We start from the raw sequence: 57,671 nt of genomic DNA on the forward strand, positions 1-57,671 counted from the left end.
GGTTTGCTGCTGGTGGCTGCGGCGCTGACGCTTTGGTCCATGGCCCATTACCTGCTCGCCGCCTGGCCGCACCTGCGTGAAGGTTCGGAGCAAAAATAAAACTTTTTTGAATCAAGGGGTTGACGCCGTTTTAGATATCGCTAGAATGGCACCCATCACGACGCGGGAATAGCTCAGTTGGTAGAGCACGACCTTGCCAAGGTCGGGGTCGCGAGTTCGAGTCTCGTTTCCCGCTCCAAATTAAGATCTGCAGAGTTCGTTTAGAGTCTGCAAGTCGTGAAAAAAAGGGCCTCAGGGCCCTTTTTTTGTGCTCGATTTTCTCTGGCCAGGCTTTAGTCGTTCGCTATCATGCCCATTCCACTTCATCAGGCTAGTCGCCTTGCCAGATGGGCGAACCCGTCAATACGCCGAGTCAGTTCATCAAGCGTCCAAGGCTTGGCGAGAAACGACCCATTGTGGGGCAGCGTTTCAAGCGGCACCACGGCATCACCTGAAGTGAGCAGCACGGGTATGTCAGGCCAAGTGCGCCAGATCTCCCGAGCCAGCCCCAGACCATCCAGGTCCCCAGGCATATGGATGTCGGTGAAGACCAGCGAGACGCCCGGCCCTGCGCGCAACAGCGCCAACGCCTCGTCTGCATTTGCGCAACGCAGAACCTGATCGGCGTACAGTGACGAGAGGCTCTCAGCGGTCAGCGCGCCGAGCAACTCATCATCTTCGACTACCAGAATATGGCGGGTCATAGGGATTACTCAGGTCTCATAACGATTAGGGCCTCACGCGTTTTTCTTGGTTGCTACCGGGCGATGAGTGGCACTGCATACGCTTGCGCTCAATTGCAGCTATGGTTTCAGGGCCCAAAGCGCAACGACGTCGGTCAAGCAGAGGAATCGTCGCGTTTCCTCTCGGCATCTGAATGGAGAGCGTATGCAACAGTTACCGCCTGATGAAACCATTCGAGCAGCCCTGAGAAAGTCTCATGCCCGGCTTCACCGGCAGCATGAACTGGTTGTCGAGTTTGGCGTGCTGTCACTGAAGGTCGATGATCTGGATACGCTGCTCACGCAAGCGTGCACCGCCGTGGCCGAGGGTATGCAGACTCGTTTTTCCAAGGTGCTCCAGCCCCTTCCCGATAGTGATGCCTATCTACTCTCGCACGGTGTGGGTTGGGACAAGGCGGATATTGGGCATGCCACCGTTGGCGCCGACGTTGCAAGCCCAGCTGGATTTGCATTGGCCACCAACCGGCCTGTCCTGTCCAATCACCTGGGTTTGGAGGAGCGCTTCCGCACCCCCGACCTGCTGAAAAAATACGGGATAGAGCGTGCCATCAACGTACCGATCCGCGGCCCGCTGACGCCCTTTGGCGTGCTAGAAGCCGACAGTAGCAATGGCAACGATTTCGTCGAAAGCGATCTGGTCTTCCTCGAGGGCATTTCCAATGTCATTTCCATGGCGGTCGAGCGCATTGCAGCGGGTGTCGAGGCGCCTCACCCCGATCCCTACTCGGAAAGCTTCCTCAATGCCAGTCCCGACTGCGTGAAGATCCTGTCGCCCGGCGGCGAAATTGAATTCATGAATGAAAAGGGCCTTGAGCTCATGCACCTGGCTGCCTTGCCTGAGGTCAAAGGGCAACGTTGGACCGAATTCTGGCCCGATGAGTCAAGACCAGTGGTCATGGAGGCGTTGGGCAAAGTAGCTGCTGGTGAAACGACCCGGTTCGAGGCTTATTTCCCCACCGCACCCGATGAACCCAAGTGGTGGGATGTGACAGTCGCTCCGATTCTGGGTGCAGACGGCCAGCTCGAACGTGTCATCGCCGTGTCCAGGGACATTACCGAGCGGCATCAATACGAAGCTCAGCTGCTATCGCTGATCGAAGCGCAGAATTCCCGACAGAGCCGAAGCGATCTTTATCTGGAAGAGATCCATCATCGAGTCAAAAACAGCCTCCATCTTGTGAACACTTTGCTGCTACTGCAGGCCAACCTTTCGGTGGATACGGCAGTCAAGCTCCAGCTGGAGACTGCTGCAGGCCGCGTCGTGACCATAGCCAGCGTTCATGAGCGCCTTTATCACACCGGCGAAGACAAGAATGTGATGGCCGCCGATTATCTGAATGCTTTGCTGGGCGACCTGGGCAAGGCACTCGCAGACCGGAAAATCGTCCTTGAGACCGACGATTTCGTGCTTCCCCCTGAGCGGATGGCGCCACTGGGATTGGTAGTTTCCGAGCTCATCACCAATGCCTTGAAGTACGGCAAGGGCACCGTTGAAGTGCTGGTAAATCATGCAGGGGATCATGTGTTGCTGACAGTAAAGGATGAAGGGGATGGGTTTCCCGACACCTATCCGAAACCCACAGGGACCGGCCTTGGTATGCGGTTGGTGAAAAGTTACTCGGGCTATGGAAGTGCCGCGGTGTCTATCGATCGTCTGGAAGGAAAAAGCTGCATCCACGTGCGCTTCAAGCTTTGAGCTTCGTTGCTCGAACCCTGGTCGCGTCCGGTCAATATTGCGTCGGCTTCAGGCGTGTTGCAGGGGGCGTTGATAGGCTAGGTTCAGGCTACGCCGAACCGCAGCTTTTATAACAAGGAGAGCCATTCATGGCCCGTGTGATTTCACTTTACCGTTATCCCGTAAAAGGCTTTCGAGGTGAAACACTCGATCAGGTGGCTTTGCGCAGGGGAGAGGGTGTGCCGGGTGACCGAGTCATCGGCATTACCCGAGGTATCGCCACTGCAGGCACAGCGCCCTTTCATCAATTGACCACCAATGCGGACCTTGTCCACTACCGGCCTGAGAGGCGCGCTGACACCTTGGGGTTGACGGAGGCGAAGTCGGGCGACGCCATCAACCTGTTCAATGACCTGCCACGCTTGAGGCAGGCCTTTGGCGAGCAGGCCAGGGTCATTCATCGAGAGGACCGGCTAGGGCATTGGGACTTCGACGACTCGATGCTGTCGATCATCAATGTGGCCACGGTGGCCGCCCTTTCTGATCGGCTTGGCGTGCCGGTCGACCCGATGCGCTTTCGCGGCAACATCTACATCGAAGCCGAACCATTCATCGAGTTCAGCTGGCTGGGGCAGGGGGTGCAGCTGGGTGGTGCGTGCCTGTCGATCATTCGGCCGATCAAGCGTTGCAGCGCCACGTCGGTCAACCCGCAGACGGGTGAGCGCGATATCAACACCCCCGCTCAGTTGAATCGACTTTTCGGCCACATCTATTGTGGCGTCTACGCCCATGTTGAAGCGGGTGGGCAAGTCCGGCCATTCGATTCGGTTCGCGTCAGTGGGCATGATTATCCGCGGCGTCTGGCCATTGCGGTGAGTGTGCCCAAGGCACCACCGGTAGCAAACTGGCCGAGGCCGGCGCTTGTCGTCAAGGTAACAGAGGAGGCGATGGGCATACGCTCGTTGTGGCTGCGCGACCCCATGGCCCATCTGGGCGCGCTGGACGCCATCAAGCCGGGGCAACACATCGCGGTGCACGGGTTGACCAAGGCCGGTGACTGGCGCCGCTATACGATCTCCGGGCATAAGGGCGATCGGCTGCGCATTACCGTGAAGCGCGATACGGGCGTCGGCTCCCGGGCGTTGCATGAGCAGGTCGCTGGAGAACTCATCCAGATCACAGGCCCTTTTGGCCCGGAAACGGTAGATACCTGTAGCCCTGCCATTTTCATACTCAGTGCAGGCATTGGGATTACTCCGACGATCTCCAAACTGCAGGCGCTGGTTGACGCAGGCTATGACAAGCCGGTGCGCGTCATTCACACCATAAGGGGAAGGCGTGAACTGGCGTTGTGGGATGAGGTGAAACAGCTTGCGGCCCTCCTGCCGTATTGTGTGCCCGCGCTGCATATCACCGGCCAGGGAGAGCCCGCTGGCGATGCTTTGCTCGGCCGCCCCGATCTTGCCGCGCTGATGCTCGAAGCCGCTCGACTGTCGGCAGACATCCATCTGTGCGGCCCCGAGACATTCCAGTCCAGCGTGCTGGCGATGGCGACCGAAGCAGGCATCGCCGCGCGCCTGCACATGGACAGTTTCGTCACGCCTGACAGCGCCGTCGAAATGCGTCCGATCCCGGACAGCGGCCCATTTGCCGTGACCTTCAAGCGATCAGGCATCACGGCCCAATGGCAGCCGCAGGAGGGGCCGTTGCTCCAGTTCGCGGAAGCCAAAGGCCTGGTGATGGCCGCCCACTGTCGCGCTGGCCTGTGCCAGACCTGTGAATGCCGTGTGCTCGAAGGGGAGGTGTTGTCTTTGTCCGAAGCCGGCCGCGCACGGCGGGAGCATGCCTTGTTGTGCTGCATGGTGCCGGCTAGTGATGTTGTGCTGGATTGTTGAGGGGGCCTGCTGGGTATTACTCGATAAGCTATCTGTCTGGGCGTTGCTGCAATCTCGGTAGCTGAGCAACTGGCCGTGCGCGTTGCAGTTCAGGTACTTGTTTTTCGAGAGCATCGGTGGCCTGGGTAATCAGCTACGCCCAGCCACTGCTGGACGAAGTCAGCATTCCATCGAGCCAACGTGGCCGCCTGCGCAAACGCTGTAAATGGCTGCTTGCTGACAAGGGCTACGACACCGAAGCGCTACGCCGTTACTGCGATCAATATCGGATGCAGCCCGTCATCCCGCTGCGATCAATGAAGCGCAAACCCAAGCCTGGCTTACCCAGGCTGTTTGACCGACCCAAGTACCGACAGCGCAACATCATCGAGCGGATGTTTGGCTGGCTGAAAGAGAACCGCCGGTTAGTGACGCGCTTCGACAAGCTCGCGAAAAGCTATGCCGCCATGGTCTCGCTGGCTTGTTCCATGGGGAGTTTGCGACATCTCTTTTCGTACAGAGCCTAGGCTGGGTCCAAGCCTGATCCTTCTTTTAGTTCGTTTGAAAACCACGCATCGAATATGTTCCCCGGTAGCAGGTCCGGGGCGTCGGAGAAAACATGATCGTACCTTAATTCTGCACGAAATTTTCCACTTCTTACATCGTAATGCAGTCGCATTTCTGTGGGGGTTTCAACTCCAAATTCGAGACATCTTTCTTCAATGGCGTCGATGTTGTCCAGTCCGATATCCAGCATGGCGCTTCGTCGTTCGGTTGAGTCGTCATATTTGGCGTCGCCAGGTTTGACGGCGGAGTTAATCTCCTCTTTCCTCACTATTTGCCCGTTAATTTTATAGAATGCATTGAAGGAAGACGTCCCTTTTTCGGATGCAGCATAGGCGAAAACTTCGTCGGCTCTATTGTCGATGTATTCAAGTGCTATGCTTATCATGTCTGCTTGGTGTTCGGAAAGATAGTCTTCAAAAGTTTTGCTCATTGCTAATATCTCCTAGTTTTTTTGATGCGCGCTACTTCTTCGATGCCGTCGATCACGTATTCTACTCTAAAGCTACTAGGCCTGACTGATGATCCCTACTGGAACGGTGCCCCCTCCTGCCGCCAGGCGGGCGATGAAGGCAAGGTCGGTCTCGCCCGCTTGCACACAGAACTCGCGGACCTGGTGGTCCATGCTGGAGCGAAGTACGTACTGATCGATGCCCTGGCGTTTGAGCATCAACTCAAGAATCTGCGGAACAGTTTTTTGTTGGAAAATGCGCCAGTTTGACCGCAGGTCGGCTCGGGCCAGGATGGGCTCCACCAGCGCATGGTAGTACGTACGGTAAAAGCCACTTTCGCCCTGACTGAAGGCGCTGACCAGGCCATGCACGTAACGCACTGGCCGCTCGCCTTCCCAAATGGTGAACAGCACTGGCTTGTCGAGCAAGTGGCCGAAATTGATATCGGACTCGAAGCTGATCAGCTCAAGCTCCAAGGTGAAGGGGGCGCTGATCTTCTCCTTGAGGGTGAATGACACCACCTCGAACTGGTCATTACCCACGAGTGGTTGAAAGCTGTAACGCAAATCAGATTAGCTAGGCATAAAAGATCCTTGTCCGCCGTCTGAGTATTCGACAAGCCCAGGCAGAGCACTTCTGCCTGGGGCATTTCAATCAGATCAGGCGATCGGTTTGCGCCAGTCGTCAGAACCCTCAGTACCCGCGGTCACGTGGGTCCAGGAGATCTTGCGGTACGACATCGCCACTTCGACCAGTTGCGTGTAGTTCGCGTTCTTCGCATTCTGGGCGTGCGGCAGCACGGTGTTGATATCGACGATGGTGGCGTCTTCCAGCTTGGTGGTGAAGAAGTGCTCCTGCTTCCCCTCTACCGAGGTGCGGTACCAGTTGACTTCAACGGTCGGCAGCATTTCACCGCTGGCCAGCGCTTGGTACAAAAATGCGATCTTTGAATTTTGCGACATCTTTACATGCAGATGACGAAAAATTCGCATACTTAGGATCCTTTGGTTGAATTCTCTCTGGCCAGCTCTTCGCTTAAGTCTGGAATTTCGGGCGTCACATCCTCATCAACTATCTGTCGAATTAAGCCAGTTTTTTTTCGAAGGTGATAGGCGCGTATTGCCCTTATTGGTGAAAACTCGAGCCCTTCAAACTTAGAATGTTGCACGATGACTGGGGTGTTGAAATTTATATTTTTTGGGTCATCTAGAGAAAGCTCCCACTTCCCCCCGAATGTCGTTCTGACATATTCACCTAAATATCTTCCGAAGACTACAAGTAAGCCAGCTATATCGTCCTTGCTCATGCTCGTGGACATCTTGTCAAATAGAGATTCAAGCAGTTCCGGGGTGTCGGGTGAGATGCTGAGAGCTACGCCAAGTTTGGAAGCCTCTTCCTCTAGCCATTCAAGCTGGCCATCCATGGCCATTAGGAAGTCATCAAATTTCTCTTCTGCTTTGATTTTGTCAAATGTCATTGCAAGGTATTCTCAGTTGGGTATTTGTGGGCCGATTTTGTATTTAATGCCGGATTTTTCTAGTGCGTCTAGGTAGGGTTTGCTGGCGCCCTTTTCAAGGATGTGTTCAACTTCCCAGCCTCGCCTAACAAGGAGTGCATCCTTTTCAATTGCAAGCTTATTCTCCTTGGTTAAACTTACCTTTCCAGTTTTAAGTTGACCGGCATACATTTCGTTTTCTTTGAGAATGTCAATTTGACGTTTTGTGATTGGGGTTTTAAGTGTGCCTTCGGTGGCTTCTAGTGCAGTACGATACTCTTTTTCTCGGGCTAAACCGTGTTGATAATTACGCATATTAGTATCATACTGCTTACTCCAAGCATCGAAATTTTTTTTGCCTCCACGCTTTTGGTATCGCTCCCAAGCCCCAGTCTTATGCTCTGGGCTGCCAGGCTTTAACTTTTTCTGCAGGACCTTGGCCCCGTCTTCCGAAGCTTCCTTGGTCACTTTGTGTGCGGTATCTTTCGCTGCTCGCTCTGTTCCTTCTTTAGCTGCCTTAGCTGAAGCTTCCGCAGCCGCTTTCGTGCCATATCGCCCGAGTTTGCCTGCGGTGCCTGCGTAGCCTACAAATGGAATAGCCGAAACCAATGACAAGGCTGCGCCCGCATAGTCACCCCGTGCAAGGCTGATGCCCGCGTTGGCAACATCGGCAAGCTCACCTACCACCGGAATCAGGCCAACAATATCCAGCCCTAACTGAATACCGTCCAGTACCTGCTCGCCTGTGACGCCCTCTGCCGGTGACTCGCTTTCCACGTCGGCATTTGAGTCGTTGGCAGATTTACCCATCGCGGGCGTTTCACCGATCACTCGTCCCAGCGTGTTGCCATTGGGCGAGGTGATGGCGCTACTGTTTCTTGCGGATGGATAGAGTTCAGTGTAGGTGGGTATGTCTTGCAGGTCTGCCAGTTCCTTCTGAAATGCCTCCTGGCGCAACGCTTCGTATTGTTCCTCGTTGAGTTCTAGGGCTTTGCCCCACTCGTTGACCCCATCGGCAAAGTCAACCAGCACCTTGCCGGAGCTATCAGTCTGCACGAACATCCGGTCCGGGCCACCTGATCGCTTGCTTAGAGGCACTTCCTTTACATGGACTCGCAGCGCATCCAGTTGAATGGGCTGTTCACTCATGGCCTCAACTCCCATTCATCCAGAAGAGGTCGCCATGACGAACCAGGTGTCGCCCCTCAGCACGCACGGAACTGCTGTGCTCCTGCGGGTGACACTTACCTTCGACAGTGCCGCTCTTGATGCCTTTTGCCTTGCCCGCTGCGTCGCCGATGGTTTTGGGTGTAAAGCTACGTTTGTAGACCACAACCGGATGGCCATTGGCGCGTACGCTCTTGGCAACCCCGGTGCTGGTATCGAGCTCTGCGGTAACGGGGTAGGGCACGGGTGGAATGCTGCTGCCCATGGGCGTTTTGCACACATCGGGCGCGATGCTGACGACCGTCCATTGGCCTTGTTGGCGGGCCATTACGTTGTCGGCCATGTCAGACGTGCTCCCGGTTGCTGCGCGTTGCGCGCTTGATGATGGGAGCGTCAGGCTTGGTCTCGAACCGTGCTTCGAGGACACGGATATCGAGCGACCCTGGCAGGCTGATGCGGTGGGTCATCGACAGCGTCATGGCATCGGTATCGATACGTAGCGTGTCGGTGAGCATGGGCAGCGGAAGCATCACACCGTTGGTCATACGCAGTAGAACGAAAGGTCTGTGACCAGGTAGCTGGATGTCACAGCGCCCGTCAGCACTCAACGATGGATCGGTCAGATTGAACAGCGTGATGCGCGTGTCAGGCGCCGGGTAAGTGATCTGTTGATCGGTGGGGGCACCGTTCCAGTAGGTGAAGTCGAAGTCTTGCGGCAGACCTGGCCAGCGATTGTCTTCCCAGGTTTGATCATAGGTGCCGGCCAGCGCCAGACGTGGAGACCACGCCCGGCCGACGACGCCAAGGCCTGCGGGCGTATAGCCATACCCATTGGCCACATCGGCCATGGCTGACGCATCCAGCGGGCCTGCGGGGTGCCGTGCGCGAACCAGGCGCTCAATGGGTTCATTCAAATGTTCTATCTGCGGGCCCGGCATGCGCTCGAGGAAGTCGCCCGTCAGCTCGTAATGCAGCTTTCCATGGTGGTGTTCTAGCCATCCACAGCCTAATGGGTTACTAAAGCAGACTTCGTTGAGTAGGAATTCGGAAGCATCGGGTGCGCCCCCATGTTGCGGGTTGGCGATTTGGCTCGTACCCCCAAAAGCCCGCTCCCAGCGCAGCGGTACACGGGTGGCGAATTCTGGTTCGGATAAACGCCAACCTAGTAGGCCATGGCGAAAATCACGCGGGCCAGTGAAGCGAAGTGTTTTGTCCAATAACAACTGCGGCGTGCGCTGCTCTCTATTACGCCGCCGCACGTCCAGGATATTGGCCTGATGCTCTTGCAGTTCGGCGGCGGTGAGGCAGACGCCCGGTGCACGCTTTGGCGGCTTTGGATCAGGAAGTTCGATTCTGGGGCGGGTGGATGTGATGCGTAAACCGGCCTCCCAAGTGTGTGCCGGACGTCCAGCAGGTGCATGTGAATGGCCGACAACGATGACATCGCAGCGCGGTTTGAAGGGCGCGAGGTCGCTCTCCTCAAGTACTGAGCCGATACCGAATTCGTCATAGTAGGTATCGGCTTTACACAGAGACAGCGGATCTTTATCGATGACGATAGGGCGATAACGGCCTAGCTGATCTTCAACCGGTTCAAGGCGATAGCCGACTTTCATTGCGATGACCGGATGTTCCTGGCCGTCAGGCGCGAGCGCACCGAAACACATGACGTCAAAAGGCGTCAGGTTGCGAAATTCCATGTTGGCTTATCCCTCAGTTGAGATCGACATCCTTGCCGTTGATTTGCACAGGCCCTGTGGCACTGAAGTCAAAGTTGCTGCCATTGATCAGCACGGTCCCGTCGGACTTCATGATCAATGAGGCCTTGCCTACTGTGATGCTGAGTTCGTCGCCTGCCGTGATGTTGAAACGGTTGCCAACGATCACGGACTTGTGAATGCCAACCTGTTCGCTTTGGCTGAGGCCAACCGTCGTGTTCATGGCTGCGCCCACACTGACCTGGTAGCCCGCACCAATGGTCAATGCCTTGGCTAGTCCGATGGTTTCTGCCTTGGCCAGCGCAATGGTTTCTGTCTTGTTGGCACCGATGGTCACGCTACGGTTCGCACCGATACTGATGGTTTCGTTCTTGCCAACGTCTTCAGTGCGATGATCGCCTATGGAGACAGTTTCGTTGTGGTCCACGCGTTCGCTGCGGTCATTGCCAACGAAGGTGGTTTCGTTGTTTTTGACGACGTTGTTCTGGTCCTTCTCCGCATGGATGAAGACTTCCTGCCGGCCCAGCTCGTCTTCGAAGCGCAATTCATTGAAACCTTTGCCCTTGTGGGTCTGGCTTTTAATGGTCATGCGGGTCTTGTGATCGGGTAGGTCGTAGGGCGGTAGCTGATCGCCGCAATAGGTGCGCCCGGTGATCATCGGCTGGTCCGGATCGCCATTGACGTACTGGATGACCACGTCCTGGCCGATGCGTGGGATGGCCATCGCGCCCCAACTGCCTCCCGCCCAACCTTGGGATACTCGCACCCAGCACGAGCTGAACTCGTTGTTCTGGCTTTCGCGGTCCCAGGGGAAGCTGACCTTGACCCGGCCCCATTCGTCGCAATAGATCTCTTCGCCAGGCGGGCCGACGACGGTGGCCATGTGCGGCCCATCGACGCGAGGCTTGTCCAAGGGAGCAGGGCGCCACTCGGTCCTACCGGGGATGAGTAGGGCGGTTTGTTCGTAGCGCGTGCTCTGGTCGATGCCGGCGGCTTCCTCTTGCAGGCTAGTGAATTGACTGCCTTTGTGGGTTACACCGTTCACACGCCAATGAACGTTCAGGTCATCACGCGGGTGACCGGCAAGGTTGAAACTGAGCCCCGGCTGCAACCGTACATCGTCACCTTCGACTTCGGCCGTGCGCACGTCATGGCGCAAGGCGGTGATGCGGTTTTCAGTGAAGGGCTTACCTGCGGCATCGCGCTTATAGCGGCCTGGGTAGTCGAAGCGTTCGTAGTCTCTGGACTGGTGTTCAAGAAAAGGCCCGGAGGCCCGGTGCTCTTGACGGTATGCTGGGTTGGTGAAGGTGTAGTCCCGCTGCACCTGCTTTGCGGTACGCACCTGCTCGCTATAGCGCAAGCGTCGCAGGCAGGGCTTTCCCTGGTCGCCCCCGCTGTTGGCCTGATACAGCACAGTATTGCGATCGATCAGATCATCATCATCGACGAAGCCCTCGTCTTCATCATCGGCCTTGATGGCGCCATGACTGATCAGCCCGAGTGACTGCAGTCGATCAGTGATGATCAACTTGTGCAGCTTTTCACTGTGCTCGAAGCGATAGACGAAGCCTTCTTCTGCCGCCAGACGGGCGATGAAGGCAAGGTCGGTCTCGCCCGCTTGCACGCAGAACTCGCGGACCTGATGGTCCATGCTGGAGCGAAGTACATACTGATCGATGCCCTGACGTTCGAGCATCAACTCAAGAATCTGCGGGACGGTCTTTTGCTGGAAGATGCGCCAGTTCGAGCGCAGGTCGGCTCGGGCCAGGATGGGTTCGACCAGCGCGTGATAGTAAGTCCGGTAAAAGCCACTATCGCCTTGGCTGAAGGCGCTGACCAGGCCATGCACGTAACGCACCGGCCGCTCGCCCTCCCAAACGGTGAACAGCACAGGCTTGTCGAGCAAGTGGCCGAAATTGATATCGGACTCGAAGCTGATCAGCTCAAGCTCCAAGGTGAAGGGGGCGCTTATCTTCTCCTTGAGCGTGAATGACACCACCTCGAACTGGTCATTGCCCACGAGCGGTTGAAAGCTGTAACGCAAATCAGATTGGCTAGGCATGAAAGATCCTTTTCCGCCTTCTGAGTACTCGAAAAACCCAGGCAGAGCACGCCTGCCTGGGGCATTTCAACCAGATCAGGCGATCGGCGTGCGCCAGTCGTCAGAGCCTTCGGTCCCCGCCGTTACGTGGGACCAGGTGATCTTGCGGTACGACATCGCCACTTCTACCAGTTGCGTGTAGTTCGCGTTCTTCGCGTTCTGGGCGTGGGGCAGGACGGTGTTGATATCGACGATGGTGGCGTCTTCGAGCGTGGTGGTGAAGAAGTGCTCTTGCTTGCCCTCTACCGAGGTGCGATACCAGTTGACTTCAACCTTTTCCAACATTTCGCCGCTGGCCAGCGCTTGGTACATCAGCGGCGTGGCCTTGTTCAGCGAGCTGGTGAAAATGAAGGGTTTGTGTACCCGTTGCCCCGCCGGTTGACCGCTTTGCGGGTCGGTAGGGACGGTGACCTGGTGCTTGACTTCCTGCACCAGGATTTCGTCTTCATGGCCTTCGACAAACACGTTGCCGACCGAGTCGGAGGTAAAGGCGCCGGCGGTGATGTTGCCTTGGCTTTTTCCTTGGATCTTGATGTAAGCGGGTGTTGGCATGGCAGTTACTCCTGCGTCCATGTGGGAAAAACACGCGCACCAAAGGTGGCGTGGCCATCGGAAGCGATGGGCTTGTCAACGAGGCGATAACCTCGATAAATCGTTGAATTCAGTGGTACCCGGTGTGGGTTGTCTATTGCTGCAAGATGACGTTGAGCGACTCCAGCACCTCGGTGGTAAGCAGGTGCAGGCGGTAGCTGTAGATCCCGTAGGCCACCGCCATGGCGATGGCTGATATGACCAACGGGCTCCACCAAGGCCAGATCCGGGTCATGCGGAAATTTCGCGGGGCGACGTTGGTGTAGGGGTCGCAGACTTCTTCGGGCGTGGGGCCGCGAAGTTCACGGATGATCCCGTGGAGTTGGTGGATCAGGGCGTTCAGTGACTCTTCGCCCTTGGGGGCAATGGCGTACTTGCCCTTCAAGCCCAGGCACAGCGCGAAGTACATGAACTCCAGCACGTCCTGGTAGCGCTTGGGCTCCTGCATCAAGCGGGAAAGCACGGTGAAGAATTTTTCTCCACCCCAGGTTTCATCGTGGAAGATGCTGAGCAGGGGCTCATGGCTCCAGCAACTGTTCTTGCCCCAGGGCCGTTCCATGACCGCTTCATCGATGTACAGGCACAGGCCGTAGGAATAGGCCAACAGCTGAGCGGGCTCATAGCCGTGTTGGCGTATTTCTTCGCGGATGTTGTCGATCTGAATACGTACTTGCTGATGCACATCTTTGATGTTGGGCAGTTCATCGAGCGTGCGCAGGCGCATGACCAGGCCGAACAAGGGCGCTGCGCAATCCAACATGAGATTGGCGTAGCCGCCTCTAAGCTGAAATTCCGGATCTGCGGGGTAGCCTTCAACAACAGGCGTTGATTGCTCCTTTTCGAGTTCAGCGTTGTCTGAAGATGAATCCACCTCGGTGTTTGCTGCGCCCACCGCGTCGAAATATCCTTGTTTGCCGTCTTGGATTTCTTGCTTGCTCATCATTCCCCCCTGATCGCCCAGAACTGCAGCTCAAGCCCTGGGAATTCACCCGCCACGTGGAAGCCGAAACCGTTGGCCGTCTTCATGCACGCCCAGGCAGGGTCGCGCCGGTCCAGCTCGAAATAGCTGAAGCCCGCATGGAAAGGCAGGTCGCGTGGTGCCACGGGCAAGGGCAACAGCGGGATGCCAGGCAGTTGCAAGGGCACCAGGTCATTCAGGGATTCAAGTGAGGTGACCTTGGCTTTCTGTATGAACATCTGGCGCAACGTCTGCGGCGGCAGGTTGGCGCGCACGGCGACGATGAAGTCGGCCTCGTCGATCAGGCGCCGGTCTTCAAGCGTGGTCTTCATCACGCCATAGTCCAGCGTCTCCAGCGGCAACGACACGGCACGTGGTTGCAGGACCGTGCTCAGGGCCCGACGCAGGGTGTCTTCCAGGGGCTTGAACGAGTTACGCAGCGCGGTGTGGTGATAGGCCGGGTATTCCTGCGGCAGTCGGTTCTCGTCGGTGAAGGTGACGAATTCGCCGCAGGCCTGGCTCATGGACAGGTACAACTGCTCAGGATGCGTTTGCCCTTGCCTGGCCAGGTGGTTGAAGCAGGGCCACCAGCGGTTCATGGCCTGCAGCAGGTTGAAGTCGCGAATGTCGGCGATACCGGACTGGCCCGATGCGCCAATGCGCGCGGCAAGATTGCGTGCACGCTCGCGCAGGGTGTTGGTGATTTCTTCGAGGAAGCGCTGAAGCGCCGGCACGGCTCGCACCGAGACGCTGGTGGGGTAGAAGGTTTCATCCAGTTGCAGGCTGCCGTCAGGGCGTCGTTCCAGAATGCGAGCCAAGGCCAGGCGAGTGTAGGCGCTGCTGTCATCCGCTTTACGTTTGAGCTGCAAGTTAGGCACGGCCAAATCGACCTGCACCAGGTCACCGTCGGCGCTGTGGGTATCCTTGATTTCCTCCGCCTGGGCGTTGTAGCGGAAGTTGGCGGCATTGTCGGGCCAGCTGACTTCTCGGCCACCCTCGGTACGCAGCGGCAGGCACAGGAATACCTCGCTGTCTTTCGAACCGTCGTCCTCGATTTCCAGTGGCGGCGGCGGTGGCAGATCGGCGGGAATATCGAACACCGTGCCATCGGGCATGATGCCGCGCGCTTTGGTGATGGCGATCTTGCCCAGGCTCAGGTATTCATCGTTCAACTGCAATTCACTGAAGCCGTAGAACGCCGCGTTGAGGCTGCCAAGGCGTTGATGCAACGCCGCTTCACTGGCCCGCACCGCTTGTTGAAAATGCTGCGGCTTGACGAACAGGCCTTCGGGCCACAGGACGGGGTTACGTGAACTCATGAGCGCTCCGTGTCAGCGTGAGTAAATGGGGAAGGGTGCAGAGGCGCTGTCATTCCTCCTCCTTGAGCAGGATCTGCGCGTCGTTGACCAGCACTGAAAGAATGATCTGGTGGCCGCGTGGTGGAATTCGCAGCACCTGCTGCCAGGTCGCGTTCTGCTGGTTTCGGTAGTCACCAATCACCGCGACGAAGCGGGTTTCGGGCTCGATGGGTTCAAGTGGAATGAACTTGAACTGGCCTGGGTTCAGCAGGTAATCGTCATCGCGAACATAAGTGCTGCGCAGAGCTTTGGCGGGGTCAGCGTCAAGCAGTTGGTACACGCTGTTGCGCAGCAACGTGTCATCGCGCAGTTGCAGGATCTTGATCGCAATCGGTGTGGCCACAAGCCTGCTCGCAGAGGTCGTGCTGCCCGGCAGGGTGAGCGCTACCGTTGGGTCGTCGTAGCTGCCGGGCGAGCTTTCTTCCATCGGTGAGCGAGCCGATTCGCTGTCGTCTTCTTCACCTGTTTCCACGGGGGACATGGCGGGAAATTGCGCTTGCAGGTATTCGAACAGCGTTCCGACTTTGTCGGTCAGCGCGTGCGGGTCGCCAGCGCTCAAGGTGACCGCGTAAGGGCTGGGTTCCAAGGTGCTCTCAGGGATGGCCGCGACATCGACACTGTTCGGGTTTGCGTTGAGCGTTGGGCTGACATTGATGCTGAAGGCGACTTGGGTCGGATGATCCTTGGGTGGCCCGATCGGTAACGAGTGATCTCTGATCACTTGGCTGGCTCTGTTCCAAGAGGTGCAGCCGGAAAGCCCAAGCAGCATGATCAGCAGTGGAGCAATCAGGAAAGGTAGGCGGTTCATAGCCGTTCTCCCGCCGTCAGATGTTGCAGCGGATCCACAGTTGATGGCGCTGCATCAGCCAGGGCGTCGAAGGCCGTCATAGGGTCTTTGCCCATGCCCGGCTCGAAGATCGAGCAGATTTCGGTAGCAGGCTCGGATCCAGACGAACTGTGCTGCCAAGCCTGTGCCGGCACATCGGCGATCAGGCGGTCGAGCACCCTGTTGTCTGGGTTGAACAGGTCTTCCAGTGAACGCAGGTCAGCGTGCTCGTGGGTGTATTGGGCCAGCAGTCGATAGGCCCCGATGCTCAGTCGGTCACCTTCCAACAGACGCCGAGGGGGTAGCGACCCCAGGCAATCAACCCCATCGTTTACAAAGGTGCGGTGACAGTGATCGATTACGCAGTAGCTGCCCTCGATCCAGCGGATTTCGCAATGGACCGGCGCAACGCTGTGATGCCGGTCATCGATCACCCAACTGGCGCCTTCGCTGCCGATGGTGCCGCCGGCGCGATCGAACCGATGACGCAGGGTGACGGTGTGCTGCACCTGGTCCAGATTGATGATGCTCAAGGTCAATGTGCTCATGACCGCCCCCGGAATCGGACAACGGGACTGATCTTGCCATCGCGGTCATCGACAAAGCTGGTCCAGCCCAGGTAGGCGCCTTGGCTGCGGTGCAGGCAGAACGGCGATAGCGCGTTTTGTTTCAGGTGCAGCTCCAGGTCGTAGGCCAGGCCATCGCGCAGCAGAAAGTCGATCAGCGCCCGCAAGCGGCCAAAGTTGGTGCCACTGGGCAGCAAGTCACGCAGTTGCGCTTGGTCGAGCTCGCTGATGACGATGGTGAATTTGCTGCTACGGGTGCGGGTGCGGCTGCCGACCATGAACGTGCTGCCCAGCTCGCCATTGCTGCGCCCAAGGCTTACCAGCTGTTTGCTTTTAGTGGGTACCGAGCGCGTTTCGAATTCGCGGATGCGTACGTGCGTCAGGTCGAAGCAGTGGCCGATGATGCCGGCGACGGTACCCGGTGCACGGCTGCGGCTGGCGATAACCCCGGCAAAGCTGAGCAGTCGGCTCCAGGGCAGTGTCGTGTCGCCGCGCAACTGTTTGTCGTTCAGCCCGAGCAGGGCAAACATGTACTGGGAGAAGCCATCGCTTGCGCCCGGTTGAAAGCGGATGTAGTAGCGGTACTTGCGCCAGATCCGATGCAGCAGGCTGAGTAATGGTTGAAGAAATCGAAGAAGGCTGGCCGCACGCCAACACCCTGGGCGTGCTCATAAGCCACCTGCTCCAGGTAGTAGGTGGGCAACGGCGAATCGGTGCCGTGCAGGCCCATGAATGTGGTGCACACGCGATAGCGCTCGTCCTCCCCGGGCATGCGCTCGGCTTTGTACACGTCCGAAACGGGAAAGGTCAGCCGCGGATCGCATGCCAGGCGCACGCGCAGCCGAGTGGCCTGGGCCGGCCAGCGCGGTTCCAGGTCATCGCCATGCAGGCCATGCAGCCGCTCCAGCAACTGGAAGAAGTTGTACTGGTGGGCGTTGGCCATCAGCTTGTCGGCTAGATCAGCGGTTGCTTGCCGGTCTGGATGGGCCATGTGTAGTGCTCGTTGTTGGTGGTGTTGATCACTTCCAGTTGATGGAAGGAATTGATGCTCGCGTACAGGGCGAAGAAGTGGGCGAGTACGCAGCCGAACAGGTACAGGTCGCCTTCGCAGAGGAAGGCTGCCTGGTCCAGCTTCAGCTGGGTGTGCAGGCCACGAATGGGCTGCCCCTTGATCAACCAGTCCATGGGCTGGGTCTGTATCTCGCGGATACCGTCGAGGCGTTTGCGGGTAGTGCGCGCTTGCTGGATGTCGTGCAAGGCGGCGAAGTCGTAGGCGCCAATCACCGCCTTGAGCGGCTCCACCGAGAGCAGCGACAGGTAGTTGAGCGACATGTTGGAGATCAGCGCCCACTGCAACTGGCCGTCCAGCACGGGGCGATAGGGGCGTGTAGGCGCACAGATGTTGGTATAGGTCGCCAGGGGAGGGGTGACTTCAGTGAGGACGTTGATGTCATCCACGCTCAATGCCAGTGGCAGGTCCCGATTGGTGCAGGTCAGGTCGATGGACGCAGTTTCCAGCTCGCCTATGTAGCTGTTGGCATCGGCGCGCACGAAGGCGATGCGGTGGGTGACGCCATCGCCGCGCAAGGATTCTTCGAGCTGATAACGGTAGTAGAGCGCCGTGCGGCCCTGGACATGTTCGATTTCGTGGGCGAATGACTCAAAAGGGCGAAATGTCCGCAGGTGCTCCCCGATACTTCCGTCAGTGGTCGTTCGGGTGCTGATGACCTCATCGACACTGAAGATTTCGTAGGCGAAATGCTCTTCGCTTCTGGGCTTGAGCTCGACCTGCGCAGCCTCGCTGGCCAGGTCGATGGGTTCGGCACTGTGCTTGAACAGGTTGACGGCAGGGGTGCAGAACAGGCTGAAATCTTCCGTGCCAACGCGCAGCGGTTCTGGCAATTGGCGCGTGAAATGAAATTCGATGCCCACCTGCTGGCAGTCTTGTGCCGGCCAGAGCTTTTCCAGGCCCGTAACGCTGAAGAAGTGAAAGCGCTTCGGGAACACGAAGTATTCCTGCAAAATCCGGTAGCCATCAAAAACGTTCTGCGGGTAGGGGAGCAAGGCTTGGTCAGGGCTGAAACCTGGGAAGGCGACGCTGCTGGCCGGCAGCCGGCGCACTTTGCCCTCTATGGTCACGCTGATGTGTTTGAGGTACTGGGAGATCCACAGGTAAAGCGTGCGAGCGGTACGGTCATCGCCGCTCAGGTGAAAGTCCAGGCTGGAGCACCCCAATGTGTTCAATGGCCGCTCGACCAAGGTTTGCAAGCCGATGCGAACCACCGAACTGTCGAGTGTCTGGGTGGCACTCACGGCATCGATTTCGAACGGATGGATATTCACTGCTGTGCAGGTGCGGAACTCGCAGGGCACACCGTCCACAGGTTTCGAGAACAATCTGGAACCTTCGGGGATGCGCTGTGATTGGCTGAGCGATTGCTGGCGCGGCGTGAACTGGATGATCGTGGCACTGGGCAGCGGCCGCAGGTAGTTGGGCCACAGTATCTGCAACATGGGGTGCGTCAGTTCCGGCAGGTCATCCTCCAGCTTCAGCCGAAGCTTGGCCGTCAGAAACGCAAAGGCTTCCATCAGCCGCTCGACATCGGGATCGCTTCCCGCCTTGCCCAGCAGTCGGGCAAGTTGTGGGTTGTCCTTGGCGAAGTCGTTTCCCAACTCGTGCAGGTAACGCAGTTCTTCGCTGAATCTGTCCTTTAGTGACATGGTTCATCTCACTCGGGTATAGCGGTTGTGCCCGTTGACCAGCAGCTCCAGCTGCAACTGCTGCGCGTGGTTGTTGACCTGTACATGGCAGTCCAGACGGAAATGCAACTCCAGCGGAGCGTGGCAATCGGGGACCGCTTTGAGCGCACGCACATGCACGCGTGGCTCAAAGCGCTGAAGGGTACGGCGGATATCGGCGCTCACTTGCTGCAGCAATTCGCCGCTGCTCGCGTCATGCCCATTGAAGTCGCGCAGGCCCAGCTCAGGGCTGCTCTGGGAGCAACCTTGGCGGGCGTTGAGCAACGTTTCGAGGTGGCGCTTGATGGCGGCGACCTTGTGCGAAGCGTTTTCCTGGCAAGACGGCTCCCGGATGGCGGACGGGTCCGCCATCAAGCGATCGAAGAAACCGCTCATTGCGTATCGAGCCGACCTACCAGGGAGATCTCGAAGTTCGCGCCCATGTACTTGAAGTGCGGGCGCACGGCGAGCGAAACCTGGTACCAGCCTGGATCACCGGCAACATCCGAGACTTCAACCTTGGCAGCACGCAGTGGCCGACGGCTGCGGACATCGGCTGAGGGGTTTTCCTGATCGGCGACGTATTGCTTGATCCATTTGTTGAGTTCGGACTCAAGGTCGCGTCGTTCCTTCCAGCTGCCGATCTGCTCGCGCTGCAGCACCTTGATGTAGTGGGCCAGGCGGTTGACGATGAACAGGTAAGGCAGCTGGGTGCCTAGCTTGTAGTTGGTCTGCGCTTGCAGGCCTTCGGGGGTCTTGGGGAAGTTTTTGGGCTTCTGCACCGAGTTGGCCGAGAAAAACGCCGCGTTGTCGCTGTCCTTGCGCATGGTCAGGGCGATGAAGCCCTCTTCGGCCAACTCGAACTCCTTGCGGTCGGAGATCAGCACTTCGGTAGGAATCTTGGCCTGCAGCTGGCCAAGGGACTCGTACAGGTGCACCGGCAGGTCTTCAACGGCGCCACCGGATTGCGGGCCGATGATGTTCGGGCACCAGCGGTAGCGGGCAAAGCTCTCGTTGATGCAGCTGGCCAACAGGAAGGCAGAGCTGCCCCACAGGTAGTTGTCGTGCCGACCGTCGATGTTCTCATCGTAATTGAAGCTGCTGATCGGCTGATCCTGGTGGTGGTAGGCGGAGCGCAGCATGAAGCGCGGCCCGGTCAGCGCGGTGTGGCGGGCGTCTTCGCTCTCGCGGAAGGCGCGCCACTTGGCATGCCGGGGGCCTGCAAAAATGTCTTTGATTTCCTTCAGATTGGGCAGCTCTTCGAAGCTGCTCAAGTTGAAGAACTCCGGGGACGGCGCGGCAATGAACGGGGCATGTGACATGGCGCCCACGGATGCCATGTAGCTCAACAGTTTGATATCAGGCGAAGAGGGCCCGAAGTTGTAGTTGCCGACCATGGCGGCAATTGGCTCGCCACCAAATTGTCCGTAACCGGCAGTGTAGACATGTTTGTAAATGCCGCTGCACGTGATATCCGCCGCGTTCTCGAAGTCATCGAGCAAATCTTCTTTGCTGACATGCAAGACTTCGAGCTTGATGTTCTCGCGAAAGTCCGTCCGGTCGACCAGAAGTTTCAGGCTGCGCCACGAGGATTCGAGCTGCTGGAACTCAGGTTGATGCAGGATGGCATCCATCTGTTTGCTGAGAACCCGATCCAGTTCGGCAATCATCTGATCGACGCGGTGCTTGTTGATGAGTTGATCTGGATCATTACTTTTGAGGATTTCGGCAATGAAGGCGGATACACCCTGCCGGGCAACTTGGTAACCCTCTTGCGCAGGAACCAACTTGGTCTGGGCCATGATCTGATCGAGCAAGGTGGCAGTGCTCAAAGTCTCAGACGTCGTTTCGACAGTGACAGTTGTGCTGCTTGGCTTTGGCATGGGGACGCTCCGTTGTCTCAGTCTTCTTTGGGCGCTTCAAGCACCAGATCCAGCTCTTGGGCGAGTTGCTTGCGGGCATGCTCGTCGTTCAGGAGATGCTGCAGTTGCTTGCGAAAGGCGGGGACGTTGCCCAGCGGGCCTTTCAGGGCGACCAGCGCTTCACGCAGCTCCAACAGCTTGTTCAGTTCGGGCACCTGGCGGGCGATGCGATCCGGCCCAAAATCCTGAATGGACTTGAATTGCAGGTTGACCGCCAGCTCTGCATCCGGGGTGGCACTGAGCGCGGAAGGCACCGACATGCCCAGGCTGACATCGGCGTCGTTCAACACATTGTTGAAGGTGTGTTTATCGATGCGCATGACTTGGCGGTCCTCGAGGGAACGGCTGTCGTCCAGGCCAAAGTCGCCCAATACCAGCATCTTGTGCGGCAGCTCTACTTCGGCCTGCTGGTCACCTGTGGCGGGTACATATTTGATGTTGATGCGTTCTTTCGGCGCGACCGAACCTGTGCTTTTTGACATCGTGCAGTGTCTCCTTGGATGTAAGGAATATCCGTTGTTTAGTGTTTGGGGTTGCGCGTTATATATGTAGGAAATTTCCTCAATATGCCGGTGCAACTTAAACAAAATAAGTGGTTCGCTGCGATTTCTTATAAAAACCATGCATTGCGTAATGGCAATTGGTCGAGCGCATAAGTGTAAGGAAATATTTATTTGTTATTTTTATTTTCAATGGACTAGGCTCTTGCCGGTTTTCGAGGTTAGGGGTGTGCTTGGACACCGGCGCAAGCCAGGCATGGAAGGCAGTTGTAAATAGGTTGCATGTACTATTTCGAATGGAATGAACTCACGATGATTGGCCGAAATACTTATGGCGTAGGTCTTTCGCTGATATTTTGCTGCATGCCGTTATCCGCGAATGCTGACCAGAATTGCTCGCAGATCGTGTCGAATCTTGCGCGCTTGGCGTGCTTCGATCAGGCGGCGGGTACTCCGGCGCACAGGCAGAAACGAGCGTGGTCGGCGCAGGAGCAGGAAGCGCCCACGGTGCGGCGCATTCTGGCGAATGAGGCTGCCCGGGCGGCTGATGATCTGACGTTTCGCATCGGCACTGGTGGCGAAAACGCTGCGGGTACACCTGAGCTTGTGATTTCAGCGCCCGCCATCGCATCGGGCAACGATCGGTCGTACCTGGCAATCAGCTGCATCCAGAACATTTCCCGCTTACAGCTGATTACCAGGCGGCCCATCGACGCGAGCTGGGTAACGGTACGGCTGAACGGGGAGGGTGGCGCTACGAACAAGACTCCTTGGCAGGTGATGGAGAACGGGCAGTTACTCGATGCCGGACGTGGCCTGCCAGCCATCGAGCAGATCAAACGTCTGATCGGTGCTCACCGCATTCAGGTCGAGAGCGACAACCCTGAGGTCGATGGCCTGACATTCGATGCTCAGGGTCTGGACCCCTTGATCAACCAGGCACGCAGCACATGCCGGTGGTAGCGCAAGGGTCAGCGGAAGAAATCACTCGGTTGCTGGCACCGATCGAATCCACCGTGCCGGCTGGGCTGTTCGATGTCGAGGATGAAACCTATCAGGCGATTGACCAGGAGATGGTCAAGCTGGGGGGGCTGCAGGAAGCCTCAATCGACTGGGGCTATATCGAAGAAGCGTCTTGCCAGTACCTGGGGCAGCAGTGCAAGCACTTGCGGATTGTCGCGCACCTCAGTGTTGCCTGGCTGCGCAGTGGTTGCTGGGAGCGCTGGGGGTTCACCTTGGCGCTGCTGGGCGGGGTGATCGAAGGCTATTGGGAAACCGCTCATCCCAAACCTGGCCCGAAAGGTTTCCTGGCCAAGCGCAAGCTCGTTGGCCTGGTGCTTAATCGCTTGATCGATGCGCTGCCACGTCTTGATCGTTTCACGTATACACCGGCTCACGCCGCAGCAGCGCACAGCGCATTGACCCAGCTGATGAATCAGCGCGAAGCCGCCCAGCTGGATGCAACTGTTCTGGGTGAGCTGCAGCGTCTGCTGTGCAAACACACGGAGCTCGCCAGCGGCGCCGGCGAGCGGAATGCTCCCAAGGCCAGCGCGTCGAATCATCATGCCGCGCCGCTGGCCGAGGTCATCGCCTCGCCCAAGCCGCGCGTGTCTATCGGTAACGAGCGCGAAACGCGGCTGGCCGTATTGAGCATGGCCGAGCTGATCAACCAACAGGATCCCTACGACCCGACTGGCTATCAATTACGTCGCTTCGGGTTGTGGGCCCACATTCAAGCCGCACCGCAAACCCAGCAGGGCAGCCGTACAGAGTTGATGGCGGTGCCACGGGATATTGCCAGTGACTACGAGGACGCCATCGCCGGTACGGTGATCGACGCGGCATTGCTACAGCGTATCGAAAAAAGTGTGACCGCCTGTCCCTACTGGATTCGCGGCAGCTTTCTCGCAGCGACCGCCGCCTCGCGGTTGGCGATGGGCGAAGTGGCTGAAGCCATCCGTGCGGCGACTGCTCGTTTCGTGCAGCGCATGCCAGCGCTGCAGCAGCTGTGCTTCAGCGATGGTCGGGTGTTTGTCGACGACCAATGCCTTGCCTGGCTCAAAGGGGCAGACGGGCAATCCGAACAAAGCGCCGCTTCCCAGGAATTTGCCAGCCTGCGCGAAGAGCTGGTCAGTCAACTGGAAACCGGTGGCGTAGAACCGGTTCTGCTAAGGCTGCAGGGCATGCAGGCGGGTTTTCGTGCCCCCCGCGAGCGCTGCCATACCACCGTCATCGCGGCTGACCTGCTGGCAGCACGGGGCGTGTCCTGGTTGGCCCAGGACCTGTGCGCTGGGGTCGCGCGAACGATGCAGCACACCACCGCCAGCGACTGGGAGCCGGAGGTATTTCAGCGGCTTGAGCAATACGCGTCACCCCACGTGCTGGCCGATCGGAACAAGGAGCAGGAGCCCCGATGAAGCAACTCTGGAAGTACCTCAAACGTTGGGGCTGGCCGTTGATGGCCCGCATCGGTCTGGCGATGCCGCTGCTGCTCGGGCTTGGCGCTGCGCTGATGCTGGTTGCCATCTGGTGGCTCGGCCCGCAATGGACCTGGCGCGAGCAGCAGCCGCTGGCCAGCGTGGCGCATCGCAGTGTGGCGAGCCTGGTGCTCGTGCTGGTGCCGCTGTTGTGTTGGCTGTTCGTGTTGCGAGCACGCTTTCGCCGCTTGCAAGCGGAACGTCAGCAGGCGGTGGCTGCCGAGATGGACCCGGCGCTGCCGTTCGTTCATGCACAGGAGAAGGCATTGAGCCAAGGGCTTGCACGCTACCTGGACAATGCCGGTGGGCTTCGGGCTTTGTACCGACTGCCATGGTATCTGGTGCTGGGCGATGAGCAGGCCGGCAAGAGCAGCTTTATCGATTGCACCGATCAGAGTTTTTCCCTGACCCGTATCGACAAGGTCCAGACACGAGGCCGACAAGCCCTGGCGCTTGCCTACCCGGTGGGATGGTGGATCAGTAATGATGCGGTGATCATCGACCCGCCCGGTGCCTTTATCAGCCAAGACACCCCGGCACGCTCGCCGAGCAGTGATTCATCTGACGCTGAACCCTCGGTGCCCTCTGGAACCCAGGCGAAGTTGTGGCAGCATCTGCTGGATTGGCTGCAACGCAATCGGGGTCAGCGAACCCTCAATGGGCTGTTGCTGGTTGTCGACCTGCCCGCGCTGCTGCACGGTACCGTCGTGCAACGCACGGCACTTGCCCATGTACTGCGCACACGCCTTTACGAGGCGAGCGGCCAACTGGGTGCGCGCTTGCCGCTGTACGTGGTGTTGAGCAAATTCGATCTGCTCGATGGCTTCGATGAATTCTATGCCAAGCTTTCAGCCGCCAAACGCGACAGCCTGTTGGGATTCACGTTCAAGCTGGATGCAGTCGACACCTTCGACGCTTGGCTAGGCGAGTACGGTGAACACTACGATCGGTTGCTGGAGCAGTTATTCGAGCAGGTGATCGATCAGCTGAACGTGCAGGGTGGCCATGCGTCGCGTTCGCGGCTCTACTCACTGCATGGGCAGTTGCTCGGGTTGCGTCCGATACTGTTGAGCTTTCTGCGTGAGACCTTGGCAAGTGACCGCTTTACCACTCCGGCGCTGGTGCGCGGCGTGTATTGGTCGTCGGTCGTACAGCAAGGCGACCTGCGCAATGCCTTTGTCCGCGAGGCGGCGCAGCCTTACAAGACCAAACCTCCCTTGCTCGAAGGCAAAGCGCAAGGCAAGGCGTTGACCTATTTCATTCAGCAAGCCTTTGGGCGGGTCATCTATAAAGAGGCCGGCCTTGCCGGCGACAATGTCAGGGTGGCACGCAGCAAGCGCCGGTTGTTGTGGGTGGGTTCTTCTGTGGGCCTGCTGGCCTTCTGCGTCGCCATCGCCAGCTGGCATCGGTACTTCGACATCAATGGCGTCAAGGCAGCCAGCGTGCTCGCCAAGAGCCGGGAGTACAGCCATCACGAAGTGGACCAGCGTCTGGACCCGACCGGGCGCAACTTGCTGGAGCCGCTGGACCAGATCCGCGATGCGCTCGCAGTCTTTGGCGACTACCGCGCCGCCTGGCCGGGCGTTGCTGATCTGGGCCTGTACCAGGGGCGTGCCATTGGCCCAACGGTGGATGAAGCGTACCTGAGCTTGTTGTCCAAGCGCTTCTTGCCCGCCCTGGCCAGCGGCGTGGTCGATGCCATGAACGCGGCTCCGCCGGGCAGCGAGCAGCAAATGGCCGCGCTGCGGGTTTACCGGATGCTTGAAGATCGCCAGAACCGTCGACCGGAATGGGTCGAGGACTGGATGGCGCGGCAGTGGCAACAGGCGTTTCCCGGCCAGGGGCGGCTGCAGCGGGACCTCATGCGGCACCTGAAATATGCCTTGGCCTATGCCGATACCGATCTGCCGCAGTACCGCCAGCGTGTCACCGACGTGCAGCAGACGTTGCGCAAGGTGCCGCTGCCGCAGCGGGTGTATGCAGGCCTCAAGCAGCAGGCCGAGGAACAACTGCAAACAGGTTTGGATCTACGTCACCAGGTCGGCCCTGCTTTCGATGTCGTTTACCAGTCTTCCGGATCGAACCAGCAAGACAATGCCATTTTGTTGGCCCCAATGCTGACCGCCAAGGGCTTCAAGGAGTACTTCGAGCCGCGCAGCCGGCGCTTCGCCGAGATGGCAATGATTGACCAGTGGGCGCTGGGCGAGCGCGCACAACTGGATTACTCGCAGGCCGACCAGGCGGCGCTGACCGAACGCCTGCTCAATCTTTACAGCGCCGACTACTTCGACAGTTGGCGCCGTGCCTTGAATGCATTCTCCGTGGCCGACTTTGGTGATCTGGATCATGGGGTCGTGATTCTTGAACAGTTGACTGGCCCTGCAGCGCCGTTGCACCGATTGTTGGAGACGGTTCGCGACAACAGTTCGCTGTCATCACCGACAAGCGTTGGCGCAGCGGATGAGGCCGCCTCGCTCGTTTCGCTCACCAGCAAGCCCGAGCAGCACCAGGCGTTGGCTATCCAGCGGGCGTTCGCAGGGCTGAGCGCCATGCTGCACGCCGCAGGTGAAAAGCCCAGTTACTACGATGAAACGCACGCAGCCTTAGCCGCCGTCCATGACTATGCCAAGGCGATCCAGGACAGTCCTGACCGAGGCAAGGCCGCATTGCTTGCGGTGCATCAGCGCTTTTCAATGACCGGCGACGACCCCATCGGCACTTTGCAGCGCGTTGCCACAGGCTTGCCGGAGCCGATCAATCATCAGGTCAGAAAGGTGGCAGATCAAACAGCGCAAGTCCTGAACGTCGAGGCGCTGCGAGAGCTGGAGCGACGCTGGGATGCTGAAGTCTACAGCTTCTTCCAGCAACGTCTGGCCGGTCGCTACCCCTTCGTAGTCAGAGCGCCCGATGCTTCGCTGGAGGACTTCGAAGCGTTCTTCGGGCCGAAAGGGCGACTGCAGCAATTCCAGGATCAGTACCTGAAGGTCTTCCTCAAGGACAACCTCGAAGCCTTGCAGTCTGGTCTTCAGGGGCGTTCCCTGATCCGCAGTGATGTGATCGAGCAGTTGGAATTGGCCGATCGCATCCGCGAAACCTTCTTCGACCAGCGCGGCAACCTCAGCGTGCAATTCAGCATCGAGCCGTTAGGGCTGAGTGCGAATCAACGGACCAGCCTGCTGGACCTGGATGGCCAGCTGATTTCCTACACCCACGGCCCAAGCCAGATCACCGGCATCGTCTGGCCCAATACCTTGGGGCCGCACGTGCGTAGTAACCTGACTCTGCTCAGGCAGAACGGCAACAGCAGCAGCCTGGAGTACCGAGGCCCGTGGTCGATGTTCCGCCTGCTTAGCCGCGGGGCGCTCAATGGCCGAACGGCCACCAGCGTAGACCTGAGTTTTCGCACCGGTGACGGGGTGATGCGCTATCGGCTGAACGCGGAAAAAGCCTTCAACCCCATCACTCAACAACCGTTCAAAGGCTTCCGGTTGCCGCGAGGGTTGTTGCAGCAGCCATCCAAGATGGCGCAGGTCGAGCAGGCGAGAGTAGCAGTCACGAAATTCAAGTAGTTGGGTATCGTGGACCGCTGGCCTTGTTGTCAGCGGTGTTCAACCTCCGGGTCAAGAAGCCGTTGTGCAGGAATTGCCAGCATGCGCCTGCGGTAATACAGATCCTGATCCATGCGGGTGAGCCTGCGCCACGTCTCGGTTTGTGAGCCGGGCAATGCGTCGAGATAGTCTTCGCTCTCGACCAGTGCTCGTAGATCGCGGCGATACTGCAGCGGCAGGCGCTCCCATAGGTTGAGCTGGTCGGCGCTGGCGTTGTCCAGCAACTCCTCGTAATCGATGTCCGGAAGCAACAGGTCTATGCCGGTGGCTTGGTAGTATTCATCAATTTGCGTCCATACCCGTGTACTCAAGGCGCCACGCTCCAGGCGTAAAGTGCGTGCGACATGCCGCGGGATGGCGCCGGCCTCGGGCAGGATTGCCAATGGATTGCCAGAGAAGTCCAGAAGAAGCGGATCGACCAATCCTTGCAGACCATTGGGCAGTTCGCTCAGTCCGCAGTCGGTAAGGTAAACGGTGTGCAGATGGGGGAGCGCGGTGAAGTCCGGCGCCCGACCCAACGGGCAATGCGAGAAGTCCATTACGCGCAGGTTGATCAGGTTGTCGAACCTTGCCTGGGCGACTGCGTCCCAGATGAGTGGATTGTGCTCCAGGTCCAGCCATGTAAGCGCCTGCGGTACGCTCGTCTGGGGCATCTGGTTGAAGCCGCAATGGGCCAGCTTCAGACGCGTCAGCGCGGGAAAACGCTCGTACAATCCTGCCGGCAAAGCAGTCACCCCTCGGTTGCCGGAGAGGTTCACTTCACCGATATGAGTGAAGTCGTCGGGCAATGCCAGTGTGGCGAGGTCCTCGTCATTGAGCAGCAGATCCGAGAGGTCCAGGACATACCGGGAGGTGCCATGATCCAGGTTTCGACGCCAGGCATTTTCTATACGCTGGATTGCTCGCCGCCGGTTGGGGACCGGCCGCGCCCACTCGGCGAGGTCGCTTCGCAGTTCCCGCAGCCGGTCTTGCAGCCGGTCCAGTTCAATGGTCGGTGACAGGCCACGCCTGCGCCAGTCCCGAAGTATCATCTGGATTTCCTGGTCGGACGTACTGGGAAACAGGCGCCGGTAGCGCACGGCTGCCGACGGACGCAAAAATTGTCGCGAGTAGCCCCTGGGGGGTTCGCCGCCGCGCAACATACCCTCACCCCAACGGCTTGGCTGATAGCCCCAAAGACGTCGAAGCAATTTGCTCCGGTCATTGGCGATCACTGCCAGTATGCGCTCGCGCAAAGCTTCGCCGCGATTGGCTGCAATTCCCATGGCCACGCGCCTGGCGCTGGGCAGTGCCGCCTCTACCGCACGACACAGATCATGGTCGATCAATCCGGGAGCAGGGCGTTCGCCCAGATAGGCTTCGTAGCCATCACGCGATTTGATCACGATCGCCCGTTCGGTGGCCCCTACCTCGCCGATGGCGTGTTCCACCACACCCTGCGGACTGCCAGCGCGAATTTCCAGGCGCAGATCGGGTGTCCAGCCGGGCATGCGCTCCAGGCAAGCCAACAACAGTCGCTCACTGTCCCTGTTGACCAGGCGCGGCAGCCACAAGCCCTGGGCGGCGCGGGTCAGCGGCAGGATGTCGGCACCTTGTGCAAGCGCAATGGCCAACGGGTCTTCAGCGCGCAAGCATGCGAGGGTATAGGCCAGCGGCTTGGGCATGGGGTGATTGCCGAGGTGGACATGCAGCACTTGCTGTTCGTCAGTGCCGCTGACCTGCAGTGCCTTGATCAGATCGGCATCCGCCAAGTCCTGGTAGTTCGGGCTCAGCCGCCGCACCAGCTGCGCGCCAGACCAGGCATGGGGTTGCTCGTGTTCTGCCCGCCAGGCGCCTTCGCCGTTATGTTCCAGCAGCGGCTGATAGGCTCTCGGATCGTTAGGATGGACGATACGCCAGCGATCCAAGGCAGGGTCCAGGCGCTGCTGGTAAATGTGGCCATCGAGGCGAATGAAGCTGCTGCCTCGATGCTGAAACTGACCGGCAGCGTTGGCCGGCAGATTTTCCGGCAGCGCCGTGTCACTGATGTAGGGCGCAAGATCGGGCCGCCACAGGCGCTGCGTACCTTCGGCGCTGCGAACGGGTTCAAGGCTTTCCATGAGAGTGCTGTTGAACAGTTTAGGCACGACTTTGCCAGCTGCATGCAGCCCGCCGATCAGTGCCAGGTTCAACCCGACCGTTTCCAGATGACGCAACGCCAACTGACGATCACCGACACTCCATGCTTGGTAACCTTCGTAGACTTCGTCGAGCAATTGATAAACCATCACTGCCGTCATTACCGTGCCGACGCCGGGGACGAACAGACCTGCCAGCATCAGCGCATTCAAACCCAGGCTTTCCCACAGGGCCAGGCGTTTTTTGCGCGCTTGCTCGTCGGCATCGGCAGTCGGTACAGCAAGCTGACGGGCTTCATTCTTCAGCCGGCTGACATGATCCCGATGGAGGAAACTGAACAGCTCAGCGTCGATGGCAACAGGCTCAAGGGACAGGGACGATCCGGGATCAAGGTTTTGCTGCAAGCGGTTGAGGAACGTTTGCTGCTGATCGCGCGAAACATAGGCCAGAAACCGTTGCTGGAAATCCGCCTGGCGCAGATCTTCGTGCACATGGTCATGCAGCGCCGACAGGTTCGGGAACTGGCGTAACGAGATCTCGTGGCCAGGTAAATAAAGCAGGAGCCCGCCTTCGTCCAGGTCGAGTATCAGTACCTCATGCACGTTGACACCGAACATGCTCAACTGGCTGCAGGCCAATGTCCTACCTTCGTTGAGCAACGCCCTTACCTTGTCCAGCGCCTCACCGCTCAGATGATGGCGAAGGAAGGCGAGGTCCGCTGCAAGGCGCAGACGATCCTGGTGAACCCTTGCAGCCAGCGTAGCAACCTGCGGGGAGGCGAAAGTGGATGCCAGATGTGCCTGATACTGCTGGCCGAGGTCCAAGGCTCTGCAAGTCAGTGCAAAATCTGCTGGGGAGAGATGCAAGGGCTTGATCGCATAGGCCTCGGACTCCAGCGCGATGTCGACCAGGGTTTCACTGTTGCCCAACGTGGTCTTGCCCATGACCGTGATCTTTTCCACATGCGCATCACCTGCCAGCGCGAGCGAGCTTTCCAGGCTGAATTCGACCCCGTCCGCGAAGTTGTGCAAGGCGGCTTCGAGCAGACTTCGACGTTCATGCTGGTAGACGTAGGTATCCCAGCTAAAAAGTTTATGAATGTGGATCAGCTCGGTGGTGCGCAAGGGCGCTGACAACTGGTGGTGGGTTGCCAGTGCGTGCGCAAGCAGAGGTTCGGCAAACTCAGCGATGCTTTTCAGCCCCTTCAGTGCGCGGGCCAGTGCCGCATGGGCGTGTGCCAGGCGTGCCTGGCTGGTCAGAACGGCCTCACGCAGATCGGGAATGGCATTGGTGAACCAATCGGCCTGGTCTTCAGGCAGGCCTTGGGTGGGCAGAATGGATTCGTGCAGGGTTTGCCATTGTGCGGCTGAGGCGTGGTGGGTCCACGTTGGAAGCTGTTGTTCCAGCAGCTGTTGGTACGGGTTTTCCATGTCAATGACCGGCATCGTCGGTGCTCCTTTTTCAGGGGTACCTAGGAGGCGGGAAACAAGGGTTGCCAAGGTGGTAAATAGATCCAATCCAGACCCTACCTCAGAAAAATGCGTCACGCGCTTGTCACGCCCAGCTGCTAACGTCCGTGGCCCGTTTCCAGCACAAGGTGTGCAACAAGGTGTTCCCCAGCCCCACCCGCAAACCCTTCATGCTCCGCTCTGACAACATGCGCAGCGACGATTTCGCTGCCTTGTTCACTCAACTGCACGGCAACCTCTACGCCGACCTGCCGAAGCTGGGCGAGGGCATCGTCATTGGCGGTGTCTACGGTCGTTTTGAAGGCATGAGCGTGCGGCGCATGCACTACCAGGGCGATTTCACCATCGCTTTGCCTACGCCTCAGGATGAAATCACCTTCGTGCTGCCCACGGCGGGCAAGATCATCTTCGATCACCGCGGAGAATCGATTGGTGGGGCGCAGGTGGGTCTGGCGGTCGACAAGCTGGACATTCGCTCGGTGCGGTTTGCTCAGAGGCATGCCCAATGCGGTATGTCGATCCGCCGCGGGTTGTTCGCCGAGCGGCTGTCGGCATTGCTGGGGCGGCCGTTGGCAGCGCCAATCCGCTTTGTCCCGGTGGTGGACCTCAATGTGGCGGCCTTTCAAGGTATCCGCGCCTTGATCGAAATGGCCACCGGCGCCGAGTTCGACCAGCTGATCAACAGTGGTTTGCTGATGCCAGTGCGGCTGCAGGAGATGTTGGTCGACGCCGTGTTGGAAACCTGGCCGCACAATTACAGCGAGGCGTTGCGCAGCCCAGTACCTTCGATTGCGCCGAGGCATGTCAAGGCGGCAATGGCTCACATTCGCGAACAGCCCCTCAGCGTGATCAGTGGCAGCGAGCTGGCCGGGCAGGTCAATGTCAGCTTGCGTGCGCTGCAGGACGGCTTCCGCCGGTTTGCCGGTACATCGATCGTCGGGTACCAGCGCCAGGTGCGCCTGGAGCAGGCGCGGCAGGCGCTGGCCAATGGTGAGGGTAGCTCGGTGGCCGAGGTGGCCTTGCAGCATGGGTTCAGCAATGCCGGGCGATTTGCTCAGTATTTTCAGCGCGCATTTGGCTTGAACCCCGCCGATGTGCGGCGGGGGCCTCGTTGACGTTCAGTCGTAACTGGCGAAAATGCGCGCAGACCGCCCCGAGCACTGCTGCGTCAGCCGTCGAGTCCAGGCCGGGATAAGGCTTGCCGTTGTAGTCGCCCGAATAGGTAAGCACCGCTTCGACACTGCTTTCGCTGTCCTTGTACAGCCGCTTCATGCGCTGCGCTTCCAGGTCCTTGCCATCTGCGCAGGCGAGCGCATAGTGAACGGCAAGGGCTGCACCGAATGCCAGGGCTGGCGTTTGAATGCCATGCTTGCGCGCCAGGTCGATGCTGCTGAAGATACGCTCGTGGCGCTGGAGCTTGCGCAATGGGTCGCGCCCCACCCGGGTGCATGGGTCCTTGAAGGACGTTTTGCAGCGTTCAAGGAAGGTTGCTGCAAACCCGTCGATGACTTCAGTCATTTGTGGGTTCTCCGCACTCAGGGCCGGCGCGACCTCCTGGTTGATCAAGCGCTCGGCCAACGCCGCCACCCGCGCATCGCCCATGCCCTGGCCGACCCAGTCATACCCCAGCAGGCTTGCGTACCAGGCGATGATCGCATGCGGGCCATTCCACAGCCGGTTCTTGATCAACTGGATCTGTGCGATGTCGGTGACGGTTTTCACCTGGCGCAGGCGCTCCAGCAGGTCGCTGCCGCGTTCGACGTACAGCGGCATGTCGGGCTCGCTGTTGAACAGGATCAGGTGCAACTGGCTCATCGCGCTACTGGATTGCGCAAAGGGCCTGAACCGCCCGATCAGTCGTTCGTATTCTGGCACCGGTGCAGAAGGCTTGCTGGCGTGTTCAGGTTCGCCTTCGAGGCTGTTCTGGAACATCTGCGACTTGATGCGCAGCTGCCTGAGCAATGCGTCGTTGCTGATCTTCGAAACGATGCGGCTGACCACCGTTTCAGCGAAGTGGGTCTTTTCCAGGATCTGTTGGCTGATCGCCTGCGGGCACAGCAGTTCAAGCTCCGCTTGCACGTGCAGGCGCACGAACGCGGCGCCGCCGATCTTGTTCAGTACAGTCAGAATGGTCAGCGCCCGGCCACGGCGTTCAAAGCGGCGCAACAGCCCCTTGGCGATCACCTTGGCCTGTTTGCGGATGGCCTGCTCAGGCAAGCTCAACCCGATGATTTCAGCGGCGGTGTACATCTCGATCAGTGCATCGTCGTCGTCCATGTCGATCATGCGCACGTTTTCGATGGTCTGGTCGAACGAGGTAGCCCCATAGCGCACGCTGTAACTGCCAAAGGCGCTGACCGTTTCCCTCAGCATGCGCGAGCGGGTGGCGGCGATGATCTCGCAAGGCCGGGTGTAACCATCCCAATGGGAGAAGACCTGGGTCAGATAGCCGCCGCCGATGGCTCCGAACCCATGAATGCCGACGCGAAACTGATTGAGTGAGGCGGGGAAGGGCTCGTTCACCGCTGGCGTGCCCAGGTGCGGCACGCACTCGCTCAGATCGGCGAGAAATTCGTGCATGCTGAGGTAGGCCTTGAACGCGCCGGCCTTGACCTCAGCTGCGGGCGGCTTGATGTCTTCGATCAAGATTCCTTGCCCTTCGGCACGTATCGCCGAGAGCAGGCCGTTTTCCGAGTCTTCGACCATCAGGCATTTGCTCGGCTCGGTATTGAGCGCACTGGCGGCGCGCAGGAATATTTCGGGGTGGGGTTTGCCTTGGCTGACTTCGTCACCACAGACGGTGACGTCGAAATATTTGAGCACGTTGGCGTTGATCAGGTACTCCTCGGCTATGGCTCGACGGCTGGACGTGGCGACCGCCATCGTCAGGCCCGACTTGCGCAGGCGCTCCAGCACTTCCAATAGACCGGCCTTGATCGGCACACCGTGATTGCGTACGTACTCGAGCTCAAGCTGGTCGGCACGCTGGCGAATCTGCGCATACGGGAAGTCTTCACCTTCGTGCGCCTTGGCCAGTGCCTCGGCCTTTTTCGCGCTGAGGCCCAGTGAGCCTATCAACGTCTGTTCGCTCAACGCCTTGCCGAAAATTTCCATGGAGGCTTGTTTCAGCGTTCTGAACCGCAAGCGTTCGGTGTCGAACAGGGTGCCGTCCATGTCGAAGATGGCACTGAAAATACGTTTGCCCTGAAAGAAAATCATGAGGTGTGGTTGTCCCCTTTTATCGTGTGAACCCTGCCGCTTTGCCAATGGGCACAAGCGATGACTACGGAAAACTGCAGTGAGGTCCGTCAGGTGGGAGGTACACGATCGACAGGCGGGCGCTCAGGGGTGACGCAGAGGTAGGGCGGGACGGAGCGGGGTTTACAGAGGAGGGCTGCAAGCGTTGCTGCGAGGCGGGCTTTGGCTTTGATTTCACGCCCACTGGCTGCAGTTCGATTTGCAGGCAGTGAGCGCAAGTAGCGATGGATACGTGTGATTCCTGGCATGAGGTGAAGTGCTTCCTGTTCAGTAACGGGTAGTCCTTTTTCAGCCTTGCATGTATGGGTGATGACATGCAAGGCCTGGTCAGGGATCAGAACGCGTAGCTGGCCTTGAGGCTGCCGCTCACGCCATGGCTGTCGCCGCCTGCCAATGCGGCCACCTCAGCGCCGACGCTCAGTGCGCCGAGGTTGGCCATGAGGTTGACGCCAGCATTGAACTGGTCGCGGTTGTCGAAGGCCGCGCGCTGTTCGATGTCCAGCCCCAGCAAGTGGCCCTCGCTGTCGACCTGATGATCGCCCAGGGCATGCTCGTAGCCCACCTCGACACCCGGCACCAGCTGCCAGCCGCCCATGGCGAGCGGGGCGAACGAGGCCTTGAGGTTGGCCACCGCGCTGCGCCGGGTTTCCTGCAGATCATCCACCTGCAGCGCCAGCTCGCTGCCTTTTTCGCTGAACCCGGACAGGTCGACACGGCTGACCCGCACGCCGAGGCTCGGCTCAAGCACGACACCACGGGTGTTCAGGCGATAGCCCAGCGCCAGGCTGGCACCGGCCAGGGTGCCGTGGCTGTCGCCCTTGGCGGTGCCCAGCCCACCACCAAGTTCGCGTTTGCTGCTGTAGTCGAGGTAACCGGCACTGGCATCGGCGTCGATGAACAGGCCCTGTTCCAGGCTGCCGGGAGCGAAGCGGGCGCCGAGGCTGAGGAAGGTCAGGTCGGTGTCCGCCTCGCCGCCTGCGCCACCGACGTTGCCATTGCTGTAGCCGACGCCTGCATGGGCGCTGAACTGTTCGGAGAAGCGCTGGGTCATGCCGATCATCAACCCTTGGCTGTGCTCATTGCTGCTGGCGGCGTGGGCCGAGCCGTCGGTGCCCAGGTAGCCGGCCAACGCGGTGCTCCACAGGCGCGACTGGCCGACCTTGAGGTCGCTGCCGTCGGTAAAGGGGGCGGCAGCGCGCTCGATCATCGCGCCCTGGCGCAGCAGATAGCTGGCGGCGTCGGCGTGCACCTGGCCTCCGACGGTCGACTCCACGCCACCCAGGGTGCCGGCGTCGATGGCGGACTGCAGGTAGTAGTTGTAGGCGCTGTAGCTGCCCGACAACGAGGTGTCCTGCAATTGCCGCAGCAGTTGTGCACCGCCGGCGGCGTTGCCCACGAGGCCGGCCTCGCCCGGTAGCGTGCCGTAGCGCACCATCTTGCCGCGCAGCACGTAGATCGTTTCCTGGCTCAGCCCCAGGCCTTGCTTGAGGTAGTTGTCCATGCTGCCGTATTCGCTGGTGACCTCGTCCAGGCCAGCCTGCAGGTAGCTGGCTTCGACGCCCAGCAGCGGCGCGTAGACTTCGGCCATGTTCACCGGCATGGCAGCCAGTGTCGCGGCCACGCGGGCGGCGGTGTAGTCATCGGTGGCCAGGTAGTTGCTCATGATCGTCGCGTCGTCGACGCCGGCGATGCTCAGCAGCACGGCGGCGGTCCAGCCAGTGCGGTCCTTGCCTGCAGTGCAGTGGAACAGGGCGGCACCTTCGGCGCTGGCCAGTTCATTGAACAACAGCGAAAACTGCCCGCGCATCCCAGCATCGCTGACGAAGGCGCGATTGGTTTCCTCCATCATGGCCCGCGCCTGGGCGGCGCTGGAAAACGAGATGCTGGTGATGTTCGAGCCCGAGGTGGTGCTGCCGATGATGTCGATGTTGGTGTAGCTGGCGCCGATTGGCAGGGTGTCGGGCGTGGCGGCGATCTCGCTTGGCGTACGCAGGTCGTAGACATCGCTGATACCCAGGCCATTGAGCACGCTCAGATCGCTGGCAGTCGGGGTCAGGGCATTGGAGCGGTAGAACACCCCGCCACGCATCACGCCGTCGTGGCTGGTGGTGTAAGCCGTGGTAGTGCCGGCGATATCGCGGAAGTTGTCCATGCCGGTCAGGCGCGGGGTGCCGAGCGCATCGGCAGCCTGGGCGGCGGAGATGGCGAGGGTGAGCAGGGACAGGGAGCAGAACAGACGTTGCAACACGGAAATGGCCTCGGTGAAGTGTGGTGGTCTGGCTACTCTCCAAGGGCAATATGAAACTGAATGTTACAAATCCGAGCGCGGCGCAAATGCCAGCGGGAATTGTCCGCTGGCTGCGTTTTCTGTCTCTTGAAAGGCGCTATTTGAAGAACTGACTCGGCGTGGTGCCGAACTGGCGCTTGAACATGCTGGCAAAGGCGCTGGGGCTGTCGTATCCCAGCGTGCCGGCCACATCGATGATGCGCTCGCCCATGGCGATACGTTCGAGCGCCTGCATCAACCGCGCCTGTTGACGCCACTGGCCGAAGGTCATACCGGTTTCCCTGCGGAACAGGCGCTGGATGGTCTTCTCGTCGATGCCCAGGTGCTGGCCCCAATCGGCAACGGTGGAGGGGTCGTCCGGCCGTTGCTGCAGGGCGGAGCAGATAGCCAGCAGTCGCGCGTCGTTGGGCTGCAGCAGCTTCAGCGGCAAGGTCGGCAGCACGCTGATTTCGTCGAGGATCAGGCGCATGATGCGCGCCTCGCGCGAGTCACTGGCGTACGGCCCGGTGAAGTCCACCGAGGCCTTGATCAGCTCGCTGAGCAGCGGCGAAATGCTGATCGCCTTGCTCTGCTGCGGCAGGTTCGTGGCGGCATCCGGGCGCACGAACACGCTGCGCATCTTCACGTCGCCGACGCAGCGAATGGCGTGCACCTGGCCGCATGGCATCCAGATGCCGCGGCTGGTCGGCACGGTCCAGCGCTCGGCCTGGGACTCGACGATCATCAGCCCCTTGATGGCATAGATCAGCTGATGTTTGGCATGCGAGTGCGGGGCGATGAACCAGTCGGGCGGGTAGTCGGTGGCGCGGCTACCGACCGCCCAAGGCCATTCATCGACCTCCATCAGCATGTCGTTCAGTGGCTTGAACATGGTGCCCTCGTGTCGCTGCATTCCAGCGCTGCCATCTTAGCAGCAGGTGGCTGGGCGTGCTTTCGAGCGGGTCGCGGGCAGCAGTGCGGTGGCCAGCCCGAGCAGCGGCAGGAACGAAATCACCTGGTACACCCATTCGATGCCGTGCAAGTCGGCCAGCTCGCCCAACCCGGCGGCGCCGATGCCGCTGATGCCGAACATCAGTCCGAACATCACCCCGGAGACCATGCCGACTCGGCCTGGTACGGCTTCCTGGGCATACACCACCAGGGCGGCAAACGCCGAAGACATCACCAGGCCGATGGCCACCGCCAGCACCGCGGTCCAGAACAGATCCGCGTAGGGCAGGGCGAGGGCGAAGGGCGCGACGCCGAGGAAGGAGACCCAGATCACCGCCTTGCGCCCGATACGGTCACCCACCGGTCCACCGGCGAAGGTGCCCAGCGCCACGGCGGCGAGGAAGACGAACAGGTACAGCTGGCTTTGCTGCACGCTCAGGCCGAAATGCTCGATCAGGTAGAACGTGAAGTAATTGGTGAACGATGCGATATAGACGAACTTGGCGAACATCAGCACGGAAATGACGCCCACCGCCCGCCACATGGCGCCTTTGGACAGCCCCGGTGCCTGTTGCCCGGCAAGGCCTTTGAGTTGGGTCTGGCCATGCTGGATGGTCCAGCCGGTCACCCGCAGCAGCACGCCAACGGCCAGGGCCGCCGCCAGCATGAACCAGGCGATCGCCGACTGGCCGTGGGGGATGACGATGGCGGCAGTCAGCAAGGGGCCAATTGCCGAGCCGGTGTTACCACCCACCTGGAAGGTCGATTGCGCGGTGCCGAAACGCCCGCCGGAGGCCATCCGCGCTACTCGTGAGGCTTCGGGGTGAAAGGTGGCGGAACCGACACCGACCACTGCCGCTGCCACCAGCAGCATTTCGTAACTGCCGGCAAAAGCGAGCAGGGCGATCCCGACCAACGTCACCAGCATGCCAGCGGGCAGCAGATAAGGTTGAGGGTGTTTGTCGGTGTACATGCCCACCCACGGCTGCAGCAGGGAGGCGGTCACCTGGTAGATCAAAGCGATCCAGCCGATCTGGGCGAAGCTGAGCGAGAAGTCGCTTTTCAGCATCGGATAGATCGACGGCAGCACCGCCTGGATCAGATCGTTGAGCAGGTGAGCGAAAGCGGCGGCGCCGACGATGCGGACCAGGAACCCCTGGTGTTGATCGGCGGGCGTGGTAGGCGTGGCCAAGGTGGCGGCAGAAGTCGTCATAAGCGAGGCTCTTTTTCGAGTGGTAGCAAGGCATTGCCGCTGGAGGATAGCCAGCGGTGCTTTTGCCTGTCTCACGTCGAACAGGCACCCACTAGCGCGTTTCGGACATTCGGCGCGTACTTTCCCTCGCCATCCACTTCAGCAGCATTGCGATGGGTACCCGGCGGTGCACTTCGTGACGCTGCCGGTTATTGTCCTCCCCAGACCTTTCACGATAACGGCTGACGATCAGGTGCTGGCCATCTTCCGAGACACGGGCCTCAAGTTCGTGCAGCAACTGTTCACGCGCGTTGCGCTGCAACCGCCTGAACAGCACGACCGGGGCTTGGGCGTCATTCATCTGCGTGCGCTCCCGGGCAGCTCGTCGGCCACGTGCCGGGTGCGCCGGCCTTGCCCTCGGCTACCCGATCCGCACGCTGCTGCGCGGTGAAGTCGCGCACGGCCTGGTAGTAATCGGGTTGGGTGCGCAGCCTGTCGGTAATCGGCAGGGCTTCGGCGCGGCTATCCACCACCTCACCGGCTGTGGCCACGTTGCCCAGGGTGTCGACGGTATCGCTGTTGTCGCCGAACGGATCGAGCGCCATGCCCAGCAGCGTGCCACCGGCATCGCGCAGGTTGTGGCTGCCCAGCAGCGGCAGCTCGACGATCGGGCCATCGGCGATGTGCCACACGGCGAAGGTCTGGCCGAAGTCCGAGGTGTGCCGGGCCAGTCCCATCTTCCCGGAAACGTCGACAAGGCCTGCCACGCCCAGGGTAGTGTTGAAGATGAAGCGCGTCAGGCTGGTCATCGCCCGCTCGCCATTTCCCTGCAGCACGTCGTTGACGAATACTTTCGGCTCAGCGAAGTTGGCGGCGAAGTTGTGCACGCCTTGTCGCGCGAAGTCGGGCAATGCGCTATAGCCTCGCGCGATCGGCGCGAGCAGGTAATCGTCGACACTGCGGTTGAAGGCGAACACGGCGCGGTTGGCCGGCTCGGCCGGGTCGCTGATCTGATAGGCCACGGGGCCACAGGCGCTGGCAGGTGGGCGCTGGCTGCATCCTCCGGCCGCGAGCAGGGACAGGGCAAGCAATGTGTTGCGGGCGGAGCACCAGGCAAACGGTGGAGTGGACATGGGCACATTCCTGACAAGAACTGGCGCCGATGGTGCGGGTGCTTGTTTGCCTGGAAATGTCCGATTTGCTTCGCGACTGACACTTTGTTTCCGGGTTGAAATATATGACTGCAACCTAGGAATCGACTTACAGTTAGCGCCAATTGAGCCTAGTACGCGGTATCCCGGTGTGAACCATTTGCTGATCGTCGACGATGATGTCGAAGTCCTTGACCTGTTGCAGAAATTTCTCCGTCAGCATGGCTACGAAGTCGATGTGGCCAGTGATGGAAAAGGCCTTTGGCAAGCCCTCGAGCGGCGCGTGCCGGACCTGGTGATTCTTGATGTGATGCTGCCCGGCGACAGCGGCCTGGTGCTCTGCCAGCGCTTGCGCGCCGGGTTCCCGGTGGCGGTGATCATGCTGACGGCCATGGGCGAACTGAGTGACCGGGTGGTCGGGCTGGAGCTGGGCGCGGACGATTATCTGACCAAACCTTTCGCTGCCCGCGAGTTGTTGGCCCGCGTCCGAGCAGTGTTACGTCGAGCGGGCGAAGCCGTCACCCCAGCCGCTACGCCACGCTCGGTACTGGAGTTCTCCGGCTGGCAGCTGGAGGTGAGCCGGCGTGAACTGCGATCACCCGAAGGGGTGATGATCCCCTTGTCCAATGGCGAATTCGAGCTGCTGCTGGTGTTCGCCGAGCACCCGCGGCGAGTGCTCAGCCGCCAGCAGCTGCTGGACCTGGCGCGTGGTGAAGCGCACGATGCCTATGACCGCAGCATCGATGTGCAAGTGAGCCGTTTGCGCCGCAAGCTGGAAGCCGATGACGACACTGAGCCGCTGATCCGTACCTTGCGCAATGTCGGCTACCTCTTCACCGCCAGCGTAAACCGGCGATGAGCCTGTTCGCCTGGGCGCGCAGGGCGCTGCCACGGCCCCGCGTCACCATCGCCCGGTGGATCGCGCTCACTACCCTGGCGGCCATGCTCAGCCTGTTGCTGCTCAAATGGCTGTTCAGTTCATTGCTGAGCGTGTGGGCGCAGCCACCCTTGCTGGAAAGTGGCCTGATCGAGAAGACTGCCGCAGTCACCCGAATCATCGATGCCGCACCCGCTGCGCAGCGACCCAGCCTCGCCAGTGCGGCAGGGGATGCATCGTACAGCGTGCAATGGCTGCGCCGACATGAGGATTCGGGTTTGCCACGGCTGGTCGACAGCGAATTCAGCGAGGGTGCGCCCAAAATGCGGGCCTTGTTGAATCGCCCTGATGCGCACATCGAGGTGTTCGAGCCTGCCGACCTGCCTGAAGGTTCTGCGCAGCGTGGCTACGCCTTGCTGATCGAGCTGAGCGACAGGTCGTGGCTGCTGTATCGCGCCGCCGACCGCAGTTGGGGGCTCGACGAGCTGCCGCGCAACCTGATCATCGTGGCGCTGATGATCATATCCAGCCTGGCCGTTGCGTTGTTCGCCACACGCTATCTCGCCCGCCCACTGGAACGTTTTGCCGAGGGGGCGCGACGCTTTGGCAAGGACTTCAATGCGCCACCGATTCCGGTGGTCGGCCCTGACGATCTTCGTCAGGCGATTCTTGCGTTCAACGCCACTCAGGCCCAGCTCAAGCACTTTCTCAAAGACCGCACGCAGATGCTGGCGGCGATCTCCCACGACTTGCGTGCGCCGTTGACCCGTATGCGTTTGCGCGGCGAATTCATCGAGGACGCTGAGTTGCAGGCCAAGCTGTTCAAGGACGTGGACGAAATGCAGGCAATGGTCGATGCGGCCTTGCAGTTCTTCCGCGATGACGCGCGGCTGGAGCCGGCCACGGCGTTCGACCTGGGTGAGTTGTTGTTGACCGTGGTTGAGGACTTCAAGGATGCGGGAGCAATCATCCACCTCAGTGGGCCACACCGCTGCGTCTACGTTGGCCGGCCGGTTGGCATCAAGCGGGTGCTGGTCAACCTGATCGAAAATGCGGCCAAGTATGGCGCTGAGCCGACGGTGCAGTTGGAGGTTGCTGCCGAACAGCTCGTCATTCGCGTGCTGGACCGTGGCCCGGGTATCCCGGAGCCACTGCAGGAACGCGTGTTCGAGCCGTTCTATCGCATCGAAGGCTCCCGCAACAAGGGCACGGGTGGAGTGGGGCTTGGCTTGCCGGCGGCGCGCGCCATCGTCCTCGAGCAGGGCGGCAGCGTGACCCTGAGCAACCGCCAGGGGGGCGGCCTGGAAGTCAGGGTCGCGCTGCCTGTCGGTTGATCAGAGCCCCAGCTCACTGAGCCCAGGGTGGTCGTCCGGGCGGCGGCCCAGGGGCCAGTGGAACTTGCGGTCGGCCTCGGCGATCGGCTGCTCGTTGATGCTCGAGTGGCGCAACTGCATCAGGCCATCCTCGGCGAACTCCCAGTTCTCGTTGCCATAGGCGCGGAACCACTGGCCGCTGTCGTCGTGGTACTCGTAGGCGTAGCGCACGGCGATGCGGTTGCCGGTGAATGCCCAAAGTTCCTTGATCAGGCGGTACTCCAGTTCATGGTTCCACTTGCGGGTCAGAAGCGCCTGCACCTCGTCTCGACCACGGGGAAACTCCACGCGGTTGCGCCAGACAGTATCGGCGGTGTAGGCAAGCGCCACCTTGGCGGCGTCGCGGCTGTTCCAGCCGTCTTCGGCCAGGCGCACTTTCTCGATGGCGCTTTCGTGGGTGAAGGGTGGCAAAGGGGGGCGGGACATCGGGGCGACTCCTCGTCGTTGATGGGCGTGAAACAGCGTAGTACGTCGCGAGCGTTTGCAGAATGGCGGCATCCGGCAATTCATAATTGCGCTGGGTGGAAGGACCCTGCTACAGGGTAATCAGGGGAAGTTTCAACAGCGCCTCAGTGCTTGTTCACCTCTCGATGTAGCCCTCTTCTGAATCGTCATTGCGCTGCAGATTAGCCCTTGGTGCTCGACCTCGACGGGAATAGCTTCGCTGATTTCCCCGAGGAATCGAGTATGAACAGAACGACATTCACCCTGCTGATGTGCGCAAGCCTTGCTGCTACCGCCGCGGAAGGTGAACGTGAGGGCGACTATTGGTATGTGCAGACCAGCGCCCACACCTTGCACTGGAACCCTGACCCGGAGCACAACAACCGCCAGCGATTGATCGGCATCGAACGTGTCTATACCGATGGGCTGCTATGGGGGGGCGCTACGTTCAAGAACTCCTTCAACCAGCGCTCCCACTACGCCTATCTGGGCAAGGTCTGGGAAAACGCGCGCTATCCGCTTTACGCCAAACTGAGTGCCGGGCTGGTTCACGGCTACAGGGGAGAGTATGCCGATAGAATTCCGCTCAACGGCCTGGGCGTGGCACCGGTGATCATCCCCTCGATCGGTGCTCACTGGGGCCCAGTGGGAGCGGAATTCGTCGTGCTCGGTACGGCGGCGGCCATGGTCAATGTGGGGCTGAGGTTCTGAGACCGCTTGCCATCCGAGCTTCTGCGCCCAGGCCGGGTCAGCCAGGCCTGTGATCAGTCGGCGAACGATCAGTCCCAGGTTGGCGCCAGGCCCTGTGGGCTGACTTCGCGGCCGTTGCGTTCAAGTGTGGCGATGCGCGCCATGTCGTCGGCATCCAGTTGCAGGTCGCGGGCGAGCAGGTTGCTGGCGAGGTTCTCGCGCTTGGTCGAGGACGGGATCACTGCATAGCCCAGCTGCATGGCCCACGCCAGCGCCACCTGGGCAACCGTGGCCTTGTGCTTGGCGGCAATCTCGGCCAGCAGCGGATCCTTCAGCACCTTGCCATAGGCCAGGGTCATGTAGGAGGTGACGGTGATGCCTTGCTCTTTGAGGAAGGCAGCCAGCGTGCCGTTCTGCAGATAGGGGCTGAGTTCGATCTGATTGGTAGCGATCTCGCCTTTGCCCACCACGTCGATGGCCTGGCGGGTCAGCTCGATGTTGAAGTTGGACACGCCAATCTGGCGGGCCAGGCCCAATTTCTTGGCTTCAGCCAGAGCAGTCATGTACTCGACGAGCTCAACCCCATTGCCCGGCGCCGGCCAGTGGATCAACAGCAGGTCGACATGGTCGGTGCGCAGTTTCGCCAGGCTCTCGCGCAGGCTGGGGATCAGTTTGTCGGCAGCGTAGTTGTCGACCCAGATCTTGGTGGTGATGAACAGGTCACTGCGCGGCACACCGCTTTCGGCGATGGCTTGGCCGACCTCGGATTCGTTTTTATAGATCTGCGCTGTGTCGATGACCCTGTAGCCCAGGGCCAGCGCGGACTTGACCGAATCGATGACGGCCTGGCCAGTGAGCCGGAAGGTACCGAGGCCGAAAGATGGAATGCTCATGAGGCTGCTCCTGCTGAATGATTGAAGTGGACAAGCACGTAGTCGCTCTTGTTCCAGATGCGATCGAGTGGGGAGCAGTGTGCGGGTTTCACAGGCTTTGATTAAGGCGTGGTCTGATCAAGGTCCTTTGACCTGAAATCACGAGTCGAAGGTGGCTCGTGATTTCAGGCAGGACAACGCAGGTTACGCCGCTATTTGCCCCGGAGTCGATTGCAGCAGCCAAAGGTGGCGCAGCCCCTGCAGCTGGTCGTCCAGCGTGGACGCAGCGCCCGCGCGCCGCGCCGCGCGATCCTGTTCAAGTATGGCGTCGAGCATGCTCAGCAAATCGCGGGACTGGTCCGCCGATGCGCGATGGGTTTCATCCGACTTCAATATGCCCTTCTCGTAAGTTCTTACACGTTCTTTCTGGCTGGCTTCCTGAGTGGCGCTTGCCTCGACCAGTAAGTTGTTTACGAACCCGAGACGGGTGGTGCTGCGAGAATGGTCATCGACCTCGTGATAGCGGTAGTTCTGTGATTCGTTATCAAGGGTCAGCACCAGCTCTACCAAAGGGTTAGGTGCCTTGTGCCAGGCCGCCTTGAGGCTGGCCTGCTGGTCTTGTTGCACGGTCAGGTTGGCAGCGCTGCCTTCGCGGGTGGTGGACTGCGAAACCTTGTAGTCGAAGTAGTCCACTTCATCGAGACGCAGCGGATTGATCTTCTTGAGGGGCTGGCTGATCGACGCGTCGAAGTCGGCCAGACCACTCAACAGCAGGCGGCTGGCGGTATTGAGGGGGGTGTCATGGTTGGCAGGGCGGTTACTGACATCATCGACACTATTGAGCTGTTGGAAAGCATCCTTGAACAGCGTCATCAACTGCGCGTCACCCTCGCCGCGCTTCTGGGCGGCATCGAACTGGGTCAGGTAGTTGGCCACCGCGACCTGTCGTTGCGCCTGGCTGCCAAGCAGTCTGCCACCCTGGGTATCGAAGTTCATGTTGACTTCGCCACTGGCCCCTTGCAGCTTCAAGCTGCGGGTATCCTGGTTCAGTTGCAGGTCGAAGGTTTGCGGCGTGCCGCTGGTCGTCTCCAGGTTGGCCTTCAGTTGCAGGCCGGTGAACAGGCCCGGGTCAAGCTTGACCAGTGCGCCGAGCTGCAGGCGGGGAGGTTCCTGGGACAAGCCATTGACTGCGGACTGGAAGCTGTCCGCCAGCGAAGCCAGGCCCCTTAGCTCATCCTGGGTCAATGTGCCCCCCTGCACGTCAGCGTCCACGGCCAGGCCAGCGGCGCTGCTGTACAGCCCCAGCGTCACGGTGGCGCCCGACGCGCTGGTGAGGCTGAAGGTGACGCTATTGGTCGCATGTTCGCGCAAACGGGCTTGCTGCAGGCCCAGTAGCAGGGGCTCGGTGGTGGTACTGTCGCTGATTGCCAAGCCTGATTGGGCGATGCGCTGGCCGCCGTTGGCTGCCAATTGCTCCAGCAGGGCAGCGCCAAGCCCCTGAAAACGCGCCGCGGTGGATGACGACTTGATGGCGCTCGCCATGTACATGCTGAGCTTGTCGAGGCCATTGCGCTCCCACACGTACTGGCTTTGCGGCTCGTCGGTGGTGCCCTTGGCGGTGTAGGTGGGGCTGATGCTGTCGGCAATTTGCTGGCCGAGGCTGACCAGGGTACTGGGGCGCGTCGTGGCCGACAGGGCCGGGTCGGTAGCGCCAACCTGCGGCGCGCGGATAGCGGTGTGAACGACGGGGGTCAGGCGTAACGCGGAATTGAAGGTGATCATCGCCAGCTTCCTTACTGGTCTGTGGATGTAGTCTTGGTTATCGGCAGGGCCGCCTGGAACCTGAATGCCGGCCAGCCGGCGCAATAGTTACCTCCATCGCCTCAACACGCAGTGATGCAATCGCCGCTTTGGCCCCAGGAAGCCCGCGATGCCTCAATTGCCATTCTCCGAAGATTCTACCGATGCCTTGATTGCCAGTCGCTTGCCTGCCTGGTTGACCGCCACATCGCTGGACACGCTTCGTGCGCTGCACCAAAGCCAGCGCTGGCAGCAACAGATACAGCACGACATTCACGGCCTGTTGGCACGAATCACGCCATTGGACGCGTTTGCCGCGCCGCTGCTGCAGCAAGCCCTGCAAGATGGCTACCAGTTGAACCTGGATGTTCGACAGGCGCTTTTGCGGCGCAGAACCCTGCAGCGCTTCCCCTCCTATAACGCACAAATTCCGGATGGGGTCACGGGGCAGGTGTTCGAGTACAGCCTGCTGGCGTGCGCGCTGCATAACTTTACCGAGCATGAAACCTCTGCCCTTGAAATACACCGCGGCACCGTCGTGCAGGATGCGCGGCGGCGGCCTGTCACACTTGCGCCAAAGGCCTTCATGAACCTGTGCCGCTCGCTCGATGTGGGAGGGCGCTATCAGGCCTACCTCAAGGCTCAGCTGACACCGGACGGGGAGGCGGGCCGGCAGGTCGAGGCGCTGCTCGAAGAAGGGTTTCGCGCCAATTTCGAGGCGGCTTTACGCCAGTCGTTGGTCAATGGCGAAATCGCCGAGCATGCCTACGCCCAATGCTTTGCGCTGGTGGCCATGGTGTCCAACAAGCCTGCGCAAATCACCGGGTTGCAACCCAAGGCCCTGCGCGTCTTCGGCAAGGTGGTGCGTGGCGCGGTGGCCTTCGAGCTGCGCCCGGCAGGTGAACCGCTGCAAGGCATCCTGTGCTGGATCCCGGATGATCCGCACGGTCCACTGACCTGGTACGCCTCATGGCCCACCTTGTTCCTGACCCTGGGCAAACAGTTTCGCCTACCCCGGTACACCGCGTTCTTTGAACGTTTCATTGCCGAGCGTGATCGTCAGGCATACACGCTCGCGCTGAACAACGCGTTGCAGGGCCTTGGCGAGGATGTGCCGGTCCAGCTCGATGGGCGCTTTGAGCATATCGAATTACCGTTGTTCGAGCACCTGCGCAAGCAGCAGATCGACACCTGGCTGGACAACGCCAAGGTGCACGCGCGACCCACCGCGGACGTGGATGCGCAGGTGCGCGACAGGCGGCTGCATTTTCTTCTGAGCTTCGGTCTTGACCTGCTGGGGCTGGCCAGTTTCGCCCTGCCGGTGCTGGCCCTGCCGCTGCTTGGCATCAACGCCCTGCAGGTGGCCAACGAGGTCTATGAAGGCTACGCCGACTGGAGCCTGGGCGACCGGCAGGGAGCGCTGGAGCATGTGTATTCGGTAGCCGAAGACCTGATCATGACGGCTGTCAACATTGGCGCAGGCGCTGCCTCGCACCGGCTGGCCCGGTCGGTCAAGGTCGATGAGCTGGTGCCAGTGATGGGCGCAGGCCACACACTCAAGCTCATCGATCCAAGCCTGCCGGGGTACACCGTCGAAGATCGAGGCGGCGTCGGTGAACTGACCCACGACAACGGCAAGGACTACTTGCGCACACCCCTCGCCAGCCATGAAACCTACCTCGACGTTGAAACACAGCAGCGGCGCATCCGCCACCCGACCCGTGCCGACGCTTACGCACCCGTGCTGGAAGGTAATGATGGCGGCGGTTGGCAGCATGAATTCGAGACGCCGCAAACCTGGCAGGGGCCATTGGCGATGCTGCAGGACTTGGCCAGTGAATGGGCGCAGCTCGAGGAGCGCACCGCGCAGCATGCATTGCAGGCAACCGGGTTCACCGAGGGGCACCTGCGGCGTCTGCACGTGGATCACGCCAAAGCACCGGCCCGCCTGCAGGATGCCGTGCAGCGTCATCAGCTCCACGAGCAGTTGCCTTGGTTGCGCGACGAAGGTTTCGAGGTGCACCTGCAGGCGCAGCAGGGGCAGACCACAGCGCTGCAAGACCTGCTGCGCCGCGATTTCCCCGGGCTGTCGGTCAATGCTGCGCGGGAGATCATCGAGCAGGCGCCCCCGGACCTGGTAGAAGCCATGCAGGCTCGCCAACGTGTGCCGCTTTTTCTCGCCGAGCAGGCGCGCGAAAACCTTCGGCAAACACGCCTGGACCGCGCCTGCGCGGGGCTGCGTCAGGCCGCGGCCATCAATGCCGATAGCGAGCGGTTGGCGTTGGGCCTTATCGCCGACCATGCGCCTTGGCGCGCTGTGCGCATCGAAGTGCGTCAAGGCTCCTTGGCCGGTGAGCGAACAGCCACGAGCGGCCCGCAGGCGGCGCTGGACGTGCGCACGGTGCTCAAAACCGACACGGGCTATCAGGCGCTGGATGGGCATGGCCAACCACTGCCTTCTTCCAGCAGCAGAGATAGCTTGTTCCAGGCGCTGCTGCTGCAACTCGACCCATGGCAGCGGCGTGTATTGGGGCCTGCTGGCATAGATGCCGACGGACTGGTCGAGCGGGTGTCGTCGTGGGCCAGCGAGCAGCGTGCACGGGGCTTCGAGCTGCTGGGCATGGCGCCGGCCCGGCAGCGCTTCAGGCCACCACACAGGCTTGCCGATGGCCGCCTGGGCTACCCCTTGAGCGGGCGCGGCGAAAGCAGTGATCGCGCGCTGCGACGCGGCCTGCTACGGCTGTTCCCGGATTACGACGACAGCGCCATCGAAGGTTTTGCCGCTCGCGCCCAGGCCCGGGGATTGTCGCCCTGGAACTACTACTTGCGCTTGTGCGAGCAACTGCACGCGCTCGATCATGCCCTGGGACAATGGCGGCGCCAGTCCTCCGGACCATTCCAGTTGCTCAGGCGTACCCGTATGGCCCGGCGTATTCGCCGTGCCTGGCAGCAACGCCTTGACGACGGCGAGGGGCACGCGGTGTTGGCCCTGGAAAACTCAAGGTTGTCGACGCTGCCGACGCTGCCAGCGTTGGTGAGCTTCGAGCATGTGGTGGTGTTGCGAATGCGTAATCTGCAGCTCGAAACCCTCGATGAAGGCTTTCTGGCGCGGTTCCCGAACGCGGTCGAGTTGGACCTGACGGGTAACCGCCTCGCTTCGCTACCTGGCCTTGAAGGTATGCCGCAGCTGCAGACCTTGCGCCTGAGCAACAACCTGATCACTGAGCTACCCTCGGCGCTGCTGCGCCAAGCGTCGCTGGAGCTGATCGACCTGCGCAACAACCGCATCGTCGAGCTCAATCCTGAACAGGTTGCGCTGCTACAGGCTAATGCTGGTCGAGTGCACTGGCAGGGCAACCCATTATCGTCCGCCACGCTGGAGCGCTTGCAGGCCGAACCGCAGCTGCCTGTCGGTCAAAGGCCCACTGGGATCGCGCCGTGGCTGGAGGGGTTATCCGACGCCCAGAGCCAACGCCGTCGTCGGTTATGGGAGGCATTGGCCGAAGAAGATGAGAGCCAGGCTTTTTTCGCCCTGCTCGATGAATTGCTGCAGAGCGAACAGTTCGCGCTGCAAGCGCGTGACATGCGGCGCCGAGTCGGCGAACTGCTTGAAACCATGTTCTCCCGCACCCGGGTCCGCCATATGCTTTTTCGGGAGGCTGCGGTACCTCGCGGGCGTGCCGACCTCGATGCGCTGGTGGTCAGATTGCAGGTGGCGTTGCGCACCGAAGGGCTCAGGGGGCGGCGCCTGGAGCGTGAGTTGCGCGACCTGGGGCGGGAGCTGTTTCGACTCGATCAGGTCAACCGGTTTGCCGCCTGGCACATCGATAACTTGCCGGAGCGGCCTGGCCCTGTTGAGGCAAACGATATCTACCTGGCGTTTCGTGTGGGGCTGGCAGATGCGCTGAACATCTATGGTCAACCGACCTACATGAACCTGGGGCACGTCGAGCGTGTGAAGGTTGGCGACCTGGCCGACGCCGAGGCGGCGGTGTACGAGGCCGAGACCTCTGGCGCCCTCAGCCGCTTCCTGGCGCGGCAGCCGTTCTGGCAGGACTTCATTCGTGTCCATTACGCCGATCAATTCGCCGCCCTGCGCCAAACCTTCAGTGCCCGGCTGGCGGCACTGCAACCCTTACCTGGAGAGGCTCATGCCCCCAGTGGGCCGGTGAACCAGATCGTTGCCGAGCGGCGAGAGCAGGAGCATATGCTGGCGTTGAACCTGGCGCGAGGCAATGGCTGGAGCTGGTACCGGCTCAACTCGCCGTCTGGGCCTGGCACCCGCGCGTTCACCTATCTGTCTCGGCAATTGAATGTGAGCCTGGATACCTGGCGCGGAACGCCGCAAGCGCCAGAATACGAAGGGCGGTCGTTCGTCGCAGATTTGTTGCGCAGGACCTGGCAGTCCAATTACACCGATGAGCGGCCAACAGCCGCCTCATCTGCGCACGGCCTGAGCATCAGCTCACTGCCCAGACTGCCTGCGGGTATCACGTTCGAACGGATGCGCACATTGTCTTTGCGCAATCAGCAGATTTCGATTATCGACGCGGATTTCCTGCGGCGTTTTCCTAATCTGGACGATCTCGACATCTCCGGCAATCGGCTGGTTTCGCTTGACGGGCTGGAGTTTCTGCCGCAGTTGCGCAGGTTGAACCTGGGGGGCAATCTGCTCGAAGCGGTCACCGGGTTGGAGCACCTGAGCCAACTGACTGATCTGTACCTCAGCGGCAATCAGTTGCAAGACCTGCCACCGGGCATCGAACGTCTGACTCAGCTGACGAGCCTGGATCTGTCGTTCAACCAGCTCATGGATTTGCCTGACCGTGTAGGGCAACTGAGCAATCTGGAGAACCTGCAGTTGCGTGGCAACCAGTTGAGTGTGGCGCCGCGCAGCCTGGGTAGTCTCGGCCAGCTCAGTATTCTCAACTTGAGCGGTAATCGCCTGCTCGCGGTGCCTGAGCAGTTGAATGGCCTGGGCCGGCTGACGCAGTTGTTCCTGGACGACAATCTCATCACCCTGGATGCCGAAGGCGAGTTGCGCTTGGAGTGGTTTTCCCGCTTGCAGATCCTCAGCCTGCAAGGCAACCGGCTGGGTAGCGCACCCCGGCTGCGCTACAACGTGCAGCTGAGCTTCTTGTCGCTGCGGGCCACCGGTTTGCGCGCGCTTCCCCTGGCGCTGCTGCAACGGCATCCTGATATGGTCGTCGATTTACGGGCGAACCGTATTGCAACGCTCAATGAGGCGGAGCTCAATTGGGTCGAGGCCCACCCGCAGTCAGTCAATCTGGAGCAGAACCTGCTAACTGAGCAGATCATGGCGCGGGTGCGTGAGGCCCTGAACCGGCAGTTGGCGCAGAGGGAGGAGGGGCAGGAGGGGCCGTTGACGGCGAGCAGAAAACCCACCAACCGCAGAGCGTGAAGGTTACCGTGGCCCACAGGACGTGGGCCACGGTTGACAAGGTCAGCGGCGGCGGAACAGCGGCAGCGGTTCGTCGGTGGCGGCCTGGTAGGTCACCGAGAAGTCCTTGAGCCCTTGCAGAGCATCTTCCGGGTCTTTGTCGGCACGGATGGCGAAGGCGTCGAAACCACAACGGGCCAGGTAGAACAGCTGGTCGCGCAACACGTCGCCGATGGCGCGCAGCTCGCCCTTGTACTGGTAACGGTCGCGCAGCAGGCGCGCATTGGAGTAGTTGCGCCCGTCGGTGAAGGCTGGGAAGTTGAGGGCGATGACCTGGAAGTGCTGCACGTCTTCACCGATTTCCTCGGCTTCCTCATCGCTGTCCAGCCACACGCCCAGGCCGCCGTCGCGGGCCTTGAGCACATGGGCGTGGTCACGCCACAGGTGCAGCGGGACGATGTAGTCGTCGCAGTTGGTCAGCTCGTCGAGGGTGGTTTCCTTGGGCAGCAGGTGCCAGGTTTCGTCGACGATCTGATTGTTCTTAATGATTCGCTGCATAGACGCGTTCCTTGAAGGGGTCGATGCCGATACGCTGGTAGGTGTCGATGAAGCGTTCTTCCTCGGTACGCTGTTCCACGTACACGGCGATCAGCTTTTCGATCACGTCGGCCATGGCCTCCTGGGCGAAGGACGGGCCGAGGATCTTGCCCAGGCTCGCGTCGCGCGCGGCATTGCCGCCCAGGGACACCTGGTAGAACTCTTCGCCCTTCTTGTCCACGCCGAGGATGCCGATGTGGCCAACGTGGTGGTGGCCGCAGGCGTTCATGCAGCCGGAGATGTTCAGGTCGATTTCGCCGATGTCGAACAGGTAGTCCAGGTCGTCGAAACGGCGCTGGATCGATTCGGCGATCGGGATCGACTTGGCGTTGGCCAGCGAGCAGTAGTCACCACCTGGGCAGCAGATGATGTCGGTGAGCAGGCCGATGTTCGGCGTGGCGAAGCCACCCTCGCGCAGCTCCAGCCACAGCGCGTGCAGCTGGCGCTGCTCGACGTCGGCGAGGATGATGTTCTGCTCGTGCGAGGTGCGCAGGAAGCCGAAGCTGTAGCGCTCGGCCAGGTCTGCCACGGCGTCCAGCTGCTTGTCGGTCAGATCGCCCGGGGCAACGCCGGTGGGCTTGAGCGACAGGGTCACGGCGACGTAGCCAGGGCGCTTGTGGGCGCGGGTGTTGCGCGAGCGCCAGCGGGCGAAGCCTGGGGCTTCGGCGTCCTGGGCACTGTAGTCGACGTTGTCGAGGGCCAGGTACTCGGGGTCGACGAAGTGGCGCGAAACGCGCTGCACTTCGTCCTCGGTCAGGGTGGTGTTGCCGCCACGCAGGTGGGCCATTTCGGCCTCGACCTTCTCGGCGAACACTTCCGGGGTCAGCGCCTTGACCAGGATCTTGATCCGCGCCTTGTACTTGTTGTCACGGCGACCGTAACGGTTGTACACGCGCAGAATGGCGTCCAGGTAGCTGATCAGGTCCTGCCATGGCAGGAACTCGTTGATGAACGAGCCGACCACCGGGGTGCGGCCCAGGCCACCGCCGACCAGCACGCGGAAACCGAGCTCACCGGCGGCGTTGCGCACCGGCTCCAGGCCGATATCGTGCACTTCGATGGCCGCGCGATCTTCCTTCGAGCCGTTGATCGCAATCTTGAACTTGCGTGGCAGGTAGGCGAATTCCGGGTGGAAGGTGGTCCACTGGCGGACGATCTCGCACCACGGGCGCGGGTCGATGATTTCATCGGCGGCAACACCGGCGAACTGGTCGGTGGTGGTGTTGCGCAGGCAGTTGCCGCTGGTCTGGATGGCGTGCATCTGCACGGTGGCCAGCTCGGCGAGGATGTCCGGGATGTCTTCCAGCGCCGGCCAGTTGTACTGCACGTTCTGGCGGGTGGAGATGTGGGCGTAGCCCTTGTCGTAGTCGCGAGCGATCTTGGCCAGAGTGCGGACCTGGCGGGCGTTCAGTTGGCCATAGGGCACGGCAACGCGCAGCATCGGGGCGAAACGTTGGATATAGAGCCCGTTCTGCAGGCGCAGAGGGCGGAATTCTTCTTCGCTCAGCTCACCGGCCAGGTAGCGGCGGGTCTGATCACGGAACTGCTTGACGCGGTCCTCGATGATCCGCTGATCGTACTCGTCGTATACGTACATAAAAGTCCTGTCTCAGGCTGCATGCAGCTATTCGCGCGCACGGCCGCGCACTCCGGTTCGGAGCCGGCAAACGATATCAGGTTGGGTTTATGCGCTAAAGTGATGTTTTTGCATATGAAAAGAACCAAACGGACTAAGTGAGACTGACTGGCATTTGTTCGTTACGGGAGTGCTGATGGCCGAGCATTTCAGCCGATGCCCGTGGCGTATAAATTGAACGCGATGGAGAAAGACCCTGCTTGAACAAAGGGCATTGCTCGTCTTAACTGCTGGGTGTGAAGTGCATTCCAATAACCACTACAAGAGGCAATGCAATGGGAAACTCAACCAAGGCCCGCAAAGCTGACAGCAGTGTCGATGCCTGGGCGATCCTCTGCCTGATCGTTCTGGTGGTGGTCACCGCCGTGTATTGGGTCAGCCATCAGTAGGGCCCTTACCTGCAGACCGTGAAGCAACCTGAACCGCCCGCGCAAGGGAATTGCGCGGGCGGCTTGCGTTTCAGCGGGCAGTCAGGTGCATGGCCAGTTGCACCAGGCCCACCAGCACCAGGATGAACACCAGGGTGAACAGCGTGCCCAGGGCGATGAAGTGGCTGGCCTTGCCATGGGTGAAGTCGCGCGCGCGGTTCTTGCCGCTCTGCACGCCAAAGGCGGCGGCGAGGATGCTGTGCAGCATCTGCCAGAAGGTGGGGGGCTTGCCTTGGCTTGAGTCGTCCATGGTGGCTCCTGGGTAATCGGAGGCAATCAGGGACAGTGTAGGCAATGCCATGAATGTTGGCTTTGCCGGCCTCTTCGCGGGGCAAGCCCGCTCCCACAGGTACCCCACTGATCTTGAAACCAGTGGGGTACCTGTGGGAGCGGGCTTGCCCCGCGAAGAGGCCAGAACCGTTTAGCTGTCGTAGCCCAGATTCGGCGCCAACCAGCGCTCACTCACACTGACGTCCTGGCCCTTACGCGCGCTGTAGCTCTCGATCTGGTCCTTGTCGACCTTGCCCACGGCAAAGTACTGCGCCTGCGGGTGGGCGAAGTACCAACCACTGACCGCCGCCGCCGGGAACATTGCAAAGTGTTCGGTCAGGAACACGCCGCTCGGCCCAGTCTCGCCGATCGCCGTGCCATCGAGCAGGCGGAACAGGGTTTCCTTCTCGGTGTGGTCCGGGCAGGCCGGGTAACCCGGGGCAGGGCGGATACCGCTGTATTGCTCCTTGATCAGCGCCTCATTGTCCAGGTGCTCATCACGGGCATAACCCCAGTGCTCCTTGCGAACCTGCTCGTGCAGCCACTCGGCGCAGGCCTCGGCCAGGCGGTCGGCCAAGGCCTTGACCATGATTGAGCTGTAATCGTCGCCCTTGTCCTGATAGGCCTTGGCCACTTCCTCGGCGCCGATCCCCGCGGTGGTGATGAAACCGCCAACGTAGTCAGTGACACCGCTTTCTTTCGGCGCCACGAAGTCGGCCAGCGAGAAGTTCGGCTTGCCGTCCGGTTTGATGGTCTGCTGGCGCAGGTGGTGCAGGGTGGCCAGGGGCTGGCCATTGTCGTCGTAGACCTCGATATCGTCTTCGCCCACCTGGTTGGCCGGCCAGAAACCGAACACGGCACGGGCGCTGATCAGCTTCTCGTCGATCAGCTTGTCGAGCATTTCGCGGGCGTCGTTGTACAGCGATGTTGCCGCTTCGCCGACCACTTCATCGGTGAGGATGCGTGGGAATTTGCCAGCCAGGTCCCAGGAAATGAAGAACGGGGTCCAGTCGATGTATTCGGCCAAGGTGCGCAGGTCGATGTTGTCCAACACCTTGACACCGGTGAACGAAGGCACGGCTGGCTGGTAGCTGGCCCAGTCGTACTTTGGCTTGGCCGCCATGGCCTGGGCGTAGCTCAGGCGCTCGGTGCGGGCGCTGCGGTTGGCGGTGCGTTCACGCACTTCGACATAGTCCTGGCGGGTCTTCTCGACGAAGCCAGGCTTGAGCTCCTTGGACAGCAACTGAGTGGCCACGCCAACGGCGCGCGAGGCGTCGGTGACGTAGATCACCGCATCATTGTTGTACTTCGGTTCGATCTTGACCGCGGTATGCGCTTTGGAGGTGGTGGCGCCACCGATCATCAGCGGCAGTTCAAAGCCCTGGCGCTGCATTTCGCGGGCGACATGGACCATCTCGTCGAGCGACGGGGTGATCAGGCCGGACAGGCCGATGATGTCGCATTTCTCGTCGCGGGCGGTCTGCAAAATCTTCTCTGCCGGCACCATCACGCCGAGGTCGACGATGTCGTAGCCGTTGCAGCCCAGCACCACGCCGACGATGTTCTTGCCAATGTCGTGCACGTCACCCTTGACCGTGGCCATGAGGATCTTGCCCTTGGCTTCCGGCTTGTCACCTTTCTCGGCTTCGATGAACGGGATCAAGTGGGCAACGGCCTGCTTCATCACACGCGCCGACTTGACCACCTGGGGCAGGAACATCTTGCCGGCACCGAACAGGTCGCCAACCACGTTCATGCCGCTCATCAGCGGGCCTTCGATGACCTCGATCGGGCGCGCACATTGCTGGCGGCACTCCTCGGTGTCCTCGACGATGTGCGCGGTGATGCCCTTGACCAGGGCATGCTCCAGGCGCTTGCCGACTGGCAGCGAGCGCCAGGCCTCGTTCTCGACTTCTTTGGTGGCACCGCCGCCCTTGTAGTCGTCGGCGATGGCCAGCAGGGCGTCGGTACCTTCCGGCGTGCGGTTGAGCACCACGTCCTCGACCTTCTCGCGCAGCTCGGCCGGGATCTCGTCGTAGATCTCCAGCTGGCCGGCGTTGACGATACCCATGGTCAGGCCGTTGCGGATGGCATGGAACAGGAACACCGAGTGGATGGCTTCACGCACCGGATTGTTGCCGCGGAACGAGAACGACACGTTGGACACACCGCCCGAGCTCAGCGCATGGGGCAGGTGGTCACGGATGTAGGCACAGGCCTCGATGAAGTCGACGGCGTAGTTGTTGTGCTCTTCGATGCCGGTGGCGACGGCGAAGATGTTCGGGTCGAAGATGATGTCTTCCGGCGGGAAGCCCACTTCGTTGACCAGGATGTCGTAGCTGCGCTGGCAGATTTCTTTCTTGCGCGCGGCGGTGTCGGCCTGGCCGACCTCGTCGAAAGCCATCACCACCACGGCGGCGCCGTAGCGCTTGCACAGGCGGGCGTGGTGCTTGAACTGCTCGACGCCTTCCTTCATGGAGATCGAGTTGACGATGCCCTTGCCCTGGATGCACTTGAGGCCAGCCTCGATCACTTCCCATTTGGACGAGTCGATCATGATCGGCACGCGGGAGATATCCGGCTCGCCAGCAATCATGTTGAGGAAGCGGACCATGGCAGCCTGGGAGTCGAGCATCCCTTCGTCCATGTTGATGTCGATCACCTGGGCGCCGGCTTCGACCTGCTGCAGGGCGACTTCCAGCGCTTCGGTGTAGTTTTCTTCGCGGATCAGCCGGGCGAACTTGGCGGAGCCAGTGATGTTGGTGCGCTCACCGACGTTGACGAACAGCGACTGGCGGTCGATGGTGAACGGCTCCAGGCCCGACAGGCGGCAAGCCTTGGCGATCTCCGGAATTTCGCGTGGCTTGTACTTGCCCACGGCCTCGGCAATGGCCTGGATGTGGCCCGGCGTGGTACCGCAGCAACCACCGATGATGTTGAGGAAGCCGCTGGCGGCAAATTCCTCGACCACAGCGGCCATTTCGGCAGGGGTCTCGTCATATTCACCGAAGGCGTTCGGCAGGCCGGCATTGGGGTGCGCCGAAACGTGGGTGTCGGCCTTGGTCGACAGCTCTTCTAGGTATGGGCGCAGGTCCTTGGCGCCGAGGGCGCAGTTCAGGCCCACGGAAATCGGCTTGGCGTGGCGCACCGAGTTCCAGAAGGCTTCGGTGGTCTGGCCCGACAGGGTGCGGCCCGAGGCGTCGGTGATGGTGCCGGAGATCATGATTGGCAGTTCGATGCCGTCGTCCTCGAACACCTGCTGCACAGCGAAGATCGCCGCCTTGGCGTTGAGGGTGTCGAAGATGGTTTCGATCAGGATCAGGTCGGCGCCGCCCTCGATCAGGCCGCGGGTGGCCTCGATGTAGTTTTCCACCAGTTCGTCGAAGGTGACATTGCGGTAGCCGGGGTCATTGACGTCCGGGGAAATCGAACAGGTGCGGCTGGTCGGGCCGAGCACCCCGGCGACGAAGCGCGGCTTGTCCGGGGTTTCCAGGGTCTTGGCATC

The 57,671-nt window shown here is 60.5% G+C and carries 42 protein-coding genes, 1 tRNA gene and 3 pseudogenes (2 of these 46 cut by a window edge); 13 read left to right on the forward strand and 33 right to left on the reverse strand.

Features of this window, described 5'->3' with window-relative positions:
• Together pgsA and ACIPZF_RS18965 are read left to right on the forward strand one after the other, a co-directional pair.
• Positions 1–99, forward strand: partial view of a CDP-diacylglycerol--glycerol-3-phosphate 3-phosphatidyltransferase gene (gene pgsA / locus ACIPZF_RS18960; protein WP_400802041.1) — the final stretch only. It extends 462 nt beyond the left edge of the window; the window shows 99 of its 561 coding nt (coding positions 463–561); the start codon falls outside the window, past its left edge; its stop codon occupies positions 97–99.
• Positions 100–162: 63 nt separating this feature from the next.
• Positions 163–238, forward strand: a tRNA-Gly gene (locus ACIPZF_RS18965).
• Positions 239–365: 127 nt separating this feature from the next.
• Here ACIPZF_RS18965 and ACIPZF_RS18970 read toward each other — a convergent pair.
• Entirely contained in the window at positions 366–743 is a 378-nt protein-coding gene (locus tag ACIPZF_RS18970; protein ID WP_400802043.1) for a response regulator, read from the reverse strand.
• A 184-nt stretch (positions 744–927) separates the two neighbouring features.
• On the opposite strand from ACIPZF_RS18970, the gene ACIPZF_RS18975 reads away from it, so the two are divergent.
• The 3 genes and pseudogenes from ACIPZF_RS18975 to ACIPZF_RS18985 all read left to right on the forward strand — a co-directional run.
• Positions 928–2,478, forward strand: coding sequence for a sensor histidine kinase (locus tag ACIPZF_RS18975; RefSeq protein WP_400802045.1), 1,551 nt, complete (start codon positions 928–930; stop codon positions 2,476–2,478).
• 128 nt (positions 2,479–2,606) lie between these two features.
• A complete protein-coding gene (locus ACIPZF_RS18980) occupies positions 2,607–4,352 on the forward strand; it encodes an MOSC domain-containing protein (protein WP_400802047.1) in 1,746 nt (581 codons plus the stop codon).
• A 128-nt stretch (positions 4,353–4,480) separates the two neighbouring features.
• Positions 4,481–4,858 (forward strand): annotated as a pseudogene (locus ACIPZF_RS18985) (transposase); the annotation flags it as partial.
• On the opposite strand, the gene ACIPZF_RS18990 reads toward ACIPZF_RS18985, so the two are convergent.
• From ACIPZF_RS18990 to tssB, 18 genes and pseudogenes are all read right to left on the reverse strand, one after another.
• Entirely contained in the window at positions 4,855–5,328 is a 474-nt protein-coding gene (locus ACIPZF_RS18990) for a hypothetical protein (RefSeq protein ID WP_400802049.1), read from the reverse strand. The pseudogene ACIPZF_RS18985 and the gene ACIPZF_RS18990 sit on opposite strands and share 4 nt — an antisense overlap.
• A gap of 102 nt (positions 5,329–5,430) precedes the next feature.
• Positions 5,431–5,913 (reverse strand): annotated as a pseudogene (locus ACIPZF_RS18995) (contractile injection system protein, VgrG/Pvc8 family); the annotation flags it as partial.
• Between the two features lie 93 nt (positions 5,914–6,006).
• Positions 6,007–6,339 carry a type VI secretion system tube protein TssD gene (tssD, locus tag ACIPZF_RS19000; RefSeq protein WP_400802051.1) on the reverse strand — a complete coding sequence of 111 codons (333 nt, stop codon included), beginning with the start codon at positions 6,337–6,339 and terminating at the stop codon, positions 6,007–6,009.
• Between the two features lie 2 nt (positions 6,340–6,341).
• Complete coding sequence (locus ACIPZF_RS19005) at positions 6,342–6,824, reverse strand: hypothetical protein (protein ID WP_400802053.1); 483 nt, start codon at positions 6,822–6,824, stop codon at positions 6,342–6,344.
• Between the two features lie 12 nt (positions 6,825–6,836).
• Complete coding sequence (locus tag ACIPZF_RS19010) at positions 6,837–7,991, reverse strand: hypothetical protein (protein ID WP_400802055.1); 1,155 nt, start codon at positions 7,989–7,991, stop codon at positions 6,837–6,839.
• A gap of 4 nt (positions 7,992–7,995) precedes the next feature.
• Entirely contained in the window at positions 7,996–8,352 is a 357-nt protein-coding gene (locus tag ACIPZF_RS19015; RefSeq protein ID WP_400802057.1) for a DUF4150 domain-containing protein, read from the reverse strand.
• Position 8,353: 1 nt separating this feature from the next.
• Positions 8,354–9,709 carry a DUF2169 domain-containing protein gene (locus ACIPZF_RS19020; RefSeq protein ID WP_400802059.1) on the reverse strand — a complete coding sequence of 452 codons (1,356 nt, stop codon included), beginning with the start codon at positions 9,707–9,709 and terminating at the stop codon, positions 8,354–8,356.
• 13 nt (positions 9,710–9,722) lie between these two features.
• Positions 9,723–11,789, reverse strand: coding sequence for a type VI secretion system Vgr family protein (locus ACIPZF_RS19025; RefSeq protein ID WP_400802061.1), 2,067 nt, complete (start codon positions 11,787–11,789; stop codon positions 9,723–9,725).
• A gap of 75 nt (positions 11,790–11,864) precedes the next feature.
• Entirely contained in the window at positions 11,865–12,380 is a 516-nt protein-coding gene (locus tag ACIPZF_RS19030) for an Hcp family type VI secretion system effector (protein WP_400802063.1), read from the reverse strand.
• A 133-nt stretch (positions 12,381–12,513) separates the two neighbouring features.
• The gene (gene icmH, locus ACIPZF_RS19035; protein WP_400802065.1) at positions 12,514–13,362 is read right to left on the reverse strand and encodes a type IVB secretion system protein IcmH/DotU; all 849 of its coding nucleotides are present in this window, start codon (positions 13,360–13,362) and stop codon (positions 12,514–12,516) included.
• Positions 13,359–14,696 (reverse strand): type VI secretion system baseplate subunit TssK, encoded by a 1,338-nt coding sequence (gene tssK / locus ACIPZF_RS19040; RefSeq protein ID WP_400802067.1) that lies wholly within the window; start codon positions 14,694–14,696, stop codon positions 13,359–13,361. The genes icmH and tssK overlap by 4 nt, the downstream gene beginning before the upstream one ends.
• Positions 14,697–14,745: 49 nt before the next feature.
• Positions 14,746–15,543: a type VI secretion system lipoprotein TssJ gene (tssJ, locus tag ACIPZF_RS19045; protein WP_400802068.1), complete on the reverse strand. Its 798-nt coding sequence runs from the start codon at positions 15,541–15,543 to the stop codon at positions 14,746–14,748.
• Positions 15,540–16,109: an FHA domain-containing protein gene (locus tag ACIPZF_RS19050; protein ID WP_400802070.1), complete on the reverse strand. Its 570-nt coding sequence runs from the start codon at positions 16,107–16,109 to the stop codon at positions 15,540–15,542. Before ACIPZF_RS19050 ends, tssJ begins: the two co-directional genes overlap by 4 nt.
• Positions 16,106–17,118 (reverse strand): annotated as a pseudogene (gene tssG, locus ACIPZF_RS19055) (type VI secretion system baseplate subunit TssG). Before tssG ends, ACIPZF_RS19050 begins: the two are co-directional and overlap by 4 nt.
• Positions 17,082–18,848, reverse strand: coding sequence for a type VI secretion system baseplate subunit TssF (gene tssF / locus ACIPZF_RS19060; RefSeq protein ID WP_400802071.1), 1,767 nt, complete (start codon positions 18,846–18,848; stop codon positions 17,082–17,084). The pseudogene tssG and the gene tssF overlap by 37 nt, the downstream one beginning before the upstream one ends.
• A gap of 3 nt (positions 18,849–18,851) precedes the next feature.
• Positions 18,852–19,262 carry a type VI secretion system baseplate subunit TssE gene (tssE, locus tag ACIPZF_RS19065; protein WP_400802073.1) on the reverse strand — a complete coding sequence of 137 codons (411 nt, stop codon included), beginning with the start codon at positions 19,260–19,262 and terminating at the stop codon, positions 18,852–18,854.
• A complete protein-coding gene (gene tssC, locus ACIPZF_RS19070) occupies positions 19,259–20,749 on the reverse strand; it encodes a type VI secretion system contractile sheath large subunit (RefSeq protein ID WP_400802074.1) in 1,491 nt (496 codons plus the stop codon). The genes tssE and tssC overlap by 4 nt, the downstream gene beginning before the upstream one ends.
• 17 nt (positions 20,750–20,766) lie before the next feature.
• Positions 20,767–21,270, reverse strand: coding sequence for a type VI secretion system contractile sheath small subunit (gene tssB / locus ACIPZF_RS19075; RefSeq protein WP_400802076.1), 504 nt, complete (start codon positions 21,268–21,270; stop codon positions 20,767–20,769).
• Positions 21,271–21,570: 300 nt separating this feature from the next.
• Between tssB and vasI the strand changes: the two genes are divergently transcribed.
• Genes vasI through tssM form a run of 3 tightly spaced genes read left to right on the forward strand, consistent with a single transcriptional unit; the run spans position 21,571 to position 27,334 of the window.
• Positions 21,571–22,251, forward strand: coding sequence for a type VI secretion system-associated protein VasI (vasI, locus tag ACIPZF_RS19080; protein WP_400802077.1), 681 nt, complete (start codon positions 21,571–21,573; stop codon positions 22,249–22,251).
• Complete coding sequence (gene tssA, locus ACIPZF_RS19085; RefSeq protein WP_400802079.1) at positions 22,239–23,705, forward strand: type VI secretion system protein TssA; 1,467 nt, start codon at positions 22,239–22,241, stop codon at positions 23,703–23,705. Before vasI ends, tssA begins: the two co-directional genes overlap by 13 nt.
• Entirely contained in the window at positions 23,702–27,334 is a 3,633-nt protein-coding gene (gene tssM / locus ACIPZF_RS19090; protein ID WP_400802081.1) for a type VI secretion system membrane subunit TssM, read from the forward strand. The genes tssA and tssM overlap by 4 nt, the downstream gene beginning before the upstream one ends.
• Before the next feature lie 29 nt (positions 27,335–27,363).
• Here the strand turns inward: tssM and ACIPZF_RS19095 are convergent, their stop codons facing one another.
• Complete coding sequence (locus ACIPZF_RS19095; protein WP_400802083.1) at positions 27,364–30,936, reverse strand: dermonecrotic toxin domain-containing protein; 3,573 nt, start codon at positions 30,934–30,936, stop codon at positions 27,364–27,366.
• A 212-nt stretch (positions 30,937–31,148) separates the two neighbouring features.
• On the opposite strand from ACIPZF_RS19095, the gene ACIPZF_RS19100 reads away from it, so the two are divergent.
• Positions 31,149–32,075 carry an AraC family transcriptional regulator gene (locus ACIPZF_RS19100; protein WP_400802267.1) on the forward strand — a complete coding sequence of 309 codons (927 nt, stop codon included), beginning with the start codon at positions 31,149–31,151 and terminating at the stop codon, positions 32,073–32,075.
• Here the strand turns inward: ACIPZF_RS19100 and mtlD are convergent.
• The 6 genes from mtlD to ACIPZF_RS19130 form a co-directional block, all read right to left on the reverse strand.
• Positions 31,993–34,179: a bifunctional mannitol-1-phosphate dehydrogenase/phosphatase gene (gene mtlD, locus ACIPZF_RS19105; protein ID WP_400802085.1), complete on the reverse strand. Its 2,187-nt coding sequence runs from the start codon at positions 34,177–34,179 to the stop codon at positions 31,993–31,995. The two genes, ACIPZF_RS19100 and mtlD, sit on opposite strands and share 83 nt — an antisense overlap.
• 373 nt (positions 34,180–34,552) lie before the next feature.
• Positions 34,553–36,466, reverse strand: coding sequence for a tyrosine-protein phosphatase (locus ACIPZF_RS19110; protein WP_400802087.1), 1,914 nt, complete (start codon positions 36,464–36,466; stop codon positions 34,553–34,555).
• Between the two features lie 136 nt (positions 36,467–36,602).
• Positions 36,603–37,376: an AraC family transcriptional regulator gene (locus ACIPZF_RS19115; protein WP_400802089.1), complete on the reverse strand. Its 774-nt coding sequence runs from the start codon at positions 37,374–37,376 to the stop codon at positions 36,603–36,605.
• A gap of 36 nt (positions 37,377–37,412) precedes the next feature.
• Complete coding sequence (locus ACIPZF_RS19120; protein ID WP_400802091.1) at positions 37,413–38,648, reverse strand: MFS transporter; 1,236 nt, start codon at positions 38,646–38,648, stop codon at positions 37,413–37,415.
• Between the two features lie 91 nt (positions 38,649–38,739).
• Positions 38,740–38,988 (reverse strand): hypothetical protein, encoded by a 249-nt coding sequence (locus tag ACIPZF_RS19125; protein WP_400802092.1) that lies wholly within the window; start codon positions 38,986–38,988, stop codon positions 38,740–38,742.
• Entirely contained in the window at positions 38,981–39,760 is a 780-nt protein-coding gene (locus ACIPZF_RS19130; protein ID WP_400802094.1) for a VacJ family lipoprotein, read from the reverse strand. The genes ACIPZF_RS19125 and ACIPZF_RS19130 overlap by 8 nt, the downstream gene beginning before the upstream one ends.
• 169 nt (positions 39,761–39,929) lie before the next feature.
• Here ACIPZF_RS19130 and ACIPZF_RS19135 point away from each other — a divergent pair, with 169 nt between their 5' ends.
• Both ACIPZF_RS19135 and ACIPZF_RS19140 read left to right on the forward strand, forming a co-directional pair.
• Positions 39,930–40,637, forward strand: coding sequence for a response regulator (locus ACIPZF_RS19135; protein ID WP_400802095.1), 708 nt, complete (start codon positions 39,930–39,932; stop codon positions 40,635–40,637).
• Positions 40,634–41,989, forward strand: coding sequence for an ATP-binding protein (locus ACIPZF_RS19140; RefSeq protein WP_400802096.1), 1,356 nt, complete (start codon positions 40,634–40,636; stop codon positions 41,987–41,989). The genes ACIPZF_RS19135 and ACIPZF_RS19140 overlap by 4 nt, the downstream gene beginning before the upstream one ends.
• Here the strand turns inward: ACIPZF_RS19140 and ACIPZF_RS19145 are convergent, their stop codons facing one another.
• Positions 41,990–42,454 (reverse strand): DUF1348 family protein, encoded by a 465-nt coding sequence (locus ACIPZF_RS19145; RefSeq protein ID WP_400802098.1) that lies wholly within the window; start codon positions 42,452–42,454, stop codon positions 41,990–41,992.
• A 261-nt stretch (positions 42,455–42,715) separates the two neighbouring features.
• On the opposite strand from ACIPZF_RS19145, the gene ACIPZF_RS19150 reads away from it, so the two are divergent.
• The gene (locus tag ACIPZF_RS19150; protein ID WP_400802100.1) at positions 42,716–43,183 is read left to right on the forward strand and encodes a sn-glycerol-3-phosphate transporter; all 468 of its coding nucleotides are present in this window, start codon (positions 42,716–42,718) and stop codon (positions 43,181–43,183) included.
• Positions 43,184–43,251: 68 nt separating this feature from the next.
• On the opposite strand, the gene dkgB is transcribed toward ACIPZF_RS19150, so the two are convergent.
• Positions 43,252–44,055: a 2,5-didehydrogluconate reductase DkgB gene (gene dkgB / locus ACIPZF_RS19155; RefSeq protein ID WP_400802102.1), complete on the reverse strand. Its 804-nt coding sequence runs from the start codon at positions 44,053–44,055 to the stop codon at positions 43,252–43,254.
• Between the two features lie 183 nt (positions 44,056–44,238).
• The gene (locus ACIPZF_RS19160) at positions 44,239–45,816 is read right to left on the reverse strand and encodes a hypothetical protein (RefSeq protein ID WP_400802104.1); all 1,578 of its coding nucleotides are present in this window, start codon (positions 45,814–45,816) and stop codon (positions 44,239–44,241) included.
• Positions 45,817–45,964: 148 nt separating this feature from the next.
• Here ACIPZF_RS19160 and ACIPZF_RS19165 point away from each other — a divergent pair, with 148 nt between their 5' ends.
• Entirely contained in the window at positions 45,965–51,256 is a 5,292-nt protein-coding gene (locus tag ACIPZF_RS19165; protein WP_400802106.1) for an NEL-type E3 ubiquitin ligase domain-containing protein, read from the forward strand.
• Between the two features lie 42 nt (positions 51,257–51,298).
• Here ACIPZF_RS19165 and ACIPZF_RS19170 read toward each other — a convergent pair whose 3' ends face one another.
• From ACIPZF_RS19170 to metH, 4 genes are all read right to left on the reverse strand, one after another.
• Positions 51,299–51,793 carry a DUF934 domain-containing protein gene (locus ACIPZF_RS19170; protein WP_400802107.1) on the reverse strand — a complete coding sequence of 165 codons (495 nt, stop codon included), beginning with the start codon at positions 51,791–51,793 and terminating at the stop codon, positions 51,299–51,301.
• On the reverse strand, positions 51,777–53,429 hold the full coding sequence (locus tag ACIPZF_RS19175) for a nitrite/sulfite reductase (RefSeq protein WP_400802109.1): 1,653 nt from the start codon (positions 53,427–53,429) through the stop codon (positions 51,777–51,779). The genes ACIPZF_RS19170 and ACIPZF_RS19175 overlap by 17 nt, the downstream gene beginning before the upstream one ends.
• A gap of 498 nt (positions 53,430–53,927) precedes the next feature.
• Positions 53,928–54,146 (reverse strand): DUF2970 domain-containing protein, encoded by a 219-nt coding sequence (locus tag ACIPZF_RS19180; RefSeq protein WP_400802111.1) that lies wholly within the window; start codon positions 54,144–54,146, stop codon positions 53,928–53,930.
• A 171-nt stretch (positions 54,147–54,317) separates the two neighbouring features.
• A protein-coding gene (gene metH, locus ACIPZF_RS19185; protein ID WP_400802112.1) for a methionine synthase crosses the window boundary here: on the reverse strand, positions 54,318–57,671 show its 3' portion. 354 nt of this gene lie beyond the right edge of the window; only the last 3,354 of its 3,708 coding nucleotides appear in the window; the start codon falls outside the window, past its right edge; it ends in the stop codon at positions 54,318–54,320.

The sequence above is a fragment of the Pseudomonas sp. NPDC089752 genome (genome assembly GCF_044748725.1).
Taxonomy (GTDB): domain Bacteria; phylum Pseudomonadota; class Gammaproteobacteria; order Pseudomonadales; family Pseudomonadaceae; genus Aquipseudomonas.

Excerpts from the sequence above, each read along its gene's own strand:
- ACIPZF_RS18990 (WP_400802049.1), bottom strand. The coding sequence starts at position 5,328 with ATGAGCAAAACTTTTGAAGACTATCTTTCCGAACACCAAGCAGACATG.
- ACIPZF_RS19025 (WP_400802061.1), bottom strand. The coding sequence starts at position 11,789 with ATGCCTAGCCAATCTGATTTGCGTTACAGCTTTCAACCGCTCGTGGGC.
- ACIPZF_RS19170 (WP_400802107.1), bottom strand. The coding sequence starts at position 51,793 with ATGCAGCGAATCATTAAGAACAATCAGATCGTCGACGAAACCTGGCAC.
- ACIPZF_RS19140 (WP_400802096.1), top strand. The coding sequence starts at position 40,634 with ATGAGCCTGTTCGCCTGGGCGCGCAGGGCGCTGCCACGGCCCCGCGTC.
- ACIPZF_RS19050 (WP_400802070.1), bottom strand. The coding sequence starts at position 16,109 with ATGAGCACATTGACCTTGAGCATCATCAATCTGGACCAGGTGCAGCAC.
- ACIPZF_RS18980 (WP_400802047.1), top strand. The coding sequence starts at position 2,607 with ATGGCCCGTGTGATTTCACTTTACCGTTATCCCGTAAAAGGCTTTCGA.
- tssD (WP_400802051.1), bottom strand. The coding sequence starts at position 6,339 with ATGCGAATTTTTCGTCATCTGCATGTAAAGATGTCGCAAAATTCAAAG.
- ACIPZF_RS19130 (WP_400802094.1), bottom strand. The coding sequence starts at position 39,760 with ATGTCCACTCCACCGTTTGCCTGGTGCTCCGCCCGCAACACATTGCTT.
- ACIPZF_RS19125 (WP_400802092.1), bottom strand. The coding sequence starts at position 38,988 with ATGAATGACGCCCAAGCCCCGGTCGTGCTGTTCAGGCGGTTGCAGCGC.
- ACIPZF_RS19015 (WP_400802057.1), bottom strand. The coding sequence starts at position 8,352 with ATGGCCGACAACGTAATGGCCCGCCAACAAGGCCAATGGACGGTCGTC.
- dkgB (WP_400802102.1), bottom strand. The coding sequence starts at position 44,055 with ATGAGCATTCCATCTTTCGGCCTCGGTACCTTCCGGCTCACTGGCCAG.
- ACIPZF_RS19020 (WP_400802059.1), bottom strand. The coding sequence starts at position 9,709 with ATGGAATTTCGCAACCTGACGCCTTTTGACGTCATGTGTTTCGGTGCG.
- ACIPZF_RS19175 (WP_400802109.1), bottom strand. The coding sequence starts at position 53,429 with ATGTACGTATACGACGAGTACGATCAGCGGATCATCGAGGACCGCGTC.
- ACIPZF_RS19120 (WP_400802091.1), bottom strand. The coding sequence starts at position 38,648 with ATGACGACTTCTGCCGCCACCTTGGCCACGCCTACCACGCCCGCCGAT.
- ACIPZF_RS19145 (WP_400802098.1), bottom strand. The coding sequence starts at position 42,454 with ATGTCCCGCCCCCCTTTGCCACCCTTCACCCACGAAAGCGCCATCGAG.
- ACIPZF_RS19100 (WP_400802267.1), top strand. The coding sequence starts at position 31,149 with ATGCGCAGCGACGATTTCGCTGCCTTGTTCACTCAACTGCACGGCAAC.
- ACIPZF_RS19095 (WP_400802083.1), bottom strand. The coding sequence starts at position 30,936 with ATGCCGGTCATTGACATGGAAAACCCGTACCAACAGCTGCTGGAACAA.
- ACIPZF_RS19160 (WP_400802104.1), bottom strand. The coding sequence starts at position 45,816 with ATGATCACCTTCAATTCCGCGTTACGCCTGACCCCCGTCGTTCACACC.
- tssF (WP_400802071.1), bottom strand. The coding sequence starts at position 18,848 with ATGTCACTAAAGGACAGATTCAGCGAAGAACTGCGTTACCTGCACGAG.
- tssE (WP_400802073.1), bottom strand. The coding sequence starts at position 19,262 with ATGAGCGGTTTCTTCGATCGCTTGATGGCGGACCCGTCCGCCATCCGG.
- ACIPZF_RS19150 (WP_400802100.1), top strand. The coding sequence starts at position 42,716 with ATGAACAGAACGACATTCACCCTGCTGATGTGCGCAAGCCTTGCTGCT.
- ACIPZF_RS18970 (WP_400802043.1), bottom strand. The coding sequence starts at position 743 with ATGACCCGCCATATTCTGGTAGTCGAAGATGATGAGTTGCTCGGCGCG.
- ACIPZF_RS18975 (WP_400802045.1), top strand. The coding sequence starts at position 928 with ATGCAACAGTTACCGCCTGATGAAACCATTCGAGCAGCCCTGAGAAAG.
- tssJ (WP_400802068.1), bottom strand. The coding sequence starts at position 15,543 with ATGAACCGCCTACCTTTCCTGATTGCTCCACTGCTGATCATGCTGCTT.
- ACIPZF_RS19180 (WP_400802111.1), bottom strand. The coding sequence starts at position 54,146 with ATGGACGACTCAAGCCAAGGCAAGCCCCCCACCTTCTGGCAGATGCTG.
- tssK (WP_400802067.1), bottom strand. The coding sequence starts at position 14,696 with ATGAGTTCACGTAACCCCGTCCTGTGGCCCGAAGGCCTGTTCGTCAAG.
- ACIPZF_RS19030 (WP_400802063.1), bottom strand. The coding sequence starts at position 12,380 with ATGCCAACACCCGCTTACATCAAGATCCAAGGAAAAAGCCAAGGCAAC.
- ACIPZF_RS19115 (WP_400802089.1), bottom strand. The coding sequence starts at position 37,376 with ATGTTCAAGCCACTGAACGACATGCTGATGGAGGTCGATGAATGGCCT.
- tssM (WP_400802081.1), top strand. The coding sequence starts at position 23,702 with ATGAAGCAACTCTGGAAGTACCTCAAACGTTGGGGCTGGCCGTTGATG.
- ACIPZF_RS19005 (WP_400802053.1), bottom strand. The coding sequence starts at position 6,824 with ATGACATTTGACAAAATCAAAGCAGAAGAGAAATTTGATGACTTCCTA.
- vasI (WP_400802077.1), top strand. The coding sequence starts at position 21,571 with ATGTACTATTTCGAATGGAATGAACTCACGATGATTGGCCGAAATACT.
- icmH (WP_400802065.1), bottom strand. The coding sequence starts at position 13,362 with ATGATGAGCAAGCAAGAAATCCAAGACGGCAAACAAGGATATTTCGAC.
- tssB (WP_400802076.1), bottom strand. The coding sequence starts at position 21,270 with ATGTCAAAAAGCACAGGTTCGGTCGCGCCGAAAGAACGCATCAACATC.
- ACIPZF_RS19165 (WP_400802106.1), top strand. The coding sequence starts at position 45,965 with ATGCCTCAATTGCCATTCTCCGAAGATTCTACCGATGCCTTGATTGCC.
- tssA (WP_400802079.1), top strand. The coding sequence starts at position 22,239 with ATGCCGGTGGTAGCGCAAGGGTCAGCGGAAGAAATCACTCGGTTGCTG.
- ACIPZF_RS19010 (WP_400802055.1), bottom strand. The coding sequence starts at position 7,991 with ATGAGTGAACAGCCCATTCAACTGGATGCGCTGCGAGTCCATGTAAAG.
- mtlD (WP_400802085.1), bottom strand. The coding sequence starts at position 34,179 with ATGATTTTCTTTCAGGGCAAACGTATTTTCAGTGCCATCTTCGACATG.
- tssC (WP_400802074.1), bottom strand. The coding sequence starts at position 20,749 with ATGCCAAAGCCAAGCAGCACAACTGTCACTGTCGAAACGACGTCTGAG.